43 protein-coding genes (1 of these 43 cut by a window edge) are annotated in these 57,671 nt (G+C 45.3%); 19 read left to right on the top strand and 24 right to left on the bottom strand.

All coding sequences use genetic code 11. The features are described 5' to 3' along the window. On the top strand, nt 1-628 hold the 3' portion of the coding sequence (locus JMY03_RS01820) for a DUF808 domain-containing protein (protein ID WP_201600503.1). The gene continues 317 nt to the left of window position 1, outside the view; the window shows 628 of its 945 coding nt (coding positions 318-945); the start codon falls outside the window, past its left edge; it ends in the stop codon at nt 626-628. A gap of 115 nt (nt 629-743) precedes the next feature. Here the strand turns inward: JMY03_RS01820 and JMY03_RS01815 are convergent, their stop codons facing one another. Continuing rightward, complete coding sequence (locus JMY03_RS01815; RefSeq protein WP_201600500.1) at nt 744-4,673, bottom strand: Rne/Rng family ribonuclease; 3,930 nt, start codon at nt 4,671-4,673, stop codon at nt 744-746. A gap of 1,057 nt (nt 4,674-5,730) precedes the next feature. On the opposite strand from JMY03_RS01815, the gene JMY03_RS01810 reads away from it, so the two are divergent. Both JMY03_RS01810 and JMY03_RS01805 read left to right on the top strand, forming a co-directional pair. Then, nucleotides 5,731-6,741 (top strand): RluA family pseudouridine synthase, encoded by a 1,011-nt coding sequence (locus JMY03_RS01810; protein ID WP_201600497.1) that lies wholly within the window; start codon nt 5,731-5,733, stop codon nt 6,739-6,741. 81 nt (nt 6,742-6,822) lie between these two features. Beyond that, the gene (locus JMY03_RS01805; RefSeq protein WP_201600494.1) at nt 6,823-7,527 is read left to right on the top strand and encodes an HAD-IA family hydrolase; all 705 of its coding nucleotides are present in this window, start codon (nt 6,823-6,825) and stop codon (nt 7,525-7,527) included. 388 nt (nt 7,528-7,915) lie between these two features. On the opposite strand, the gene yihA is transcribed toward JMY03_RS01805, so the two are convergent. Continuing rightward, a complete protein-coding gene (gene yihA / locus JMY03_RS01800; RefSeq protein WP_227675449.1) occupies nt 7,916-8,674 on the bottom strand; it encodes a ribosome biogenesis GTP-binding protein YihA/YsxC in 759 nt (252 codons plus the stop codon). Between the two features lie 270 nt (nt 8,675-8,944). On the opposite strand from yihA, the gene JMY03_RS01795 reads away from it, so the two are divergent. From JMY03_RS01795 to JMY03_RS01780, 4 genes are all read left to right on the top strand, one after another. Then, nucleotides 8,945-9,280: a c-type cytochrome gene (locus JMY03_RS01795; RefSeq protein WP_201600491.1), complete on the top strand. Its 336-nt coding sequence runs from the start codon at nt 8,945-8,947 to the stop codon at nt 9,278-9,280. A 298-nt stretch (nt 9,281-9,578) separates the two neighbouring features. Further along, nucleotides 9,579-10,247 (top strand): c-type cytochrome, encoded by a 669-nt coding sequence (locus JMY03_RS01790; RefSeq protein ID WP_201600488.1) that lies wholly within the window; start codon nt 9,579-9,581, stop codon nt 10,245-10,247. Nucleotides 10,248-10,437: 190 nt separating this feature from the next. Next, entirely contained in the window at nt 10,438-11,601 is a 1,164-nt protein-coding gene (locus JMY03_RS01785; RefSeq protein WP_201600485.1) for a hypothetical protein, read from the top strand. After that, nucleotides 11,589-11,960 (top strand): RnfH family protein, encoded by a 372-nt coding sequence (locus JMY03_RS01780; RefSeq protein WP_227675448.1) that lies wholly within the window; start codon nt 11,589-11,591, stop codon nt 11,958-11,960. Before JMY03_RS01785 ends, JMY03_RS01780 begins: the two co-directional genes overlap by 13 nt. On the opposite strand, the gene JMY03_RS01775 is transcribed toward JMY03_RS01780, so the two are convergent. Beyond that, the gene (locus JMY03_RS01775; protein WP_390879718.1) at nt 11,957-12,388 is read right to left on the bottom strand and encodes an outer membrane protein assembly factor BamE; all 432 of its coding nucleotides are present in this window, start codon (nt 12,386-12,388) and stop codon (nt 11,957-11,959) included. The two genes, JMY03_RS01780 and JMY03_RS01775, sit on opposite strands and share 4 nt — an antisense overlap. Before the next feature lie 313 nt (nt 12,389-12,701). Here JMY03_RS01775 and fur point away from each other — a divergent pair, with 313 nt between their 5' ends. After that, nucleotides 12,702-13,133: a ferric iron uptake transcriptional regulator gene (gene fur, locus JMY03_RS01770; RefSeq protein ID WP_201600479.1), complete on the top strand. Its 432-nt coding sequence runs from the start codon at nt 12,702-12,704 to the stop codon at nt 13,131-13,133. Between the two features lie 88 nt (nt 13,134-13,221). Here the strand turns inward: fur and JMY03_RS01765 are convergent, their stop codons facing one another. Together JMY03_RS01765 and JMY03_RS01760 are read right to left on the bottom strand one after the other, a co-directional pair. Continuing rightward, nucleotides 13,222-14,343 carry a PilT/PilU family type 4a pilus ATPase gene (locus JMY03_RS01765; RefSeq protein WP_201600476.1) on the bottom strand — a complete coding sequence of 374 codons (1,122 nt, stop codon included), beginning with the start codon at nt 14,341-14,343 and terminating at the stop codon, nt 13,222-13,224. A 131-nt stretch (nt 14,344-14,474) separates the two neighbouring features. Then, nucleotides 14,475-15,512, bottom strand: coding sequence for a type IV pilus twitching motility protein PilT (locus tag JMY03_RS01760; protein ID WP_201602059.1), 1,038 nt, complete (start codon nt 15,510-15,512; stop codon nt 14,475-14,477). A 657-nt stretch (nt 15,513-16,169) separates the two neighbouring features. Between JMY03_RS01760 and JMY03_RS01755 the strand changes: the two genes are divergently transcribed. Further along, a complete protein-coding gene (locus JMY03_RS01755) occupies nt 16,170-16,880 on the top strand; it encodes a YggS family pyridoxal phosphate-dependent enzyme (RefSeq protein ID WP_201600473.1) in 711 nt (236 codons plus the stop codon). A gap of 75 nt (nt 16,881-16,955) precedes the next feature. Here the strand turns inward: JMY03_RS01755 and JMY03_RS01750 are convergent, their stop codons facing one another. Both JMY03_RS01750 and JMY03_RS01745 read right to left on the bottom strand, forming a co-directional pair. Next, nucleotides 16,956-17,105 (bottom strand): transporter associated domain-containing protein, encoded by a 150-nt coding sequence (locus JMY03_RS01750; RefSeq protein ID WP_265089609.1) that lies wholly within the window; start codon nt 17,103-17,105, stop codon nt 16,956-16,958. 149 nt (nt 17,106-17,254) lie between these two features. Continuing rightward, nucleotides 17,255-18,967, bottom strand: a complete 1,713-nt coding sequence (locus tag JMY03_RS01745; RefSeq protein WP_201600469.1) for an NAD+ synthase — start codon at nt 18,965-18,967, stop codon at nt 17,255-17,257. An 833-nt stretch (nt 18,968-19,800) separates the two neighbouring features. Between JMY03_RS01745 and JMY03_RS01740 the strand changes: the two genes are divergently transcribed. From JMY03_RS01740 to epmA, 3 genes are all read left to right on the top strand, one after another. Continuing rightward, nucleotides 19,801-20,937: an AI-2E family transporter gene (locus JMY03_RS01740; RefSeq protein WP_201600466.1), complete on the top strand. Its 1,137-nt coding sequence runs from the start codon at nt 19,801-19,803 to the stop codon at nt 20,935-20,937. Between the two features lie 45 nt (nt 20,938-20,982). Then, complete coding sequence (locus JMY03_RS01735; RefSeq protein WP_201600463.1) at nt 20,983-22,089, top strand: 4-phosphoerythronate dehydrogenase; 1,107 nt, start codon at nt 20,983-20,985, stop codon at nt 22,087-22,089. A 91-nt stretch (nt 22,090-22,180) separates the two neighbouring features. Next, complete coding sequence (gene epmA, locus JMY03_RS01730; protein WP_227675447.1) at nt 22,181-23,200, top strand: EF-P lysine aminoacylase EpmA; 1,020 nt, start codon at nt 22,181-22,183, stop codon at nt 23,198-23,200. A gap of 72 nt (nt 23,201-23,272) precedes the next feature. Here the strand turns inward: epmA and JMY03_RS01725 are convergent, their stop codons facing one another. From JMY03_RS01725 to JMY03_RS01700, 6 genes are all read right to left on the bottom strand, one after another. Beyond that, nucleotides 23,273-23,911, bottom strand: coding sequence for an NAD(P)H-binding protein (locus JMY03_RS01725; RefSeq protein ID WP_201600456.1), 639 nt, complete (start codon nt 23,909-23,911; stop codon nt 23,273-23,275). Nucleotides 23,912-24,127: 216 nt separating this feature from the next. After that, nucleotides 24,128-24,577, bottom strand: a complete 450-nt coding sequence (locus tag JMY03_RS01720; RefSeq protein WP_201600453.1) for a YaiI/YqxD family protein — start codon at nt 24,575-24,577, stop codon at nt 24,128-24,130. Continuing rightward, on the bottom strand, nt 24,577-25,926 hold the full coding sequence (locus JMY03_RS01715; RefSeq protein WP_201600450.1) for a 5-(carboxyamino)imidazole ribonucleotide synthase: 1,350 nt from the start codon (nt 25,924-25,926) through the stop codon (nt 24,577-24,579). Before JMY03_RS01715 ends, JMY03_RS01720 begins: the two co-directional genes overlap by 1 nt. A 207-nt stretch (nt 25,927-26,133) precedes the next feature. Further along, nucleotides 26,134-26,679, bottom strand: a complete 546-nt coding sequence (purE, locus tag JMY03_RS01710; RefSeq protein ID WP_201600448.1) for a 5-(carboxyamino)imidazole ribonucleotide mutase — start codon at nt 26,677-26,679, stop codon at nt 26,134-26,136. A gap of 143 nt (nt 26,680-26,822) precedes the next feature. Then, on the bottom strand, nt 26,823-27,767 hold the full coding sequence (locus JMY03_RS01705) for a metallophosphoesterase (protein ID WP_201600446.1): 945 nt from the start codon (nt 27,765-27,767) through the stop codon (nt 26,823-26,825). A gap of 82 nt (nt 27,768-27,849) precedes the next feature. After that, nucleotides 27,850-28,458: a rhomboid family intramembrane serine protease gene (locus tag JMY03_RS01700; RefSeq protein WP_201600444.1), complete on the bottom strand. Its 609-nt coding sequence runs from the start codon at nt 28,456-28,458 to the stop codon at nt 27,850-27,852. A gap of 494 nt (nt 28,459-28,952) precedes the next feature. On the opposite strand from JMY03_RS01700, the gene JMY03_RS01695 reads away from it, so the two are divergent. Beyond that, nucleotides 28,953-30,623, top strand: coding sequence for a hypothetical protein (locus JMY03_RS01695; RefSeq protein WP_201600442.1), 1,671 nt, complete (start codon nt 28,953-28,955; stop codon nt 30,621-30,623). A gap of 361 nt (nt 30,624-30,984) precedes the next feature. Further along, on the top strand, nt 30,985-33,057 hold the full coding sequence (locus JMY03_RS01690) for an OmpA family protein (RefSeq protein WP_201600440.1): 2,073 nt from the start codon (nt 30,985-30,987) through the stop codon (nt 33,055-33,057). Nucleotides 33,058-33,159: 102 nt separating this feature from the next. Here JMY03_RS01690 and nagZ read toward each other — a convergent pair whose 3' ends face one another. Then, on the bottom strand, nt 33,160-34,281 hold the full coding sequence (gene nagZ, locus JMY03_RS01685) for a beta-N-acetylhexosaminidase (protein ID WP_201600438.1): 1,122 nt from the start codon (nt 34,279-34,281) through the stop codon (nt 33,160-33,162). Between the two features lie 555 nt (nt 34,282-34,836). Here nagZ and JMY03_RS01680 point away from each other — a divergent pair. Further along, nucleotides 34,837-37,059: a carboxy terminal-processing peptidase gene (locus JMY03_RS01680; protein WP_201600435.1), complete on the top strand. Its 2,223-nt coding sequence runs from the start codon at nt 34,837-34,839 to the stop codon at nt 37,057-37,059. A gap of 434 nt (nt 37,060-37,493) precedes the next feature. On the opposite strand, the gene JMY03_RS01675 is transcribed toward JMY03_RS01680, so the two are convergent. Then, complete coding sequence (locus JMY03_RS01675) at nt 37,494-37,979, bottom strand: FKBP-type peptidyl-prolyl cis-trans isomerase (protein ID WP_201600431.1); 486 nt, start codon at nt 37,977-37,979, stop codon at nt 37,494-37,496. Nucleotides 37,980-38,457: 478 nt separating this feature from the next. On the opposite strand from JMY03_RS01675, the gene JMY03_RS01670 reads away from it, so the two are divergent. Next, the gene (locus tag JMY03_RS01670) at nt 38,458-40,413 is read left to right on the top strand and encodes a M61 family metallopeptidase (protein WP_201600428.1); all 1,956 of its coding nucleotides are present in this window, start codon (nt 38,458-38,460) and stop codon (nt 40,411-40,413) included. 344 nt (nt 40,414-40,757) lie between these two features. Here the strand turns inward: JMY03_RS01670 and JMY03_RS01665 are convergent, their stop codons facing one another. The 4 genes from JMY03_RS01665 to JMY03_RS01650 all read right to left on the bottom strand — a co-directional run bounded on the left by JMY03_RS01665 (nt 40,758) and on the right by JMY03_RS01650 (nt 47,437). Continuing rightward, nucleotides 40,758-41,594 (bottom strand): DUF305 domain-containing protein, encoded by an 837-nt coding sequence (locus JMY03_RS01665; protein ID WP_201600425.1) that lies wholly within the window; start codon nt 41,592-41,594, stop codon nt 40,758-40,760. Between the two features lie 194 nt (nt 41,595-41,788). Beyond that, nucleotides 41,789-42,415: a pseudouridine synthase gene (locus tag JMY03_RS01660; RefSeq protein WP_201600422.1), complete on the bottom strand. Its 627-nt coding sequence runs from the start codon at nt 42,413-42,415 to the stop codon at nt 41,789-41,791. Between the two features lie 153 nt (nt 42,416-42,568). Further along, on the bottom strand, nt 42,569-44,788 hold the full coding sequence (locus tag JMY03_RS01655; protein ID WP_201600419.1) for an NADP-dependent isocitrate dehydrogenase: 2,220 nt from the start codon (nt 44,786-44,788) through the stop codon (nt 42,569-42,571). Nucleotides 44,789-45,208: 420 nt separating this feature from the next. After that, on the bottom strand, nt 45,209-47,437 hold the full coding sequence (locus JMY03_RS01650) for an NADP-dependent isocitrate dehydrogenase (protein WP_201600416.1): 2,229 nt from the start codon (nt 47,435-47,437) through the stop codon (nt 45,209-45,211). 890 nt (nt 47,438-48,327) lie between these two features. On the opposite strand from JMY03_RS01650, the gene JMY03_RS01645 reads away from it, so the two are divergent. From JMY03_RS01645 to glyA, 3 genes are all read left to right on the top strand, one after another. Then, a complete protein-coding gene (locus JMY03_RS01645; protein WP_201600413.1) occupies nt 48,328-49,641 on the top strand; it encodes a GNAT family N-acetyltransferase in 1,314 nt (437 codons plus the stop codon). Between the two features lie 127 nt (nt 49,642-49,768). Continuing rightward, nucleotides 49,769-50,284, top strand: coding sequence for a chorismate--pyruvate lyase family protein (locus tag JMY03_RS01640; RefSeq protein ID WP_201600410.1), 516 nt, complete (start codon nt 49,769-49,771; stop codon nt 50,282-50,284). 365 nt (nt 50,285-50,649) lie between these two features. Further along, nucleotides 50,650-51,906 (top strand): serine hydroxymethyltransferase, encoded by a 1,257-nt coding sequence (glyA, locus tag JMY03_RS01635; RefSeq protein WP_201600407.1) that lies wholly within the window; start codon nt 50,650-50,652, stop codon nt 51,904-51,906. A 181-nt stretch (nt 51,907-52,087) separates the two neighbouring features. On the opposite strand, the gene JMY03_RS01630 is transcribed toward glyA, so the two are convergent. The 5 genes from JMY03_RS01630 to JMY03_RS01610 all read right to left on the bottom strand — a co-directional run bounded on the left by JMY03_RS01630 (nt 52,088) and on the right by JMY03_RS01610 (nt 57,669). Next, nucleotides 52,088-52,444: a barstar family protein gene (locus tag JMY03_RS01630; protein ID WP_201600405.1), complete on the bottom strand. Its 357-nt coding sequence runs from the start codon at nt 52,442-52,444 to the stop codon at nt 52,088-52,090. A 1-nt stretch (nt 52,445) separates the two neighbouring features. Next, nucleotides 52,446-53,177, bottom strand: a complete 732-nt coding sequence (locus JMY03_RS13250; RefSeq protein ID WP_201600402.1) for a ribonuclease domain-containing protein — start codon at nt 53,175-53,177, stop codon at nt 52,446-52,448. Between the two features lie 128 nt (nt 53,178-53,305). Then, nucleotides 53,306-54,580, bottom strand: coding sequence for a sodium/glutamate symporter (gltS, locus tag JMY03_RS01620; protein ID WP_201600399.1), 1,275 nt, complete (start codon nt 54,578-54,580; stop codon nt 53,306-53,308). A 635-nt stretch (nt 54,581-55,215) separates the two neighbouring features. Beyond that, nucleotides 55,216-55,914, bottom strand: a complete 699-nt coding sequence (locus JMY03_RS01615; RefSeq protein WP_201600396.1) for a ZIP family metal transporter — start codon at nt 55,912-55,914, stop codon at nt 55,216-55,218. Between the two features lie 453 nt (nt 55,915-56,367). Beyond that, on the bottom strand, nt 56,368-57,669 hold the full coding sequence (locus tag JMY03_RS01610) for a glutamate-5-semialdehyde dehydrogenase (protein WP_201600393.1): 1,302 nt from the start codon (nt 57,667-57,669) through the stop codon (nt 56,368-56,370). Nucleotides 57,670-57,671 lie beyond the last annotated feature (2 nt).

Below are 57,671 nucleotides of genomic sequence, written 5' to 3'. Positions count from 1 at the left end.
CATTCATAAGTTTTGGCCGAAGCTATTACCGCATGATGAAGAACAAAATGCTCGCCTGCAAGCCAATGCCGATAGCAATATCGACTTAGTCGCTTTTGAGAAGGATAAAATCAAAGGTGCTATTCGTACTGACTTTATTTTATCGGCTGAAATTATAGTGATCTCTTTAGGAGCGGTGACTGCAGCTGGCGGCGATATCTTACAAAAAGCGTTGGTCTTATCTATTATCGCTATCGTAGTGACAGTCGGTATTTATGGCCTAGTCGCTGGTATCGTAAAGATTGATGATGCAGGCTTGCATCTGATTGAAAACTCTAACGAGGGTAACATAAAACATAAGTTCGGTGAGTTGATGCTATCTGCTGCACCAAAGCTTATGAAGTTTTTATCGATAGCTGGTACGATAGCGATGTTCTTAGTCGGCGGCGGTATTATCGTCCATGGTATTGGCTTTTTACATCATAGTGTAGAAGATATTGCCCACTTAACAGGTGTCTTTGAGGGGCTGACTAATGCCTTATTAAATGGTGTTATCGGGTTTGTGATTGGCACTATTATTGTTGGTATTTTTACTATCGTTGGTAAAATACGCGGCGACGATGATGATCCAAAGTCAGCTGCACATTGATTTGTCATCAAAAGCACTCAGCAAATAAAGAGTCTTGACAAGCAAAAGCCCCGATAGTTCACTATCGGGGCTTTCTTACTGTTATTGCTGTTATTGCTTGCACGAGCAGCTGATATTAGCTATCTGCTGGTTTGTTGTCATGCTCAGCTTCCGCCTTTTCTGCTTGCGTAGGCTTTTTATGCTCAGTCTTTGGCTTACGCGTGCGTGCTTTGGGCACTTTTGGCGTGGTCAGATTAAACATGCCGGTTTGTGGCAATAACTGCTCAGCCACATTTTCGATCATGTTTTTATAACTGGCGATAGTCGTTTTTGACTTCTCCGCTCCCGCACTGTCTGCCGCTGCCGTCTCACTATCATCAGTAGCAACTTCAGCAGCTGTACTCTGCTTTTGAGCGTCCTCACTAGCAAGCGCCTGCTCCTCTTGCAGTAGCTGCTCGCTCTCGGCGCTGATGTTTTCAGCTTGCGCCTCTCTTGATAGCGCTGCCGCTTCTACGTCATCAGCGTCCACTTCACTTGTATCGCCTGTAACTTCAGGCACAGTCAAAGTCGCTTGCTTAGTCGCTCCTTGATAGTCAGGATGCTGACCACGAGGATCGTTACTTGCGCGCTGAGTGATAGGGCGCGGTGCTACTGAGGTTTTGCCTTGCTCTACTGCCACTTGGCTAGTAGCGCTAGTCATAGCGGCAAAACGCTGCAAATAATCGGCACTTAGCGAGTCATAGCCATAGTTGCTAAAGCTAAAGGTGCTGATATCGACAGTAGCAGAGCTAATGTTTTGCTCAGCAGTACTGTCTTTGGCACCCTCCGCTTGCTGTGAGTGCTCAGCTATCGCAGCAATGAAGCAAGCAATTACGCCTTCATCGGCTAAGCGCTTCTCAGCCGAAGCGAGAGTCGCGCGAATAAAATCGCCAACCGAGCCGCGAATGCTAGGCGTAGAGCCGATGGTAGCAGCCGCTGAGTCGTCCGCTGGCGGCTGCGCATTTGCTAGCTGCTGACGACGCACGACGCGTGGATCATTGCTGGCTTGCCCGTATTTATTGGCCGTGACATAACGCGCTGCAAATAAACTATCATGGTCAAGCGCAAAAGCGCCGCTTGCATCAGTAGTCGCTTCTTTACGCTTGCTCGTAACAGCATTGTCAGCGTTATCAGCGTTCTGATTACTATCCGCCGGCTTCACGTTTTCCGCTTTTCCGCTAGCAGTATTTTTATCAGCTGCTAAGTTTGGCGTTTGTTCGCGATTATCTGCATTCTCTTTAGCCGTCGTCTGACTCGCTTTTTGAGTGTCAGACTTAGGACTGGCCGTTTGCTTATCTGCTTGCTTATCCACTTTCGACGAGCGAGCAGCAGGCGCTTTGCTATCATCTAACGATAGATGCACGACTTCTGGCGTCTTGAGCTGCACGGGCGCTTCATTGACCTGTAAGGTGACTTCGTTGGGGTCTTGCTTACGGCGAGCATTAGCTTGAGCGCTATTGTCATGATGACGCGACTGGCCGCTTTGCTTAGCACTATTTTGCTTGGCGTCCTGTACTTTAGCTTGCTCAGCAGAGCTAGATTTTGCTGTAGCGTCTAGCGTCTCACCGCGCGCAAGCGAACCACGAGAGCTGCGTTTGCTATGCGGTTTGCGCTTAGCAAGAGTCTGCTCATCAGAGTCGGTACTGCGCTGATCGTTTTGACGCTCATTACTGCTATGGCGATCATTGCCGGTGTTACGCTCACTATGACGCTTATCAGCGCTGTTTTTATTGTCGGCTTTGCTATCTTGGCGACTGCCGTTAGTAGCGTTATTAGCAGTACTGTCATTATCGTCTTGACTGCGGTTGCTACTTGCGCCATCGCGTTGCTCTTTTCTTTGCTGCGCCTTTGACGACTGCGAAGACTTAGGCTTACGAGTCTTACGGCGACGTCTATCATCGCCTCTGCGGTCTTTATCGTCGCTTTTGTGTTGACGCGTTTGCTGACGATCAGAACCTGAATTCTCATTGCTTTGCTCTTGAGTTTGCACGCTTGCCGCTTCGTTTTGGCTTAAAGCGCTGCTATCGGTTTGACCCAGTGAGCCTAAGCTCTGCGCGCCAGTGTTGACTAAGGCTTCTATGGCTTCTGCGGCATCGCGACTACTGACATTAGCGACTTTAGCTTGCGGTGCCTGCGCAAATAGGTTGGATAACCAAGCGACAGCTTGCGGCTGCGCGGCTGTGCTAGTCGCTGCGGCTTGGCTAGCAGCGCTTGAGGCGTTCCGGCCGCTTTGATTACGATGCTCGTTACTGTGATCGCTGTGGTTGTTATTGCTATGGGTCGCCGTACGATAAGCGGACTGTTGCGCGCTTTGAGTCCGGCTTTCATTATTATTTCGGCGGCTACTTTGCGAGGTATGCGCCTGACGCGAGTTTGCACTATCGCTTTGAGCCTTATTTTGGCTGCTTTTACTGGGGCTATTGGACTTTGAGTTTTGACGAGGCTGACGCGTTGGCTGCTGTTCTGGGCGCTCATTTTCGGCCGTTTGCCAGTCGACATCGTAGCCCAAATCGCTATGCTCTTGCTGCTGAGTATCAGTGATACGCTCGTAGCTTGACGGCGCAAAGCCATCGCGATTGAAGTGCAATTTGAAGTTCGGCGATTCTAAATGCGCATGCGGCAAAATAGTAATGCGCGTACCGCTGTCTTGTTCAAGATAGACTAAGCTGTCGCGCTTTTCATTTAGTAAAAAGGCAGCGATATCAGTTGGCACTTCGGCTTGTACTTCACCTTGACGCTCTTTTAGCGCAATCTGCTCGATTTGTCGCATAATCGATAGCGATAATGAGCGCAAATCACGAATCATGCCGTTACCATGACAGCGCGGACAGATGTAACCGGTCGACTCCTCAAGGGACGGGCGCAGACGCTGACGACTCATCTCCATCAAGCCAAACTTAGAGATATCACCGAATTGCACGCGCGCGCGGTCGTATTTGGTGGCATCAATCAGCCGTTTTTCGACTTCTTTTTGATGCTTGTTATCATTCATATCGATAAAATCAATGACAATCAGTCCGCCCATATCGCGCAGGCGCAGTTGACGAGCGATTTCATCGGCAGCTTCTAGGTTGGTATGATAAGCGGTCTCAGCAACGTCCGAGCCTTTAGTCGATTTGGCTGAGTTGATATCGATAGAGACCAGCGCTTCGGTTTGATCAATGACGATAGAGCCGCCTGAGGGCAGGCGTACCTCGCGCTGATAAGCGGTTTCGATCTGCTTTTCGATATTGAAGCGCGAGAACATTGGCTCATAATCGGTATATTTGCGCAGTTTTTCGGCTTGTGTTGGCATCACCGCATCGATAAAACCGGCCGCTTCCACGTAGGCGTTTTCGTTATCGATCCAAATCTCGGAGATATCATCACGTAGATAGTCGCGTACCGCGCGGGTTACGACGCCAGCTTCTTGATGCACCAGGCGCGGTGAAGGGTACTTTTTATTTTGCTCTTGAATCGCTTGCCAAATATTGAGCAGATGATTGAGGTCGTGCTGCAAGTCTTCTTGCGTTTTACCGATACCGGCGGTACGGATGATGACGCTCATGCCTTTTGGTAGGTCAAGATTGCCGAGCATACGCTTCATATCTTCGCGCAGCTTACCTGATATCTGACGAGAGATACCGCCACCACGTGGGTTATTAGGCATTAGTACTAAGTAACGCCCAGCCAATGACACGTAAGTCGAAAGCGCTGCGCCTTTATTACCGCGCTCTTCTTTTTCAACTTGTACGATGAGCTCATCGCCTTCTTTGATGAGTTTTTTGATGTTTTCATCACGGGGATTGCCGCTTAAGTATTCGGTGGAGATCTCACGAATAGGCAAAAAACCTTGGCGCTGTGAGCCATACTCGACAAATACCGCTTCTAACGACGGCTCAACACGAGTGACGTGGCCTTTATAGATATTGGATTTTTTTTGTTCGCGGGTACGATTTTCTAAATCGAAATCGTATAGGTGATTGCCTTTACACAGGGCAACACGAATCTCTTCGTTTTGGGTAGCGTTGATCAAAATGCGCTTCATATTTATATCCTATGAGGACGCGCAAGCATGACAAGCTAGGTGTTAGGCTGATGGGCAAGTAGAGCTGATGGTGATCTCAACACTTATAAAAATGTTTATAAAATAATATAACGTTTAGCCTAGCGTATTTACTTTGCAACTCTTGTACAGCCAGTCGTTAGGATAAACGATCCGTTTACATACGCTTCTTAAGAACTAAAAGGCTTTATCAAGCTCCTGATAAAATCTAGAGGGTGTAAAGCTATAGATTCTACTTTTTAGCGGCAGTCACAAAACTGTGATTTAAATAGGCTTCTAAAATCGATTGTTCTAACCTTGGTTGTCCTGACATAGTTGCCATTATAAGCAAACCAGCAAAACGATAAGTTTTTCGTGTTGAGCAATCAGTGTCCTTGATACAGTGCTTGAAAGCGTTCAGTTGACAACAGTGGTTGTAAGTCACGCGTTGTCAGTTTAGAGCTGCAAAAAAGGCTATCTATTATTTTATAAGTAAAGCATTCATTATAATGAGCGTTTTTTCGATAAGGTATAGCGGGACTTCAGGTTAGCGGGGCGTACTTGGCAAACAAAATAAATATTCAAGTGTTAGTCACCCTATTTTGCAGCGTAGTTCAGCACCTTTTTCGGTACATTTTAGGCATGTATACTAATTTGTATTATTAATACTCATGCTTATACAGTGATGCAAATAGGGACTAGTATAGCTACTAAGCTGTAGGTAGGATGTCGTCGCTACCGGTTCAATCTGTTTGACCGCCAATAGTTTTTCAACTAATTGAGTAAGTCAGCTATTCATTATCCGTTCAAACTACTCTTACTTGCTCAATAGCGCGACCTTGACTGATGAATAAGCAGAGGGTTGTAAGTCCTCATCTAAACATAAGTTATTATTTAAGCTGTCATTATGCGCGTATTAAGTAAATGGTATTTGGTTTATTAGCAAATATCTTGCTTTAAAATCGGATGAGACGCGTAGCATTACCGCCACTCGTGCTCAACATGCTAAACTATAACAAATCTTTGTGTAAATACCTAACTAAAAATGACGAATTCGACAATGACCGATGATAAACCTAGCCATGACGCTCCTGTAATATTCAATAGTAAAACCCGTCCGCAAAGCGCTGACGACGAAATTGGTAATTTTGCTAAGGTGAATTACTTAGAAGTCACCCGCCATCAGCATGATCAGCGTTTAGATAACTTTTTGCTGAACCGCCTAAAAGGTCTACCAAAAGCGCATATCTATAAGATGATTCGCTCAGATGAGGTGCGCGTTAATAATAAACGCTGCAAAGCTCATGATAGGGTGCAGCGTGAAGACGTGGTGCGTATTGCGCCGGTACAATTAGCGACTCGCGAAAAACCTATCATCAGTACCGAATTTGCCGAGAGCCTGTTGGCGCGTGTGGTCTATGAAGATGACGGATTGATAGTGCTCAACAAGCCCTCGGGCATTGCGGTGCACGGCGGTAGCGGTCTTGATTTTGGCGTCATCGAAGCCATGCGCGAGGTCACTGGCAAAAAGTATCTAGAGCTGATTCACCGTATCGATAAAGATACGTCAGGGCTGCTCATGATCTCCAAAAAACGCTCTACGCTTAAGGCTTTGCAGCAGCACTTGGTTGATAAAACCATTCAAAAGCACTATCTGTGTATTGCCAAAGGTCAGCCGGTGATGGGCGAGCAGCGTATTGATGCGCCACTGCTGCGCTATACGGTAGCTAATGGTGAGCGCCGCGTCAAAGTAGAGGCGCAGGACGAGCAAGCCAAAGACAGTCAGACTGATATTATCGTTCATAGCCGTTTTACCATTAATGAGCAGCCGGTCAGCTTAATAGAAGCCAAGCCGCTCACCGGTCGTACTCATCAGATACGTGTGCATTTAGCGCATATTGGCCACGCCATCTTAGGCGATGATAAATACAACGTCCATGACAAGTCAGGCGTCCATCGTCTCTGCTTGCATGCTTGGCGTTTAGATATCCCAGGTTATGAGATGATTACTGCGCCGCTACCAGATGAGATGGCGGACTGGCTCCCTAAGCAAACTCAGTTACCAAAATAAATTGAGCTATTGAGCTATTGAGCTATCCGGCTATAATTTTGAGAAGCAAATGAATAGACAAGATAGATTAAAGGCCAATTTATGACCGAAGCTACTATTGAGCGCAGTATCCCCACCACCGATTTATCCCCTGAGCATCATTTAGCCCATAAAGCGCTTATTATCTTTGATTGGGATGGGACGTTGATGGATTCAATCGGGCTAATCGTTGAAACCATGCACATCGCCGGTGAAGCGCATGGGTTTTTCACCGATGATAAAGCCATCAAAGATATCATTGGCTTAAGTTTACTGAGCGGCATTGAGATACTCTATCCGCAGGCAAGCGCCGAGCAGCAGTTGGCTATCCAGCAAAGCTACGCCGATTACTATATTGCTAATAGCCCGCGCACACCTTTTTTTGCGCCGATAGAAGCTATGTTAAAAAATCTAAAAGCTCAAGGGAAACAGCTGGCGGTAGCGACAGGCAAAAACCGTCGCGGTCTTGACCGCGTGATATCAGCCTCTGCTAGCGAGCATTATTTTATAATGACCCGCTGCGCTGATGAAGCAGGCTCCAAACCTGATCCGCAGATGCTCCATGATATTTTAGGCTTTAGCAAACAGCCGGTCAGCCGTGCGGTTTATATTGGCGATAGTATCTATGATATCCAAATGGCAAATCGTCTAGGTATGACTAGCATCGCGGTCGATTATGGCACTGCAACTCATGCAGAGCTTGCCGCGCAGCAGCCCACTTATCAAGTTCAGACGCCTGAGGCGTTAGCGGAGTTATTGTCCAGTTAACTCAAGCACGGCGAACAAACTCTAAAAAAACAGGCTACCTTATTAAAAGATAGCCTGTTTTTTTGCTCAATAATTAGGGCGTGTTGAACATTCACAAATGCGCACTGCTGATAGCTAAAATAGTTCTAGTCTAAGTGAAAATTGCAGATAATGCTTATTGCATTGGCTAGATTTTCGCAACGACTAGGGCGATTTTAGCATCAGCCCTCACGACAACAACGGGGACAGGACTATTTTTTGCCGCTTTATTGATAAAAATAGACGCTTAGAACGACTAAACTTACCATTTTTATCTGCAAATCGCCTAAAAAATAGTCTCTGTCAGTGCCATGGTCGAATGTTCAACACGCCCTAGTATTTAAACAAGCAGATTCAACGGTTACTCATTTTAGTGCTCACTATTATTACTGCTAGAGCCGCCCACTTCAATGTCATTAGTTTGTGTTGTAACCGTTTCGCTAGCTTCTTGCTCGATAGTACCATCTGCCCCAAGCTTGTAGTCGTACCAATGTCCCATCACTCCGGCCAGCTCTTCTAAACCTTCTTTTCTCAGCGCAGAGAACAGCTGAATACTGCAATCTAAGCCGATTTTTTTGAGGTGCTTACGCATATTGAGCAAAGCGTTTTTGGACGCGCCGTATTTGAGCTTATCAGCTTTCGTTAGCAAGATATGAACGGGCAGCTCACCTTCTTTTGCCCAGTGCAGCATTTGCTCATCAAAGTACTTCAAGGGATGACGAATATCTGTCAGTAGCACTAAGCCTGCTAGGCTCTCACGCGAGACTAGATATTCCTCAAGCTCCACTTGCCACTCTTTTTTCATCTCCAGCGGTACAGCGGCATAGCCATACCCAGGCAAATCTACCAAGCGTCTATCAGTATCGCCAATTTTGAAAAAGTTAATCATTTGCGTGCGCCCCGGCGTCTTAGAGGAGCGAGCAAGCTGGCGCTGATTGGTCAACGCGTTGATAGCGGATGATTTACCAGCGTTTGAGCGACCTGCAAATGCAATCTCCAATCCAGCATCAGGAGGGCAGAGGCGAAAAGTAGGCGCTGAGGTCATAAACTCAGTCTGCTGAATGCGTTGACGCGATTTGGTATTAAATACGGCGTGCTCACTAGCAACGTCGCTGTAAGGGGTGCTCATAACGGACTCATTATTGAAATAATTAATAGAAGCATTATATCAATAACCGCCCAACATTAAAGCAAATAGGTATTTAAGATGACTCACAGTGCGTAAATGAGTTGATGGCGCTAATGATACTAAATGTTGAGCTCAACGATAGCTTACTGCTTTTGCTCCTGTCAGATGTACTATAAGTAAACAGGAGTACACTATATTAATATGACATATATTGTTACAATACTAGCAGATACAGTCGTAAAACAAACCATGCACCAAAGGAGGTGTCTGATGCGTTCATTACTCAAAACGGTTGCAAAGACCAGTCGTACTTTGGGCGGTAGTGTCACTGCGGTGATGTTAAGTGGCATGTTAATGAGTAGCCCCGCTATGGCTGATATTGCCACGACCTATGAAAATTCATGTGCCGCTTGCCATGATAGCGGTGCGCTGGGTGCAATAAAAAAAGGTGATAGTGCAGGTTGGGCTAAGCTAAAACAGCAAAAAGGAATGCCCGCCTTAGTCAGCTCAGTAAAAAACGGCATGATTCAGATGCCAGCGGGCGGCCTATGTGATGAGTGTAGTGATGATGATTATCGTCAATTAATCGATTATATGAGTCAATAAGATCCAAATCATGGCCTGTTATTGGCTTTTTAGGCGATTAATCTGGTGATAAAAACCCTGAGGTATAATGATTAAGTAGGCAAATCCATCAAAGTCTTGCTATAATAATCGCAAATAAACCCTGATGTTAGTAAGTACTTCTGGGCGGCTTGTAATTGACACCTAAGAGGTAACTCACTGTGCGGACAATACAGTACAGTGACTATTATGTATCGGATGTCTGTACGTAGATATCTGGCTTCTTTATATTACAAATACTCCAAGTAATGCTTACGCCGAGTTAGTAGGATTCGTATCAATGAAAAAGTTAATCGCTGCCGCCAGCTTATGTTTTGCAAGTTACAGCGTTCAAGCTGCTATTATCGTTCCTGAATATGACGCTAATGCCGGTAAACAAATCGCTGAAACAGTGTGTGCTGCCTGTCATGGGGTCGATGGAGTAAGTGTCGTACCTGCACAAGCTAACTTAGGTGGCCAGAACGTTAAGTATCTCTATAAACAATTGGTCAACTTCAAATCAGGCTACCGAGTCAATGGTATCATGCAGTCACAAGTGGCAAACTTGTCACAGCAAGATCTTGCTAACGTGGCGGGTTACTATTCTGAACAACCAGTGTGGAGCGTAGGGTTCGCTAATCCGGCGACCCATGAAGAAGCAACGAAGCTCTACTTAGGCGGTGATAAGTCGCGCGGCGTTATTGGCTGTGCCGGTTGTCATGGTCCTGATGGAGCGGGTAACTCTTGGGCTGCGTTTCCGCGCCTAGGCGGACAACATGCTGAGTATATCTCCAATCAGCTTAAACTGTTCCGTGCTGCTGGTCGTGAAGACGATGTCACCGGTGATGAGCAAAAGCGCTACAACGATGCGGATAAAGAAGGCGAAAAAGGCATGATGCAAATGGTATCGTCAAGACTATCAGACCGTGATATTCGCATTTTGTCAGATTACATTAGCGCGCTACACTAAAAGCTGTTGAGTAGATAGACTGAGTAAATCGCTTATTTTAGCTAGTAACTAGCAGATTATTAAACCCCGTTTTCGGGGTTTTTTTATAGCTGTTGAACCTTTACTATCTACTATCGATTCAATAATACCGTTTAAAGATGAGCGGATTTTTTGTACTATTACTAACCTTAGATTAGTTTGGATTGAGATTATGATGAGCCGCTATGCTTCTTATTTTATAGCAGCATTACTGCCGCTATTACTTTTTCGTTGGTTTGCACCGGACTTAGTAGGGCAGATTGATTTTTGGCTACTGTGGTTATTGGCGATGGTACTGGTGTCGCTACCCGTAGTGTATGCTGAGATTGCCTTAGCTTACCGCAGTGTCGAGGCACCATTGGCCGGAATGCAAAAGCTGACTCGGGAGGCAGACGCTAGCCCTATCTGGCGCGGCTTTGGCTGGCTGGCAGCAGTAGTGACTATCGTCATCGCTGCGCTGGTCATATCAGGTGCGAGCAGCGGCATGTTAGCCGCATTGACGGAGCTAAATAGTGCGCCTAATCTACCGCATTTTGCGGTGGCAGGCGGCTTAGTCGTCATAGTCGTGCTATTGAGTTTGCTTGGGGCCACGACTTTACCGATTGGCCTAGGACTTATTATCATAGGATTATTGCTAGGGTTTGCTAATGGCTTGCCAAGTATTGACTTTGCTATGACTAACATTACGCTCAGCGAATGGGCGCGCGCTGTCGCCTTGTCGTTGGTTAGTGTTGGCGCAGGTACAGGGCTGTATTGGTTTGGGCAGCATTTAGTCAGTAAAGCGTCTATAACTGCGGTATCTAGCGATCAGCAGAGCGGCTCATTTACCAATACTTCAACGTCTAGCCTCTCGACTGGCAGCGCGCAAACTAAGCTGCCAGCAACGAAGCGAGTATTACCGATTTGGATATTGCAGTTAGTGGTCGGGGTCGTCGCTTTATTAACGAGTGCCTTATCGTTACCACCTATAGGGCAGTTGTCTTATTGGTTTGGGGTGTTATTTGTCGCCAGTTATTTGCTGCATTATAGTACTCAGCAATTGGCGCATAAGTTTGGCTTGCTCGTCAGTCTCGTGCTCACGCTAGTATTAGTCGCGATCTTAGCGGTTGCAGTTCCGACGATATGGCTCGTGGGTTTATTAGTCATCGTCAGCAGTATCGCAGTACTGTTGCTATCGATCTTTGCGGGCTGGCAGATGAAGATTAGCCATTTACGTAAGGCTTTGAATTTTAGTAGCGAGGCACTATACAATCTTTGGCGTGTAGCGATACGTCTAGTGGTACCACTAGCAATGATATTGGCCTTCGTCGGTTGGGTGCTATCGTGGTCGAGCTAACGGATAAGAGCAGTGCTGCCGTTACGACGTCTTCTATGATTACCGTATACTTGGCGTATGCTGAAACCGCGCAGCGTCAACACTATAAACCGCTTACTGTAAAAGCGGGCACGACGCTATATGAGGCGTTAGCACAAGCAGGATGGCTATCGCAGTTTGCGGAGCTGGCAGTGTGGTGTGAGCAGATGATGGAGGTAGAAGTGCCAAAAGCTAAGCTTTGGCACGTTGGTGTGTACGCGCAAAAGCAGCCTCTAAGCTATCAGTTGCAAGCTTACGATCGCATCGAGGTCTATCGCAGCCTAAACGCTGATCCTATGTCTCAGCGTAAAAGCAAAAGCGTCGCGAAGTCATCTAACTAAGAGACGGGTAGTGAGTCAACCCCTTCGATACGAGTAACGATACCTTGCTCATCAAAATACACGATCAGATGCTGACTGGCATTTTTGACATCAGCAATGCCTTTACGCTTGCCTTCAGTGCCGGCCTGATAGTCATAAATATAATCCCAGCGATTAGGTGCAAGAGTATCTCGAATAGCAGGACTGCCTAGGATGTAGAGCACTTGGTTTTGATTCATACCTACTTGCAGTTTTTGCGCTTGCGTTTGGGTAATAGGTGTCCCTTGCGGCAAATCAATCGTATAGACGCTAAACAGCGAACAACCAGATAGGGCAACGCTAGCGCCCAAGGTCAATGCCAGTAGCCCTTTACGCAAAAAGGCTTTTGGTAAAGAGATTTTGCTAGAGGTTAAAAGATTTGGAGTACGAAGAACTTGCGACTTTATCATGGTAAGATGACTCATAAAAAATGGGTGGGGCACGGCGCATCGCCACTATGGCGACTCTAGCCGGCAATCTTGAACAAATGATACGTTATTTACTTGCAATTGCCTACCACTTACGACATTATTTACGCAGTTCTTGGGGTTGCTTTTAATGATTTATAGTGTAAATTCATGAGCTTGCGTTAAGGTTGCTAGGTAATGCTAGCGACTGATAACTACATTATTTCGGCTTTAAATCATCAGTATAAGGCTAACTACTTTTAATAATGATTTCTTTATTCTTATTTGTTAAGACTTAACAGTCAGAAGGGATATTATGACGATTACCAATCAAGAATTACGTAAAGCGGGGTTAAAAGTAACCTTACCGCGTGTGAAAATATTAGAGCTGCTTGAGCAGGCAGAACGTCATCATATGAGCGCAGAAGAGGTCTATAAAGCGCTGATTGAGCAAGGAGAAGACGTTGGTCTAGCGACCGTATACCGAGTGCTAACTCAGTTTGAGCAAGCTGGCATTGTCGAGCGCCATAATTTTGAAAATAACTTATCAGTGTTTGAGATCACCCAAGAGAAGCATCATGATCATCTGGTGTGTGATATCTGCGGCAAAATCGTTGAGTTTCATAACGAGGTCATCGAAGAAGAGCAGCTCAAAGTAGCGAAAGAGCACGGCTTTAAGTTATCAGGCCACTCTTTAGTGCTGTACGGCATTTGTAATAATCAAGCATGCCAAGACAACGCTAGATAGCTGATATCCATGCAGCAAAAAAGCAGCATCTCCTTTTAGTGGCTTATCTTAAAAAGGTAAGCTGCTTTTTTGTGTGCTTTAAATAAAACTAGCTGTTATTTAAAGACAAGCTCTCACTGTTGTCGGTGAAGCTGCGTTTATTCTTTTTGCTATTGAGCTTAATCTGTAGGCGCAAATCATTCGGGGAGTCGGCGTGTTTAATCGCTTCTTGGTACTCTATCTCTCCATTTTCGTATAAGTCGAATAGCGCCTGATCAAAGGTCTGCATCCCGCTATCACGTGAGCGAGTCATGACATTTTTTATCTCATGAATCTCACCCTTACGAATATAATCACTGACTAATTGCGAGTTTAGCAGTATTTCAATCGCTGCGCGACGACCTTCACCATCGACAGTAGGAATGAGCTGCTGCGCGACAATACCTTTTAGGTTAAGCGATAGATCCATAAAGGTCTGCGTATGGCGCTCGCTTTCAAAAAAGTGAATGATACGATCGATGGCTTGGTTGGCGTTATTGGCATGTAAAGTGGCAAACACCAAATGTCCTGTCTCGGCATATTGAATGGCGTAGCTCATCACTGTTGGGTTACGAATCTCACCGATCAAAATAACATCTGGCGCTTGGCGCAGAGTGTTTTTTAGCCCTGCTTCAAACGAGTGCGTATCGATACCCACTTCACGCTGAGTGATGATACACCCTTGATGCTCATGCACGAACTCAATAGGGTCTTCAACGGTGATGATATGGCCGTGCGAGTTTTTATTACGGTGGCCTATCATCGCCGCTAAAGTGGTAGATTTACCAGTACCGGTAGCGCCTACTAATAAGATAATACCGCGTTTTTCCATTGCCAATTCTTTTAAAGAAGCGGGGAGACCCAGCTCTTCAACGGTTGGAATCTTGCTTTCAATCTTACGCAGAACCATGCCCGCCATATCGCGCTGCACAAAAGCACTGACCCGAAAGCGCGCTTGCTGTGCTTCATCGGTAATGGCAAATTGACACTCGTTGGTGCTTTCAAACTCTTGTTGCTGACTGCCCGTCATGACGCTTTTGACTAGCTTCATGGTTTGCTCGCCATTGAGCGGTGTTTTACCAATCGGAAAAATCTGGCCATTGACCTTCATAGAAGGGGCGACATCAGCGGTAATAAACAGATCGGAACCGTTTTTTGCAATCATGAGTTGCAGCAGTTTTTCGAAGTCCATGGTTTTCCCAAACTATAATAATAAAATTAAAAATCTCTAAGTTAAAAAGCTATATAAATCCTTTCGCAATCTCTGTTACTCATTAGCCAGTTACTGCCTAGTCTCGCAAGATACTGTGACGGCTGTATGCGCTATAAAAAAGTCTCAGGCTGCTTGGCATAAGGGCGCGCTACCTCTCGCGATATCGTACCTCGGCTGACTAAATTCTTTAGAGTTTGATCAAGAGTAATCATACCGTCGCCAGCACTGGTCTGAATCGACGAGTACATCTGGGCGATTTTATTTTCGCGAATCAGGTTACGAATAGCAGGGGTCCCAAGCATAATCTCGTGGGCCGCAATACGGCCGCCAGTCTGACGACGTAGCAAGGTTTGTGAGATGACTGCTTGTAGAGACTCTGATAGCATAGCGCGAATCATGTCTTTTTCAGCAGCTGGGAAAACGTCAATGACCCGGTCAATAGTCTTCGCCGCTGAGCTGGTATGCAAAGTGCCAAACACTAAATGACCGGTTTCAGCCGCGGTAAGTGCCAGCCGAATAGTCTCAAGGTCACGTAGCTCACCGACCAATATCACGTCGGGATCTTCACGTAAGGCGGAGCGTAGTGCTGGCTCGAAACCTAAGGTATCGCGGTGCACTTCGCGCTGATTGATTAAGCTTTTTTTAGACTGATGCACAAATTCGATAGGATCTTCGATAGTCAAGATATGCTCTTTACGAGTCTCGTTGATATAATCGATCATCGCAGCTAAGGTCGTTGATTTACCAGAGCCTGTCGGACCGGTGACCAAGACAATACCGCGCTTAAAGTCTGAGACTTTTTTGAATATATCCCCCATGCCTAAATCTTCTAGAGTCAAAACAGTCGAGGGAATCGTCCGAAATACGGCTCCTGCGCCGCGGTCTTGATTAAAAGCGTTAACCCGAAAGCGTGCTAAATTGGGTATAGCAAAAGAAAAATCCGTCTCAAAAAATTCTTCAAAGTCAGCGCGCTGCTTATCATTCATGATGTCATAAATGAGCTGATGCACGACTTGATGACTCATCGCCGGCATATTGATGCGTGTCATCTCGCCATCGACTCGAATCATCGCTGGCATTCCTGCTGAGATATGTAAATCAGAGGCTTTGTGCTTGATGGTGAACTGCAATAAGTCTTCGATACTTATAGCGCTTTTTTCAGTCATGATAGGGCTTTCCTATTGATCAGTTCTTGGCAATCAGTTTTGTATAACCAGTACAATTAAGATAAGCGACTCATACGCTTACGTTAATTCGTGTAACAATATCATAACAAGACTAGGCTTATATAACCATCTGCTATATGAATAAAATGCAAAAATAGATTAGGGCGTGTTGAACATTCAAATGTGGCACTGGCGGCGGCTATTTTTCAGGCAATACGCAGTGAAATTTTCGAAGCCTAGTCATTCTAGGATAGATAATTTCGCCATGTATTGGCAAAAAAGAGCCCCGCCCCGAAGGGCTGATGCTAAAATCACCCCAAACGGTGTTGTAAACCTAGCTAAGGCCTCGACATTATCGTCGGTTTACGCCTAGTTTGGTGCGATTTTATCTATCAGCAGTCCTAATATTTGAATGTTCAACACGCCCTAATTTGATATATTTAGCTTATCTTGGTCTATAGTCTATTAAAAATAAAACTGTCATCAATTCAAATGCGCTACTGGTATAAATTTTTTTTGCGTGCTGCTATCACAGAGGCTGCGGAAAATTCACTTCAGTAGCGCTATAACACTTTTAAATTGAGTTTACTATAAGATGCGAAAGACACCTTTAAAATGTTTACAACACCTGAGTGACTTATGAATACTGATAATCGGGCAACTGATGAATTGATAAATAACTGGCAACAAGTCAACGCAGAAGTGGCAGAGGCGTGCAAGCAAAGCTCTCGCCATATAGATGATGTCAAGCTGCTAGCTGTTTCAAAGACCAAACCTGTAGAGAGGATAAAAGCTCTAGCGCAGAGAGGGCAGCGCGACTTTGGTGAGAACTATCTACAAGAAGCGCTGGAGAAAATCACTCAACTGCGAGCAGAGGCGGAGGCAGAAGATATCGTTTGGCATTACATTGGCAGTATTCAGCGTAATAAGACCCGTGATATCGCTGAGCATTTTGATTGGGTACAAACGCTTGAGCGTGACATTATTGCCAAGCGCTTAAATGATCAGCGCCCTGATAATATGACAGCCCTTAACGTCTTAATTCAGCTCAATATCGATGACGAGGAGAGTAAGTCTGGATGTACGCCTGAGCAGCTACCAGAGCTGATAGCGACTGTTAAGGGGTATGAGCGCTTACAATTGCGCGGCCTGATGATTATCCCTGCCAAAGCGGATACCGATGCTTTTGCTCGCACCAAGCAGCTGTTTGATGAGGTGCGACAGGCTCATCCAGAGCTGAGCTCATGGGACACCCTTAGCATGGGTATGAGCGCTGATATGACCGAGGCGATAGCAGAGGGTTCAACGATGGTACGCGTTGGCAGCGCTATTTTTGGCGCGCGTGATTAGAGTCTCTACGGTGAAGTACCGTTATTGTTATTGAGTAACGTCATCAAGCATTATTTTAGCGTTGTTTTAACATTATTACTGAGTATCGTCATCCAACTTAGTGACCAGCAACTGATTGATTTTTAGATGCTGTGTCGCCAAAATCTCAAAGCGATAATTGGTATATTCAATCGTATCGGTCTTTTTTGGGATTTTACGCAGCATATACATCATAAAGCCGCTGATGGTTTCGTGTTAGCACGCTCATGACGTACTCGGATATAAAATGATAGATAAGTAGGGAATAAACCAAAAAACTTATTTATAAAAACTAAAAAAGCTGGGCAAGCACCCAGCTAATGATAAAAGTGAGACGACTGTTTTAACAAGCGGGCTTAGCCTTTAATAGACCATTTATTAACCAGTGGATAACGGCGTTCACGGCCAAAGGCTTTGTGACTGACCTTAGTACCGATTGGCGCTTGTAGCCGCTTGTACTCGCTATTATCTACCATCTTGATCGTCTTGGCGACAAGCTGTGCCTCAAAGCCTTTATCGATAATTTCTTGATAGCCCATGTCTTCATCAATATAAAGGGTCAAGATAGCATCTAAGGTATCGTAGTCAGGCAAGCTGTCTTGGTCTTTTTGATCAGGGCGCAGCTCAGCCGATGGCGGACGCGTAATGACGCGCTCAGGAATAACAGGCGTGTCCTCCAAGCGGTTGCGGTAACTGGCTAAGTCATAAACTTGTGATTTGTACACGTCTTTTAGCACATCAAAGCCGCCTGCCATATCACCGTATAAAGTTGAGTAGCCGACCGCCAGCTCCGACTTATTACCGGTAGTAATGACCAAATGCCCAAACTTATTGGACAGTGCCATCAAGATAACGCCGCGAGCGCGCGCTTGGATATTCTCTTCGGTCGTATCGGCCGGTGATTTGTTAAATAAAGGCGCTAGCGTATGGCGAATGCCTTCAACAGCATCGAAGATCGGGCAGACGGTATAAGAGACGTTTAAGCGGCGCGCTTGTGCTTGCGCGTCCTCCAAGCTGATCTTTGAGGTGTACTCATAAGGCATCATCACCGCATAGGCTTTGTCCGCACCTAGCGCATCAACGGCGATGCATAAGGTCAGTGCTGAGTCGATACCGCCTGATAAGCCAATAATTACCCCAGTAAATCCTGAGTGATTGACATAGTCGCGTAGACCAACGACTAAGGCTTGATACATCTCAGACTCACGGCTTAGGCTCAAGGGCGCTTTTTGCTGAGTGTCAAATTTTGCAGTGCTGACATCTAGGCTGGCCAATAATAGCTGCTCCATAAATCTTGGCGCTTCGTGAGCGATAGTGCCGTCTGCTTGCACCACCATCGAGCCGCCATCAAAGACTAAGTCGTCTTGGCCACCGACAGCATTGACATATAAAATGGGCAACTGCTGCTCGCTGCTGCGTTTGGCTAGCATGGCCTTACGGTTGTCTTGTTTATCAAGCTCGAAAGGCGAGGCGTTAAGGCTAATGACCAAATCAGCGCCTTGTTTTTTGAGATCGCTGATAGGCGCTTTTTCCCATAAGTCTTCACAGATGAGCAGACCAATAGTGAGACCTTTGTAGTCGAATAAAACCTGATTACGGCCTTTATCAAAGTAACGGCGCTCATCAAAAACGCCGTAGTTTGGCAGGATTTGCTTGTGATAAAAGCCCTTTTGATGACCATTATGTAAGATAGCTGCTGAGTTAAAAGTACCATGATGATCGACATGAGGATAGCCGACAATCATCACAATGTTTTCGATATCACTGAGCGCCGATAGTGCGCTTTTGACTCGCCCTGAAAGGCTAGGGCGCAGTAATAGATCTTGCGGCGGATAGCCAAGCAAGGCCAGCTCCGGAAAGATAATGACATCAGCGCCTTGTTCTCGAGCTTCGATGGCCAGTTTGCGCATTTTATCGGTATTGGTATTGATATCGCCGACTAAAAAATGCGATTGCGCCAACGCAAAAGTGACATTGCCGGCAGCATTATTGACACCCGTGTCAGCATTCGCTTGGGCATCATTAACTCCGCCTTTGTCAGCAGAATTTGAGTTGTTGTCTTTTGACATTGTTATTTTCCTATAGATATATTATCTGAATAGTGAATGGTTATAAGTCGAGCAAAATAAAAAATGCATTGTTATTTTTTTTGGGTTGCACTCAGGGTTAGGGCTGTTATTTGCCAGCAAAACTGCTAAGCTAAAATCATTATAATTAAGCTTTTGACATCTAAAATACTAGATGCAAAAGCAGAATAACCCTAGCGCTACTCTTTAAAAGCCATCTTATCGAGGGATCGTCTGAGAGCAGTTAAAAAACGAGCACAATGCCTTTAGTATAACATCAATTACCAGGCCTAAGAGAATGCTGCGGTCATTTAGCCTAGTAGATGACTGACTAGTGTTCATGATAAGAATTACAGGTTGGGTTAGATTTATCGGCTAGTTGCGCTTGTTTTAGAGGTATTATCCTTTATCAAAAATACAGCTCCTCTTTAGTTTTAAGCAACCTCAGGCATAAAATTGTAAGTAAAAATTACAACATACTATTACTGTTCTGTAGAGGCTTATTGCATAATAGCTATCGACGATTAGGCTTGTGCTCTTACACATTATGAATAAAAGGCTTAAGCTTTTAATAAGTAAAAATCCTTCATTAAAAAGCTATTGGCTACTTCTTAATAGTTATCCTATTTGTAGTATCGTCAGGTAGCACTTTGGCTAAGATAGCGCTAGCGGGTTTATAAATAAGTACTGGCAGTACTGGCGTGCGAAACAGCAAACATACCTTATTAAGTCTGTCTTTATGAGCGCTATACTTTTTAGCAGTGTCATATCGTTATATTTATACATTTTACGATAAAAATCTCGCGGTTTTTATGGTGCCTTCTTGGTTGATAGCTATGATTGAAAACTGGACAAAAGAGTTTATTATTCAGCGCTTGCTGGCGATAACGCTGTTAGTGGTATTGTTCATTCTGTGCTTTCAGGTGATACAGTTTTTTATCATACCTGCGCTATGGGCGGCCATTTTAGCTTACGTCACTTTTCCTATTTATAAGTTTTTTAATGAAAAGGCGAAGTTTAGCTCAGGCGTTAGCGCCGGCATTATGACGGTTAGCATCAGCTTAATCATAGGCGTGCCTTTGCTGGTTGGGGTGTTTATCTTGCAGCAAGAAGCGCTGAGCTTGTATAGTAATATCATCTACCGCGTGAAGGCGGGCTATCTAGATGTGCCAGATGCGATCAAAGACTTGCCGGTGATTGGTCAGCAGATTAAAGACATTCTTTGGAGTATCAATAAAAACCCTGAAGGCGCGCTTGAAGCGTTTCGAACTTGGATACAGTCGCATTTGTACTATGGTAAAGTGGCATTTGATGTTGTGTTCAGTAGTTTAGCGAAGCTTGGTATGGCACTGATGACGCTGTTTTTCTTCTACCGCGATGGTAATAGCTTGATGCGCCAAATCAGACAGGCGCTGCGTAATATCATCGGTAACCGTATCGATGGCTATATCGACTCTGTCGGTACCACGACACAGGCAGTAGTCTATGGCATTGGCTTGACGGCATTGGCGCAGGCTTTGCTCGCCGGTATTGGTTATTACTTCTCTAATTCTCCGAGCCCTATCTTATTAACGATTATCACCTTTATCGTAGCTTTGATTCCTTTTGGTACACCATTTGCGTGGGGAGCGGTGTCGATTTGGCTGTTAAGCCAAGGTCACACGACAGAGGGTATTGGGCTAGCGCTGTGGGGCATACTGGTCATCAGCTGGGTCGATAATTTGATTCGGCCGATTGTTATTAGCGGCGCGACTAAGATTCCTTTTATTATTATTTTTATTGGCGTATTAGGCGGCTTGACTGCTTTTGGTTTTGTTGGTCTATTTATTGGCCCAGTCGTGCTAGCTATCGGTTTGGCTGTATGGCGAGAGTGGATTTCTAATCATAAAAATGAGATCTTTGCCTCGCAAGATGTGGTACTGTCAGGTGATGGCGTTGTCGCGCTAATAGATAAGCCGGATAGCAAAAGCTAAAACGCGCGGTAAACTTATACTCCCTATCTTAAAAGAAGCCTAACGATGTCTAATGCTAAAGCTGATAAAACGGCTACTTTGACTATCATTGCCGATAGCAACATCGCAAGCCTTGATGAGTTTTTTAATGCGCAGACGCTTGGCAAAAACACTCAGCAAACGGTCAACATCATTCGCGTAGCAGGGCGTGAGATTGACGCGCAATTGCTCGCTACCCATCAGCCCGACGTGCTGTTAATCCGCTCTGTCACGCCTATCAATGAGTCGCTATTAGCGGATAATCGTAGCGTGACATTTATCGGTTCGGCTACTATCGGCACTGATCATGTTGATCAGGCCTATCTGAGCGCGCGTAATATTCATTTTGCGAATGCAGCAGGCTCTAGCAAGCATTCAGTGGCCCAATATGTGCTCACCGCGATTTTGACTTTGCGGCCAGAGTACTGGTCTAAGAGCATAACCTTAGGGATTATCGGTTTAGGTAATATCGGCAACACATTGGCGCAATACGCTACTGACTTAGGCTGGCAAGTGCTCGGCTATGACCCTTTATTGCCGCCGTCGAAGTTCAATAATGCAAGCTTTGAGCAAGTGCTACAAAGCAATGTTGTCAGCTTGCATGTGCCTTTAACGGATAAAAAGACTAGCGACTATCCCACCTACCATATGATCGATATGGCAGCTTTGCAGAAGATGCCTACCGATACGTTACTTATCAATAGTGCCCGTGGACCGGTAGTTGAAGCGACAGCGTTAGCAGCGGATATCGAGCGTAGCCATCGGCAAGTGGTGCTCGATGTATTCGAGCATGAGCCGCAGGTGGCTGAGTCATTACTCGGCAAGCTTGCTATCGCCACACCGCACATCGCTGGCTATAGCCTAGAAGGTAAACTACGCGGTACGCAAATGATCTACGATGCGCTATGCGATGAGCTCAAAATTACACCTTCTCAGTCTATGCACAATTTGCTGCCAGATAACCTATATCTGTGGTCAGAGCTAAAAGCCAATCCTGATAAACTAAATAGATTCTACGATATCAAACAAGACGATGAGCAGCTGCGCGCGACAGTTAAGGATGGGCAAGTAAATGGCCATGACTTTGACCAGCTCAGGCGCGACTATCATCTGCGCCGTGAATGGCAGTCATAGCCCAAGTAAAGTCGCCATAAAATAGTAACCAGTTAACATTCAATGAGCATTGAAAATAGCCGATTAGTAGTAAACAATAATGAGTATCACTATGTCAGATGATAGGCGCACTGATAAGCCCGCTTACGCCCCAACCATGACCTTAGAGATGGCGCGTAGGCGTGGGCAGATGCTAGTGGCGACTCGTCAGTTTTTTGCTCAGCGCCAAGTGTTAGAAGTACAGACACCGCTCCTCTCACAAGCGGCAAACACCGATACTTTTTTGCAGTCGGTTGCTGCTCGGGTCACTTATCAAGATAAACCGCGACCCTTTTATTTGCATACTTCTCCTGAATTTGCGATGAAGCGTTTACTTGCCAGCTGGCAAGTGGCGATTTATCAGATTTGCTCGGTATTTCGGGACAACGAAATCGGCTCGCGGCACAATATCGAGTTTACGATGCTAGAGTGGTATCAGCCGCACTATAGCTTGAACGATTTAGCTGAAGAGTTGGGCAAGCTGCTAGAAGCGCTGTATGGCTATCCGGTTATTATGAACCATTACCGTTACATTGATGCGTTTATGGATCATGTCGGTATTCATCCGCTAAGCGCTAGCCTTGAGGCGCTAAAAGCGGTAGCAGAAGATAAGGGACTGGCGAATATAGATATCGCGCCGCCAGAGCCACTTGCGGTAGATAGCGAAGAGATGCGGCAAGGCTGGCTTGATCTGTTGTTTAGTCATCTCGTGGAGCCTAAGCTCGGTCATGATTTGCCCACACTGATTATCGATTATCCGCCCGCTACAGCGGCGCTAGCCAAAACCTGTCTCGATAAAGAAGGTAACCTGATTGCCAAACGCTTTGAGCTTTATATAGACGGTATTGAGATTGCGAATGCTTATGATGAGCTAGCAGATGGGCAAGCTTTGAGGGAGCGTTTTGAGGCGGATAATAGGCAGCGCGTAGCGCATGGTTTGGCGCAGATGCCGATAGATGAGTACTTACTAGCAGCTTGCGATGATTTGCCGCCGTGTAGCGGCATAGCGTTAGGAGTAGATAGACTGCTTATGGTGCTCACTGGCGCTGACAAGCTCTCAGAGGTGATCGCGTTGCCAAGTGGTTTGGCGTAAATAAGAAAAGGATAAGTTCAATAACTTATCCTTCTTTATCAAATTGCTCTTGTTTTAGACAAACGCTAGCGTTTATACACTGGCAATCGCTTCTTTGATAGCGGTCTCGCCATTTTGAATGTTAAAGACCTTTTTGCTAGTATTATCGGCATTTAATACCGCAACCAAAGTCGCTGCGACATCTTCGATAGCATTTTCACCGGCTTCATCTTTGTCGATAGCGATTTTGCCTGTGCCAGCTCGCTCTTTTAGCGCACCTGCCTGCACGATAGTATAATCAAGGCTACTATCATTGACCAACCACTGATCGGCGTAGTGCTTACCGATATAATAGCCTTTTAGATCTTTAATGCCTTCGTTATCCCACTTGCTGGTGTCTAAAGAAAACACAGTGCTGAGCATGATATAGCGCTTAATACCTTTGTCTTGCACCGCTTGCATTGTCTTTACCGCACCATGCAGATCCACTTCTAATATCTCTTTGCCGCCGGAACCTGCCACGAAGTATACCGCTTCTATATCATCCTCTAGCTGCTGCTGGATGCTATCTTTGTCAGCCATAATATCTAAATCTAGCTGAGTGTAATTATCATCAGAGAACAGCTGCTCTTCTTGACGAGTGGTACCGATGACTTGATGATTCTCGGCTAGCAGTTGTTTGACTAAGTCACTACCAACACGGCCACTAGCGCCTATTACTAAAATTTTCATATACTATCCTATTTTTATTGATTAATTTTCTTAAAATTTTAAATTTTGAATCTTGTTTAAGTGTTTACTTTGTTTAAATATTTTAAGAAATTAAAACTAGCATAACAAAAATAGATAGTATCTTGAGTGAGCGCAAGTGCCTATTACATAGTGTTTGGTAGCAGAGTGTATACGCTTTGCAAAACAAGCAAGTCATGTAAAAACTTGCTTGGAGCTTTAGCGTACCAAACGATTCAGACCGTCGGCAAAAGCTTTTTTGTCGCGCTCGCCATAAGGTTTTTGACCACTCATCTCTTGTAGCTCTAACATTCCCGTACCGCGCATGGTATCCATAAAGTCGCGCATATTGAGCTTTTGCTTGATGTTGTTTTTATCATAAATCATCCCGCGCGGGGTCAAAACCATTCCGCCTTTCTCGAGTATGTCATTCGCTAAAGGAATGTCGCTAGTGATAGCCAAATCACCTGCCTGAATCTGCTCAACGATATAGTCATCGGCTTTATCAAAACCATGCGGCACGACCGTCATTAAAAGCAGCGGTGATTTACGCAGCTTAATGGGTTGGTTGGCGACAAATATCGCCATGGTTTGCGTGCGCTCAGCGGTCTTGATAATCAAGTCTTTGGCAACGATTGGCACCGCATCAGCATCCACCCAGATCTGCATTATTTTTTGACCTTGTGATTGGTTTCTTTAACTGTAGGACTGCTATTAGTAGCAGCGGTTTCGCTAGCTGCTGAAGTGGTTTGCGTCTTATCCTTACTTATAGCGCTAGCCTCAGAGTTTGCGTCTTTAGTGTTAGCGGCTAGTTCGGTGGTTTTATCTAATCCGACTTTGTTTGGCAATACTGTGACAAGCTTAGCTAAAGCAGGGTCTAGATCAGCCACGTCGTTTGGCATCAAGGTAATATGAGCGATTTTACGATCTTCACGCTCTTCTTTATGATAGCTGTGATAGTGCGCGCCATCGATAGCGAGCGCGTCCTTGATATCAGGGTATTGTCCTAAAACATTGACCATAATCGCTGGATGGATATTGTCAGTATCGCCCAATGGCAAACCTACGACTGCACGGATATGATTCTCAAATTGACTAGTAATCGCCCCCTCAATGCTCCAGTGTCCAGAGTTGTGCACGCGCGGCGCGATCTCATTGGCTAGCAGATAGTCGTGACCTTGCGCGTCTTTACTGACGAAAAGCTCAAGCGCCATGACGCCGACATAGTCGAGATGATTCATCAGCGTAGTCATCGCCGCTTTTGCCTTAGGAAATAAGTGGCTTGTGCCGACAGCTGGCGCTCGAGTCTTGGCGAGTATACCGTGATGATGATGGTTTTCTACCAGCTCATAACAGCGCACCTCTCCTGCTTGTCCACGCGCTGCAATGATCGACACCTCGCGGCTAAAGTTGATAAAGCCTTCAGCGATCAGCGGTGCAGGAGTAGGGGTGAGACTACCTTTACCCGATACCGCGTCTTTGAGCGCTTGCCAAGCTGCTTTAATGTCGCTGTCTTCTTTGATGACATATTGACCTTTGCCATCATAGCCGCCGCGGCTGGTCTTCAAAACGATAGGCAGCCCTAAGTCTTGGCAAGCTTGCTGCAGCTCGGCTAATGAATGTACGGCCCTAAACGGCACTGTGGCGATATCTAGCTCATTGAACATCTGCTTTTCTTTTAGGCGATCTTGCGCGACATCTAGAGCGATAGGAGGCGGGAACATGCCTTTGTTTTTGCCTGATTTTGCTAGATTGGCGAGCTTCTGTACGGTTTGTGCCGGTGTGTTCTCAAACTCGAGAGTAAAGACGTCAGCGGCGGCGATAAAGTCCTCTAGCTGTTCGCTATGATAAACCGTACCGTAAAGGCTGGCTGGACAAGCAGCATTGTCCTCCAAAAACACACACTGATAGCCAAGCGGCAGAGCAGCTTCAGCGAGCATCATGCCCAGCTGGCCACCACCTAAGATACCGATGGTACGAATAGTTTGAGAAGTAGGATAGGCATTAGCGGTGGTCATAACAGGCTCTTTTATTTAGCAATGGGTACAGTGAGTTGGGTTTTCTAGGGATTTAAAATAAGCGATTTGGATCAGAGTAAAAATAAGAAAAGGTGCGCTATCGTTATAGGCACCTTAGGTTTAGTTAAACGCATCTGATAATAAATATCAAGTGAAACGACTGAAAAAGCGATTTTCTAATCATTTAGCTGCTTTGTACACTAACTATCAGCTATTAATGATACCAGGCGTTGGGCTAGCTAAGATAGTCTGTGTTTGCTGCTCTCTAAGCTCATGTAATTTATTAGCGATTGCTTCATCATGTAGCGCTAGTATTTGAATAGCTAATAACGCAGCGTTATAAGCGCCCGCGGTACCAATGGCTAAAGTGCCGACAGCGACACCCTTTGGCATTTGTACGATAGAGAGCAGACTATCCCAGCCGCTAAGCATAGAGGACTTCACCGGTACGCCCAATACGGGTAGGGAGGTTTGACTAGCGCACATACCAGGCAGATGCGCTGCGCCGCCTGCGCCTGCAATGATCACCTGTAAGCCTTGGTCTTTGGCACTTTTAGCGTAGTCAAATAACCTATCTGGCGTACGATGAGCGGAGACCACTTCACAAGCAAAGGCAATATCGAAATCCGCTAATAGCTGCGCGGCCGCGCTCATAGTGGCCCAATCAGACTGCGAGCCCATAATGATACCGACTTTTGGCTGACCAGCTGGGGAGGCAATAGGGCTTGGTTGTTCGACAGGTGGTGTGCTCATGATGCAATATCCTCAAAAAGCCCATCATACAAAAGTTTCCCTACTGCCGTAAAGACAAGTTTTTATAATAAGCTGATAGATGTAAATGATAAGGTTTTCGGCTTTATTAACGCTAGTAGACTTAGTAATGAACTATAAATCATCTACTCATGACGGTATTGCACAAAATTAGCATTATCTAGCGGCAATGGCTGCTCAGTATCGAGCTGATAGCACGTCAAGTAGCCACTATCGACTGCCGCTGAATAATCGATACAGACTACCTGCGGGCTCAGCAGCTGCGGCTCACCGGTTAGCCAGTAGTGACCCACAAATACAGGCTTATCGGTCTTGAGGGCGAAGTCGATATTTTCAGCTAGCGCATCTTTTGGGATTTGCGCCAAGCCTGATTGGGGTGCCCGTGCTACTTCATGAAGGGTTTTTTTATTCAGCTCATCAAGCCACCAACGTACGCGCACTCGTGAGCGCTCAGTGCCCTCTTTATCAACCATGACTAAACCCTCGGGTAGCGGCGTCTCTACCCCTTTTAACACCCGCTCTAGGGCGTCAAAATGTACACTAGGCTGCTGCGAGGTCATGACCAACGCATTTTTTGTTAGGCAATTATCAGCGGTCAGCAAGGGTTTGAGTATCGCCATACTATCAACATCCCAGCAAGCATGGACAAAACAGGCGTAGTCAGTCTCAAGCCAAAGCGGAATCTCATAGAGGCGCTCAAGCCAATAGTGGTGGCTGGCAGAGTCAAACGGCGCTTCTGCCAAAAATGCCTCATGCTGGCGAGTATGCAGCTCAGTATGCGAGCGCAAATACTGAGCCTCGTTATAAGGATCAAGCGTTGCATAAGCCAGTGCATTGTATTCATGATTACCCATGACAGCGTCAGCAACATCAGCATCGAGCATCGCAAAGACGATCTCGAGCGTCCGTAGTTGCTGCGAGCCACGGTCAATCAAATCACCAATAAATAAGGCGCGGTGGTTGGCAGGTGGTACATAATACTCACCATTATGCACATAACCCAACTGAGTCAATAACCCAGCAAGTTTATCTGCATAACCATGAATATCACCAATAATATCTATAATCATAACGGCTAATCTAACTTATCTAATCTGTATAAGACTCAACTAAAAGCGTCTACTACTATAAAGTGTGTAAAAGTAATCCACTCTAAAACCCAGGCGAGAGAAGAGCGTTTATAAAGTGAAGTAGTATCCGCGGCTCTAAGATAATAGTCGCAATCACCCCAAAAGCGCCGCCCCACATATGTGCCATGTGATTGATATTAGAGCCGCCGCGCTTGTTGGCATAAATGCTATACGCCACATAAGCCACAGCAAACAAAATAGCAGGGATAGGGACGATGGCAAACAAATAAATCATATCCCATGGCGCTAATAAAATATAGGCAAACAGCACCGCTGACACCCCGCCCGAAGCTCCTAAGCTCAAATAACTAGCGCTGTTCTTATTCTTCAGGTAGCTTGGTATCATCGCCACTATGATAGCCAAGATATAAAAAGCGATAAACCCAAAGCCGCCTAAAAAAGGTTGATATAAGCCCTCAATGGCACGCCCAAAAAAGTACAAGGTAAACATGTTAAACAGCAAATGCATGCTATCTGCATGGATGAAACCATGAGTGACGAAACGGCCCCATTGACCATCAGTGATCGCTGGCGGATAAAAAATAAGCCGATTAAATAGGGCTTTATTTTGCCAAGCTAACAAGCTGACAATGACCGTAACGATGATAATAAGAGTGGTATGATTTAGCAAAAGACAATCCTTAGGCAACGCCTGATGGATAAAAATATAAATAAGTGGCAAATAGATGACACTAAAATCAATACCAAAATGGCTCAGCAAAAAACGAATAGAGGCCAAAAATTATGCTTTAATAATGATTGAATAGTAATGACAGGCATCTGCTTGTTCATACTGAGCAGCACAAGTTATATCACAAAGTATATAGTCGTCACCATATAAAAAACTCTTCATTGACTATAAAAGCGCAGTAACGTTTTCTTAAAGTTTTTTATCTTTTCATGTTCGTACTAGCTATCGCTTATATATACTTCATCTTAAGGTCTTTGACGATAAATCACAATTACCTGTCAGATGAATTTACATAGCTATACAAATTATGTTTTATAGGCGCGGCACATAATAATAGTATTGTGATGACCTAGTAATGTTACCTAGTAACGATACCTAGTGGTTCCTAAATTAAACTTCTATCACTCTTTTTTAACCTTAGTAAAGATGACTTTATGACTATTATCGAACAGCTTGAGCAAAGTGTCAGTTTGCCCTTATTAGGAGCAGAGCAAAACATTGCTCATATCAGCTTATTAGAGCAGTTTTATGCACTACTGATTGCGCGTCTGGCTCAACCGCAGGTTTATACCCAGCTGCTACAAGCGGCTGAGCTGCCAACTCCAGTAGCCTTAACAACCACTGAGTTATCGACAGCCGATACAGCAGCGAGCTCTTTATTCCATGAGCTATGGCAAGACCCAGACCAGCGCAAGCGTATTATCGACCAATTAGCTGCAACACATCACCTTGATGAGAGTACCACGATAGCACTGATCACAAGCGCGAGCGTTTTGTCTTACCATGAGCTCAAAATATTAGCTGATGGTCAGTATTTACCGGCGTTTTTGCAGCAGCGGCAGGTAGAGATTCGTCATTATTTGCCAGTTTGGGCAGAGTCAGTATTGCTAGAGGAGAGGGCAGATAGTGGCTCTGATTCGATTTTGGATTCTAATTTAGGATGGAGCTCAGACTCTGACAGCGTTAGTAGTGAGTCAAACTCTGATAAAGTCGCTACTACAACGATAGAATCTAGCAAGCCTGCATCTACAATAGCTGCAACGGCTACAGAAGACCCTAGTGAGGCAAGCAGCGTACCACCGTCTATAGCGATTGATAACAGCGCTCATAGTCATAGCGTCAGTCAATTTAGGCAGACTCATAAGCGTAATAACAGACGTGATTTATTATGGCGTTTGCTGTTATTAGTCGCTGCGATAGCAGCTTTGGCACTCATATGGGTGTTGGTAATTCAGCCAAATTATATCAGCTCAGCCAGTACAGATGAGTCAATAAGCGTAGAGCCGGACGCGGCAGTTACTGATACAGTTAATGAGACAGTCACTGAACCCGTCGCTGCGCCATTGATGCCAGCCGAGCTACTGATTGCTGTTGATAATAGTGGTCAGCTGTATACTTGTAAGGGTGTCGCTGGCAGTGCGGCGCTACAAGAAGCGCTGAGTCAAGCGCTAGTGAGAAGCTTTGGCGAGCAAGCGAGTATTTGTGAATTACAGCAACAACCAAGTGTCGCAGATAGCCTGACTGCCGTTGATATAGAGCTGCTACCGAGTCTTTTTACCTTGCTAAAGTCGGCGCCATTTGCGCGATTACAGCTACAAAACGACATCATCACCATAGAGTCGCCTGATAATCGCTTATCACAGCGTCTGCTCACCGATATGCGCGCTTTAGCACCGAAGGCTAACATCACGACTAATACCGGCTTTAACGCGGTAGAGAACCCAGTAACAGCAGGCGAGGAAGGGACATTATTCGCGAATAATGCTGAGTGGCAAAACGAAACGCAGGACAATGATAGCTACAATATTCCATCTGTAGTCAATGACAGTAATAGCTCAAGTAATGATAATACTAACCTTATCCCTGGTGACGCGAACAATATCAATAACACTGTCAGCAGCAACACGAACAAGAACGCAAGCAATAGTACTTATACGGGTATTCATTCTAATCAAAATAATAACTTGCCACCCAGACCTATAGCCAATACTCAAGCGATAGATGGCATGTCTGCAGCAGAAGTGGACGACCTGGCTAACAGCATTATCGTCGCTGAGCGCTTAGATAATGAGTCTCGAGTTGAGACAGATATTGGTTCTAACTGATATTGAGGCTTATTTTAATCGTTACAATGTAAAATATTCTGTCCAAATAGTCACCAAAGTTACGCTTCATACTTGAAACATTACTTAATGTATCATTTGTACAACAGCGCATTTATTGTGATATTTAGGCGCCTACTTCTATACTGTCTTTAGTAAAAATAAATAGCCATATCGTCATGTTCTATATCGTTAATCGAACTACTAAGATTAAGAATGTCTAAGATTAAAACATCAACGATGTGAAAAACAGTAATACGATAAATTTTAAGGACAGTTGGCTTAATAGAGATTAGCTCATTAAAGATAAGTCAAATCATATAATTTTTATAAATGAGATCATAATAATTGGAGAGAGCTTCTTATGGATATTATCAGTCATTTAACCCGCACGGTTACTCCTGCAGTACTTGGGGATGACAACAACCCTGCGAAGAGAAACTTATTAGAGCAGTTTTACGCCATCTTTGCCGCGCGTCTAGCGGATAAAGACACTTATGGGCGTTTTGCTAATGAAAACATCGCTCAAGACGATCAAGGCTTTTACGATAGAGTATGGACGGATGGTAGTCACCGTGACCAAATCTCTCGTGAGCTTGCAAGTCAGCATAACGTTGACGCAACAGCGTCTCGTGGCCTAATCGCTATGGCGGCACCGCTCGCTTTTCATGAAATCAAAAGCTTAGCTGGTAATACGCCTGTACCACAGTTTTTGAATGATAATTTGTCAAATTATCAGCATCATATTCCAGCGTGGGCGGCAGGTGTCGTTCCGGCAGGTATGGTCGCTAGTGCGCCGGCCGGTGAGCGTATCTCTAATACCACAAGTACTGCGCCATTGGTTCGTGAAGAAAAAAAGAGCGGTAGCTTTATGAAAGCGCTACTGCCTATCATAGGTTTGATTATTCTAGGTGCTCTAGCTTGGGCGCTACTCAGAGGGTGTCAAGAAGACCCAGCTCCAGTAGCGACGCCAGTGGCGACTGAAGAGGTGGCAACTGATGAGCAAACCGTTGTAGCCGCTGATATTGAGCCAGCTTCACTAACGTTATCTACTGGTGAAGCAAACACTCTATATGCTTGCCGCATGAATGTAGGTGACGAAGCGCTACAGACGAATGTTATGAATGCGCTATCTAATACCTTTGGCGCTGAGGCTGACAAGTGCCGCGCTGATGTTGATGATAGCTTTGCCGCTGATATGCCAGCCGCTGCGCAATTGTCTTCGATATTGCCTATTTTCCAAAGCGTACCAGATGCCAATATGGTCATCAAAGGTGAAGAGATTATCGTGAACGCCGCAGATGAAGGGGTACTTGACCAGTTAGTGAATGATCTGCAAGCTGCTGCGCCTGGTATGACAGTGAGCGCCGAAGGTCCGCTAGATCTGCAAGGCGAGGCTGATATTGAGCCAGCTTCACTAACGTTATCTACTGGTGAAGCAAACACTCTATATGCTTGCCGCATGAATGTAGGTGACGAAGCGCTACAGACGAATGTTATGAATGCGCTATCTAATACCTTTGGCGCTGAGGCTGACAAGTGCCGCGCTGATGTTGATGATAGCTTTGCCGCTGATATGCCAGCCGCTGCGCAATTGTCTTCGATATTGCCTATTTTCCAAAGCGTACCAGATGCCAATATGGTCATCAAAGGTGAAGAGATTATCGTGAACGCCGCAGATGAAGGGGTACTTGACCAGTTAGTGAATGATCTGCAAGCTGCTGCGCCTGGTATGACAGTGAGCGCCGAAGGTCCGCTAGATCTGCAAGGCGAGATTGATGGTAGCTTAGTCGCTACTGATACTGCGATGAATAATCTAAGTGAAAACCCAGATCCAAGAGATGTCGCTCGCGCTTTAAGCTTGCAAGTTATTAACTTTGAGCTTGATAAAGCAATCATTCCGGATGTTAATAAACCTTATCTTGACCGCGCTGCTCAATTGATTACAAACACCCCAGATGTGGAGCTGATGATCATCGGACATACAGATAAACTCGCCTCTAACGCTTATAATATGGAGTTATCGCAAGAGCGTGCCAATGCTGTAAGAGAGTACTTAGTCTCTAAAGGCGTCGATGCAAGTAAGCTTTCAACCAAAGGTATGGGTGAGACGGATCCGGTAGCAACTAATGCTACTGAACAAGGTCGTTTCCGTAACCGCCGTATCGAATTTAGTGTTTATGATGAGAGTATGGCTGCAGATAATAACGCAGTAACAGTAGGTGATACTCAAGAGATGGATGCTAATATGGATCCAGACTTGAACCCATTAGATGCTAATAATGATGATGTCACAGTAGATGGTGATGATCGTATGTTAGATGCTGATGGCACACTGGCGGATCCAGATCTAAATCCATTAGATAATAATAATGATGATATCTTACCTGATAGTGATGATCCAAGTCAGGGAATTGATTTAGATCCAACGAATTAATAGATACGTCTTATTTTGATAATAATAAAAGAACCGCCCCTTTAATTAGGAGCGGTTCTTTTTATGTAGAACGGACGGTCTATTAGGCACTCAGCCACAAGGTTATTTATAATCAGTAGGATCTTTTAGATCGCTTAGGTCATCGGAGTGGTCTAAAGTATGGCTATTTTGCACCTGATTACCATTTGAGTTTGCTGTCTGCATATTAAAAAAGGTCTGTATAACACGGTGCCGAGCTTGTTGCCAATGCTCAAACTGCTGACAAGTAGAAGTGAGGTCGCCGCGCCATTCCGGAATTTGGCCACGCATTGTTTTAATACGCTGCTGGTCAGGGTAGGGCAAGTCTTGGGCCGCTTCTGCCGCTTCGTGCGCGGCTACTCGGTCATTACAGACCAAAGCAATATCGCAGCCAGCATGGATCGCGGCGTGTACTCGGTCGCTGACATCACCTGCAGCCTGCGCGCCTGCCATCGATAAATCATCGGAGAATAACACGCCATCGAACTGCAGCTGATCGCGAATGATGTCTTTTAACCAAACTTTAGAAAACCCTGCAGGTTTATTATCCACCTGCGAGAAGATCACATGTGCTGGCATCAACGCATCGAGCCAAGGTAGCGTCTGGGCAAAAGGCTGCATATCATGACCCATAATCTCATCGAGCGCGCGCGTATCGATAGCTTCAGCAACATGTGAATCCGGCGCAACTCCGCCGTGACCTGGGAAGTGCTTACCAGTCGTTGCCATACCGGCTGCGCGCATCCCGCGCATAAACTGAGTCGCTAAAGCCGTGATCACTTGTGGGTCTTTATGAAAGCTGCGATCTCCAATAACCTCACTCACGCTATTGGTATCTAACACCGGGGCAAAGCTCAAATCGATACCGACGGCTAGCACTTCAGCAGCCATCAAGTAGCCACAATCATAGGCACAGCTGAGCGCTTCGCTAGGGTTTTGATCAAATAATTCGCCCAGCCTTCCCATTGCGGGCAGCGGTGTAAAGCCATCACGCAGCCGTGCGACTCGGCCACCTTCTTGATCAACACCGATTAAGATATCAGGATTATAATAGCGAATATCATCACATAGCTGCCGTACTTGCGCCGCATCGACGACATTACGAGCAAACAAAATAATCCCGCCTACCTGAGCTTGTTCAATCAAGCTGACATCATCAGCCGTTAAGGTGCTGCCGCCAACATCCGTCATTATTACGCCATACATGGTTTGCTCTCCAAATTTGCTCTACAAAATAGGGTTCATCGCTATATCAATCATCCTCAATTATTCTAAGCTCAGTCCTTTCAAGCTTATGCTGAATGTAGTGACTACGCCTTTAGGTTGAAGTGATATAGGCTACTTGATATATGAAGCTCTATAGATAAGTGTAAAAGTTAACTGTGAGACCATTATGCCAGTAATTACTCTACAGTTATAATTTAACCACTCAGTTATTGTCACTACAATGCTTATGAAGAAGCGTATAAATATAACAGAAAGTTTGCTCATACAGATTGAGACAGCGCAGGTCAATAAATCGTGATAATATTGATTGATTTTTAATAATAAACTGATGGTGGTGGTCGCTGGGCTGTCAGCTGCCAGTCATTGTAATAGGCGACTCGCTAGCATTGCTGTTCATAGATGGCTATCGAAAAAGTGCTATGCAAAATAGCCATAAAACACCATTATCATAAAGCATCGATACAAAATGGACTGCTCTTTATACTTTCACTATACAGCTCTTCAGATACTCTCTAAGACAACTAGGTAGATATAATGAAAAAACAACCCGCACAATGGTTATTAAGTATTGCTTCAATTGGCGTGGTCGGCGCTATCATGACGCAAAGCTACGGCACCGCAGTGGCAAACACGGATACAGGAAGCTTTGTACAAACCCCTGAGCAAAAAATTACCACTAGGCAAGTAGCCGCTTTGTTAGATCGTAGTCACTATCTGAATCAGCCGCTCGATACTCAGATGGGTAGCGATATCTTAGATATGTATATCGATAGCTTAGACCCAAACCATACGCTATTTTTGCAAGCGGATGTGGATGAGTTTAAGAAAAAATATGCCGATGACTTCGGTAACAGGCTCAAGCGCGGAGATCTATCTGCTGGTGTCGATGTCTTTGAGCGCTACCGCAAACGCTCCAATGAGTATTTTGAGATGGCAAAAAAAATGCTCAAAACAGATATCGATTTGACCAGTGATGAGACGATTATTCTCGACCGTGAAGAGCTGCCTCATTTCACAAGTAAAAAAGCGCAGCGCGATTACTGGGCGCGTCAGCTAAAGTTTCAGCTGATGAGTATTACTTTGGGTCAAGAGAGCGAAAAGGCCAAAGAAAAAGTCTTTTTGGATGATCCTGATATCACTTTGGGTCAAGATCTGGTTCGTGATGATCAGCGCACGCCAAATGAGATTTTACTCAATCGTTTATCCAGACAGCAAGGGCAGATGGAGCGTCTCAAAGATGATGAGATCATGGAGACGATCTTAAATACCGCGATGCTCACTTATGATCCGCATAGCAACTACTATGCGCCAATTCAAGCCAATGAGATGCAAATTCAATCGAGCCTGCAACTAGAAGGTATCGGTGTCTCTATTCGCCCTGATCGCAAAAACCCAAACTATACTCGTATTGTCACACTAGTCGATGGCGGTCCTGCTGCCAAGACAGGACAAATCAAGCCAAACGACTTGATTATCGCTATCGCTAAAGACGGCAAGACCATGACTGATGTGGTCGGTTGGTCCACTCGTGAGATTGTCAGCCTCATTCGCGGCAAGCGCGGTACACCAGTTACCATAAAGCTGCGTCAGCCAAACGCCCCTGATGCCAGCGCTCGCACGGTTACGGTAGTACGCGATATCATCGAACAAGAAGAGTCGGGCGTGAACCATCGCATCGTTGAGGTACCGCACGCAAGTGACGCAGAGGATGGCGATAGCACCTTAAAACGTATTGGTGTGCTAGAGATACCGAGCTTTTATTTAAACTATAGAGCGCGCCGCAATGGCGAGGACTACCGCAGCGTCAGCTTAGATACTGAAAATGCTATCAAGGAGCTTAATAAGCAAAACATCGACGGCTTAGTGATTGACTTACGTAATGATCCAGGCGGCTCTTTAGACGAAGTGGCCAAAATGCTTGGCTTATTTATCAAGAGTGGTCCTTTAGTCCAGATCAAGGATAACCGTGGTAATATTCAAGTCTATCGCGACGATGATGGTGGCAAGCAGCTCTATGATGGCAAGCTAGTCGTGATTACCAACTTAGCTTCCGCCTCAGCTAGTGAAATCTTTGCCGCAGCGATTCAAGATTACGGTCGCGGTTTGGTCGTGGGTAGCACAACGACTGGTAAGGGCTCAGCGCAGATTCAATTAGACAGTCTAGCGTTAGGGTCGGCAACTTTGACTCAGCGTAAGTTTTATCGCATTACCGGCGGTAGTACGCAGAATAAAGGCGTAGTGCCAGATGTGGAGCTTGTCAATATCTACGATGATGCCACCTTTGGTGAGCGCGCGCAAAAGAATGCGCTGCCATGGGATACTATCAAGACCGCTGCTTATAAACCTGAAGGCAAGTTTAGCACTGATATGCTCAAGACCTTAAATCAGCAGTCTAAAATTCGTCAAGAACAAAATCCGCAGTTTGTCTACTTATCTACGCTCAATGACATTCGAGATATGGATGACGAGAAAAAACCTATCGCCTTAGATATCAATAAGCGCCGCGCCAAAATGAAGCTGATCGAGCAGCGCTCTTTAGAGGCTGAGAATAGAAGACGAATCGCTACAGGCTCTAGCCCTTATGCCAACTGGAACACCTATCAAGCTGCGATGGATGCTAAGTTTGAAGAGCGTAGTAAAATGAAGGAGAGCGAGCGTCCAGAGCTGCCAGAAGACGAAGTGTATATCTTTGAAGCAGCGCGTCTCATGCTAGACGCTGAGCCTACTATGATTGCGAGTCCTGCGGAGGAGTTATAAGCTCATCTATAGTCTGTAAGCATATGCTTACATGCGTTGACGCTTAGACGTCTTACTTATCATCGTCTAATTTGCGATTATAGTGTCACTGCACAGTTTATTGATACTGTTTATTTACACTAGGGATTGGTGTTATAAGATAGATGGTTTATGAATTGCGTCAGGGATGGACTGCTGATCAAGGAAGATAGGGCTTTAAGCCGCTTTAAGCCTAAGTAGCGATATATCTCGGGATTAGATATGGCGTTATATTAACAAGGATGTTAAGTAATAAAGACCGTATAGTGTTTGTCACTATGCGGTCTTTTTACGTTTAAATAAAAAACCTTGAATAAGCTCTACAACGAAAAAGAGCCAGTAGCTATTAGACTACTGGCTCTTGCGCTTTATGACTGAGTGATAAAACAACTCAGCGATAAAAATCTGATAGCAGATTAGTGCTCAACGCCGCCTGCACCGTGGACATGGCCGTGGTTAAGCTCGTCTTCGGTCGCTGCGCGTACTTCTTGAATCTCAACATCAAAAGTCAAACGCTTACCCGCTAGAGGGTGGTTAGCATCAACAGTCACTTCTTGATCGTTGACATCAGTTACTGTCACTAGCATGACTTGGCCGCCAGCTTCTGACTGGAACTGCATACCAGGCTGGATATCATCAACGCCTTGGAAGTTCTCACGAGGTACCTTTTGTACTGCTTGCTCTTGGTATTCGCCGTAGCCATCAGCAGGCTCAACCACTGCATTGACTTTTTCGCCAGCAGATTTGCCTTCTAGTTGCTGCTCAAGGCCTGGAATGATGTTGCTGTGACCATGAAGATAAGCAAGAGGCTGGCCTTCTGGCGACTGATCAAGGATGTTACCTTCATCGTCTTTTAGCGTATAGTTGAATTTGACGGCGGTATCTTTTGCGATAGTAGTCATAAATTATCCTAAATTGAATATCATTATAAAATTAAATTTGGAGGTAATAAACCTAAAAAGGTCGATCAGCTAAAGAGCCATATCAATAATCAATTATCATCAGTTTATTAAGGTAACTGTTAAATAGAAACTGTTAATTTCACTATTAATTAGAGTAACTGTAGCAGTTAGCCTCTTTAATTGAGATGGTTTTGATAACTTTCAAGGTATAAAACACAAAAAAAGCGGATTTATCGTATATTCATGGGATTTATAGTCTGTACCACTCTTAATTTATACTATAGTCGAACCACTATTAAAGTGTTACAGCGTTAGACTCGTTTAGCCTACTACTGTAGTACTTGCACTCGTCTGCCTTGTACCACTTTTAATATTGATTGACTATATTGCTAGCGCCAGCATACGCTTTAGCCGTTGCGTTTTTGTGCAAGGACTTCTACCATAATGATAAATACTATCAAGATAATAAGCAGAGATAATGACCGTGACTACTTTTAATCCCTTCAAAAGCTTGGACAATAATAACACGACTGCAAGTGATCATACCGCTACCATTAGCTACAGTCTAGATTTTGCCCGTTTTAATGAGCACTTAGTCGATGTGACTCTTAACTTTACAGCGACTACGGATTGCCCTGAGCTGTGGCTGCCAGCATGGATTCCGGGTAGTTATTTGATGCGTGAGTTTGCGCGTAATATTACTGCGGTCCATTATGAGATAGTAGCAGCTGAACCAGCTAGCGCTTACCGCGCACAAAAAATAGATAAGCACAGCTGGCAGCTACCGAAGGCAATGACAGGGCAGGCGATAAAAGTACAATATGAAGTCTACTGCTATGACTTGTCCGTACGTACCGCTTATGTCGATCAGCAGCGCCTCTATGGTAATTTTACCTCGCTAGCGCTAGCTGTGACAGGGCAAGAGCACTCTTCTGTACAAGTGAATCTATTAGTACCCGCTACTTTTTTAGCAGATAAAAGTGAGGATGATGTCAAATTAGCTTGTGGTCTTAAAGCGAGCCATTTGCAGCCAGATCATCATCATGGCTACGGTCTGCAGGCAGATGACTATTATCAGCTGATTGATCATCCGTTTGAGATTGCGCTGCAGCAGTCCTTTGATTTTATTATTCAAGACGATGAGCATCAAACCTTGCCGCATAGCTTTTATCTCTCAGGCAGACATAATGCCAATATGGGGCGTTTGCAACATGATGTCACCCAGATTTGTCAGACTTATCTGGACTGGTTAGGGGACGCGCCCTTTAGTGATTATACCTTTATGACATATGCTAGCGGTCAAGATTATGGCGGCCTTGAGCATATTAATTCCACGAGCTTAATTACGCCGCGTAACGATCTGCCAAGTGGTGATGAGCCAGTATTGCCAAGCCCTGATTATCAGCGCTTTTTGGGACTATGTAGCCACGAGTATTTTCATGCGTGGTGGGTGAAGACCGTGCGCCCTGATGTGATGATGGAGGTGGATTTACGCCGTGAAGCTTTCACCCCGCTGCTTTGGGTGTTTGAGGGTTTTACCTCTTATATTGACGATTTTATGCTACAAGCTTCAGGCGTCATCGATAAGCCCAGTTATTTAAAACTATTGGCGGAGCAGATCAACCGCTACTATCAAACCGATGGCCGCGCCAATCAAAGCGTCGCCGAATCGAGCTTCGATGCTTGGATTAAGCTCTATCGTAGCGATGAAAATACCGGTAATGCAGGTATCAGCTACTATAATAAAGGCGCTTTAGTGGCGCTGTGTTTGGATCTAACGCTGCTACAAAGCACCAATGGCCGTTATCGCTTATTCGATGTGATTAAAGCCTTTTATGCGCGGGCTAAGCAAAACGACAAGCAGCGTATCGGTATCAGTAGCGCCGATATGGGAGCAGTGATTAGTGAGTTTATGCCAAAGGCGCAGTGGCAGGATTTTGAGCAGCGCTATATCAATGGAGTGGAAGAGCTGCCTATTGAGTCGCTGCTGCGTGCTAATGGTATCGGCTGGCATGAAAACGAGGTAGAAACGGCGGATAAAAACATCCCTTGGGGTATGCGCTGTAGCGAGACGGCTACGGGGCTAAAAGTGAATCGCGTGCAGCGCGGTAGCATAGCGGCAACGGCTGGTATCTCAGCCAATGATATCATCGTCGCTATTGACGGTATTAAGGCTACCCGTAAGCAATTAGCAGTATTTAGTCCTCTTAACCAACCGGTAAGCTGTCATTTGTTCCGCCGCGACGAGCTTATGACAATGACGGTACTGCCAAAACAAAGCGCCGATACTGCTACTACTGCTACTTCGAGTCAACAAACACAAGGTCAACAAGTGTTTCCGCATAAGATAAGCTTAACGCTAGTCAGTGCCGATAGTGCTGAACAAGAAGCTGACAAGACAGCTTCGGCTTGGCTGGATGTTTTATCGGACTAATCGTTTTTAAGCCTTAATAATGAGTAAGACTTTTACCATGAGTAAAAGTCTTATCGTCGATCTGGAGGTTTTTAGCGTTACGGTTTTAGTGTCGCTACGCTAGGGCGTGTCCCTATTTTAAAAATGGTGATAAAAATGAGATAAATTAAAGGCAAATAAGGAAAATAGCGCAGGTAATATCAAGATATTGGCCAGCTATTTGACACCGTTTGCCAAAGATTTAGCCATTTTTAGCCCATTTAGTCATAAACGCTTGAATTAGGGACACGCCCTAGTAACTCATAGTGTTATACATGAGTAGCTAACCGCTGCCTGCTTACCAGTGCTCTTGTTATCTTTACTTGTTATGCTTGCTCGTCGCGTTTAATAGTATCGCCATCTTCTTCTAGCTCTATACTTTCTTCTGCTTCTGCTTCTGCTTCTGGAGATGGTGCTGGAGCATTGTTGGCAAGCCAGTCTTCTAATATCTGTATAATACGCGGCTGATCTCTAGTGATCTGTACCGCCAGTCGGCGCATCTCTACATCAGTACCATATCTCAGCTCTACTTTGGCGAGCTGCAATACGGCTCGCTGATGAGCCAGCATCCCGCGGGCAAAAGCTAAATCGGCGACAACAGACTCGGTACCCATTCTGATATTGTAGTTCATAGAAGCCACGATATCTGCATAGTCGAGCTGCATAGCTTCAGTATTAGGCTTAGGATTAGGAATATCAGGATGGCTGGCTAGCCACTTATTGCTGATGTCGATCCTTTGCTGCTGAGAGTCGATAATCTCTTGAGCCAGTAGCAAAAGCGCGTTGTCTGTTCCATATTTGAGCTGTAGCTGCGCCATATTGACAGCGCCGCGATGCAAAGCGAGTATGCTTTTGGCAAACGCGGTATCTGGATCGTTATAAACCATACCAATGTTGACCTCATTATTCATTCTAGTCAGCGCTTTGGTATAATCTTCCATCATCGGCGCACTATCGATTACACTCTCATCTGTTTCATCTGCGACTACTGCTTCGTCCGTCTCTGCTTGCGCTGCTGTGTCTTGCGTGACGACAGAGGTGTCAGGAGTATCTGTGGTCTCTGTTGGCATATCGCTAGGATCAGAGGCCGGCTGACAAGCGCTTAGGGCAAGCCCTACCACAACGCTAATGAGAGAAGCGCTAAAACGCGATGACAGTATCATAGTAGTCCTTAACATAAGCCGGCGGGAACAAACGTAACCACAAAAATGGTAGTTAAATACTAGCAGATTTAGCAGATAAATCTAGAGCGTTTGAGAGAGCTATTTAATATTATTAAATAGCTTATAGTAGCTTGAGCGATAATGGCTAGTAGCTTAGGCGATAATGGCAATGTACTCAACCAGATCACGGTCTGCTAGTCAGTAATCCCTAACTGCTGACAGCGCTCAGCATTGAGATAAATCCGTACAAACTCGCCGCTCGCAAGCGTCCCTAAGTCAAAACCGGCAACCGACCAGCGGATCAGGCGTAAGCAAGGTAAGCCCACGTGCGCGGTCATTCGCCTGACTTGTCGATTTTTGCCTTCATAAATTGTCAGCATCAGCCAAGAAGTCGGCACGTTTTTACGCTCGCGTATCGGCGGATCGCGTTGCCAAAGCTCAATAGGCAGCTCGTCTTCTGCGACTATTTTTGCTGTTGCAGGCAACGTCATGCCGTCTTTTAGCAAGACGCCGTTCGATAACTCATCAAGCTGCTCTTGGCTTGCAGCCCCTTCAACTTGCACCAGATAGGTTTTACTTTGCTTGTATTTATTCTGATGAAACGTTTTTTGACTAGGTGGCTGGGTAATGGCTTTATTAACACGGCCATCACGAGTCAAAATAAGTAAGCCCTCTGAAGTGGCATCTAAGCGGCCGGCGACGCGTAATGACTTATCGGTGAAATACTGCGATAGAGTGATATGATTATTATTACTGTCATCACGAAACTGACTTTGAACGCCATAAGGTTTATTAAAGAGCACTAAGCTTGAGTTGGCCATGAGAAGAGCGTTCCTAATTAAAGATCAGAGATAGTCATACTATCAATCTTTGCCATAAAAAACACCTCAACAGTATTATACCATTGAGGTGCGGCTATCATTTGAGCGTTCTATATTGCTCAACTAGCGTTATAGCGACTTGTTAATCACTATTTATAATGAAGCAATAGCTTCGTTAAATATTTTACTCGGACGCATGGCTGCTTCAGCTAGTTTTTCATCAGCTAAGTAATAGCCTTTGATATCTACAGGCTTGCCTTGCGCTTCATTCATCTCTTCAACAATCGCTTGCTCATTATTTTCAAGCTGCTCAGCTAGAGGTGCAAACTGAGCTTTGAGCTCGGCATCTTGATCTTGCGCTGCAAGCTCCTCAGCCCAGTACTTAGCTAAGTAGAAGTGGCTACCACGGTTATCAAGCTCACCAGTTTTGCGTGATGGCGATTTGTCGTTGATTAGTAGCTTCTCAGTGGCTTTATCTAGTGAGTCTGCAAGGACTTGAGCCTTAGCATTATCATCGCTCTTGGCTAAATGCTCCAAGGATTCGGTCAAGGCCAAGAACTCGCCTAAAGAGTCCCAGCGTAGATGGTTTTCTTCAACCAGCTGCTGCACGTGCTTAGGAGCAGAACCCCCTGCGCCGGTCTCAAACAAGCCGCCGCCTTTCATGAGTGGTACGACTGAGAGCATCTTAGCACTCGTTCCAAGCTCAAGAATAGGGAACAAGTCAGTCAGATAATCGCGTAGGATATTACCAGTGGCTGAGATGGTATCAAGGCCGCGAGCGACGCGCTCTAAGGTATAACGCATGGCGCGGACCTGCGACATGATCTCAATATGTAGACCATCGGTGTCATGGTCTTTTAGGTACATATTGACCTTTTTGATCAGCTCGTTTTCGTGCGGGCGGTATGGGTCTAACCAGAAGACAACCGGTGTATTTGATTCACGTGCGCGGCGCACGGCAAGCTTAACCCAGTCTTGGATTGGCTCATCCTTGGTCTGACACATACGCCAAATATCACCCTTCTCAACATACTGCTCCATGAGCACTTCATCAGTTTCTTCGTCAACAATACGAGCGGTACCTGAATCGGCGGCTTCAAAAGTTTTGTCGTGCGAGCCGTACTCTTCTGCTTTTTGCGCCATAAGACCGACGTTAGGAACGGTGCCCATCGTGGTCGGATCAAAGTTGCCATGCCACTTACAGAAATTGATCATTTCTTGGTAGATACGCGCAAAAGTAGATTCAGGCATCACGGCTTTACAATCATACATTTTGCCATCCGCGCCCCACATCTTACCGCCTGAGCGGATCATCGCTGGCATAGATGCGTCAACAATCACATCGCTAGGTGAGTGAAAGTTAGTGATACCTTTATTAGAGTCGACCATCGCCAGACGAGGACGATGCACTTGGCAGGCATGTAAATCGCGCTCAATCTCTTCTTGTAGAGAGGTTGGCAGCTCTTTGATTTTTTCGTAAAGTGATGCCATACCGTTATTGACATTGATGCCTAACTCATCGAAAAGCGCGCCGTGTTTTTGAAAAGCGTCTTTATAATACGTTCTGACCGCATGACCGAAGACGATTGGATGCGAGACTTTCATCATTGTTGCTTTGACGTGTAACGAAAATAAGATACCAGCTTCGCGGCAGTCTTCCATTTCACGCTCATAAAACTCAAGCAAAGACTTTTTACTCATAAACATAAGGTCAATGACTTCTTTATCTTGCAAAGCGAGACCTTTTTTGAAGACATGAACCGTACCATCGTCAGTAACACGCTCCATACGTACAGTGCGCGCTTTGTCTAAAGTCATCGATTGCTCACCGGCGTAGAAATCACCATCATGCATGTGTGAGACGTGCGTCTGTGACCACTGCTTCCATTCGCCCATCGAGTGCGGGTGTTTACGCGCGTAGTTTTTGACCGCCTTTGGCGCGCGGCGATCGGAGTTACCTTCACGCAGTACAGGGTTGACTGAGCTACCTAAAGCTTTGCCATAGCGGCGGCGAATCTCTTCTTCTTCCTCTGTCTCTGCCTCATCTGGAAAATCAGGTAACGCGTAGCCTTTACCTTGTAGCTCTTTGATAGCGGCTTTGAGCTGACCAACAGAGGCACTGATATTTGGTAGTTTAATGATATTAGCATTTGGATCTTGCGTGAGACGGCCTAGCTCCGCAAGATTATCAGGAACACGCTGCTCCTCTTCAAGATAGTCAGGAAACTCAGCTAAGATACGCGCAGCAACAGAGATGTCACTCATCTCTACTTCGATGCCTGCGGTTTTGGTAAAGGCTTCAACGATAGGCAAAAATGATAGGGTGGCTAGCGCTGGGGCTTCATCGGTTTTTGTATATATAATTTTTGACATTGTAATCTCTTATTCCTTTTGGTTGTCATTAAGCGTTTGATTCTTATAAAAATAAAAGGTGTTTGCAAATTGAAATAAAGACAGCTGCAAACGGGTAGCGCGGTAAGTGGTTCATTTATCAAAGTGATAATACGGATAAGCTAACAATCGAAAGCAATACTCAAAAATAGTCATAAATAGCCAGTTTCAATCGATTGAACCTTCTAAATGATTATAAATAGTCTCATTTTGAATAGCTTAAGGCTAATTTTAACATTAGCCTGCAAAGAACAACAGCGACACGACTATTTTTTACCATAACGAGACTAAAATAAAACGTCTTAAGCTCATATCAGAAACTATCCATGACAATAGTTTAAATGATGAGCATCAAGGACTAGGGCTAAGCTTAATCGTTATCAGCTTAACCCTATTTTAGCCTTATTGTATCGAAGCGATAGTAGCGATAGTGTCGTTTAGCAGTTTACTTGGGCGCATGACACTCTCGGCCCGCTCTTTATCTAGTAGATAGTAACCACCGATATCAACAGCGTGTCCTTGCACCTCATTGAGCTCTTTGACGATGGCATCTTCATTCTCAGCAAGAGCTTTGGCGAGGGGTGTAAAGGTCTGTTTTAACTCGCTATTGTCATCTTGCGCGGCGAGCTCTTGCGCCCAGTACAGAGCCAAATAGAAGTGGCTACCACGGTTGTCAAGCTCACCAACTTTGCGTGAGGGCGACTTATTATTCATCAGTAGCTTCTCTGTTGCGTCATCTAGGGCATCGGATAACACCTGCGCCTTATCATTGTCCTCATGAATCGCTAAGTGCTCTAATGATTCCGCCAACGCTAAAAACTCGCCTAATGAATCCCAGCGCAGATGGTTCTCTTCAACCAACTGCTGTACATGCTTGGGCGCTGAACCGCCAGCTCCGGTCTCAAACAGACCGCCGCCATTCATCAGCGGTACAATAGAGAGCATTTTTGCACTGGTGCCTAGCTCCAAAATCGGGAATAGATCGGTAAGATAATCACGCAGCACGTTACCGGTAACTGAGATAGTATCTTTACCTGCTTTTAGGCGCTCTAAGGTAAAGCGCGTGGCTTCGCGTACCGGCATGATACGAATATCTAAGCCCTCAGTATCGTGGTCTTTTAGGTAGCGCTCTACTTTTTTGATAAGAGCAGCATGATGCGGGCGTTTTTTATCTAACCAGAATATCGTAGGAACGTTGCTAGCACGGGCGCGCGTAACGGCGAGCTTCACCCAGTCCTGAATCGGTGCGTCTTTAACCTGATTCATCCGCCAGATATCATCTGTTTCGACTTGATGCTCAGTGAGTACGTTGCCAGCAGCATCTAATACTTGCACACTACCTGCAGATGGAATCAAAAAGGTCTTGTCATGTGAGCCATATTCTTCCGCCTTTTGCGCCATTAACCCGACATTTGGCACTGAGCCCATCGTTGCTGGATCAAAAGCGCCGTGCTCTTTGCAGAACTTGATGGTCTCATCATAGACACAAGCGTAGCTACTATCAGGAATGACGGCTTTGGTATCGTGCAGCTCATGATCAGCGCCCCACATTTTGCCTGAATTGCGAATCATCGCCGCCATGGAAGCATCGACAATGACATCGCTAGGCACATGTAAGTTGGTGATGCCTTTTTCTGAATTCACCATCGCCAGACCAGGGTTGCGCTTATAAATATTGGCAATATCCGCTTCGATAGCTTGACGCTTATCATCCGGTAGCTCTTGTATTTTGGTAAGCAGGTTACTAAAGCCATTATTGACATTGACGTCTAGCGCTTTGAACGTATCGCCATACTTGTCAAATAGATCTTTAAAGTAAACTCTTACTGCTTCACCGAAGATTATAGGGTCGGAGACCTTCATCATGGTGGCTTTTAGATGCAAAGAGAACAGTACCTCTTTGGCTTTTGCGTCCTTAACTTGCTCGTCCAAAAACGCCACTAAAGCATCATGTCTTAACACTGCTGCATCAATCACCTCGCCTGCGAGTAGCGGCGCTGGCGCTTTTAGCTCAGTGACCTCTCCCTTGTTGCTTGTGAATTCAATGCGATAGTCTGTGGCTTGCTCGACCGTCACCGAGGTCTCGGTATCAGCAAAGTCGCCATAATCCATAGTAGCCACGTGCGACTTAGAGTCTTGGCTCCATGCGCCCATAGAGTGCGGATGACGTCGAGCATAAGCTTTGACGGCTTTTGGCGCGCGGCGATCGGAGTTGCCTTCGCGCAAAATCGGGTTGACCGCACTGCCTTTTACCTTGTCATAACGAATACGCACGTCTTTTTCTTCGTCCGTTTCTGGATGATCGGGATAATCAGGCAAGGCATAACCTTTGTCTTGTAGCTCTTTGATTGCAGCCTTGAGCTGCGGGATAGAAGCGCTGATATTAGGCAGCTTGATGACATTAGCGCCGGGCGTTTTGACCAGTTCACGCAGCTCTTGAAAGGCGCTAGGAATGCGCTGCTCTGCGGTCAAAAAGTCGGGAAACAAGGCGATGATGCGTCCGGCCAACGAGATGTCAGCAGTTTCTATGTCGATGCCTGCGGTACTAGCAAAAGCTTTGACAATAGGTAAAAAGGAGAGGGTGGCCAGTGCTGGGGCTTCATCCGTTTTTGTATAAATTAGTTTTGACATTATAGTAGTTATTCCTTTACGTGATTATTTATAATAAGTATTAAGTTTGGCTATGTTATCGCTGATAATAGTAGATCCCTTTGAATTGCATTTAGTCTTAAGTTAACAGGGGCTACGTCTGTAAATATATGATTTTTGCGTGACGATTTGGCGGAGGATTTTTCGATTATCATCTTTGATACCTATTTCTATACCTGCCTTGATACTTTTCTTTATACTTACTTTTATATTTAAATAGACAAGCGTCCCTAAATAGACAAGCCGCCCAAAACCAGTGTTAGTCAGTAATAAACCATGCATTACATTTACGAAGTATAAATTCAAGACAATGTCAATGTAACAAAATGAACTAGGGATAGTATGATTGCTAATATCTCATATCTCAGAATTATATTAAACTATTAAAAGCCTTATTCTAACAGTCATCCATACTAAAAACATCCTTTTGCCAGCTTAAACATCAGCTGTTTTTGCAGTTTTCAACGAATAACATAGTGCACTCACTGCCAAAGATACATAGAGAATAGCTAGGGCGTGTTGCACATTCGACCATGGCACTGACAGCGACTATTTTTTAGGCGATTCGATGTTAAAAATAATAAGTTTAGTCATTCTAAGCGCTTATTTTTAACGATGAAGCGGCAAAAAAGAGTCCTGTCCCCTGCTTTTATCGTTGGGTCTGATGCTAAAATTGCCCCATACTGCGTTACAAATCTCGCTAAGGCATCTGCATTATCGTCGCTTTGTGCCTTGTCTGGAACAATTTTAGCGATCAGCAGTGCCTATTTGCGAATGTTCAACACGCCCTAGTAATATTTTGCAAATTGTAACCGCATTTTTAGCAAAGTTTGGTAGGCTAATGGTGACTTTATACAAACAAAGTAGGTGTCATGAATTTAGAGTATGCGTTAGTAGGCGATATGAGTTGGCAGACCCAAGCGGATTGGCAAACGCCCGACACGCCATTTATGTCTTTTGCCTTTTGGCAGGCGCTCAGTGATACCGGCGCTATCGGTGAAAAAGCCGGCTGGCTACCGATCTATATCGTGGTTTATGATGGTGATAAGCATCGTCCTGTTGCGGTGATGCCGGTCTTTGTCAAAGGCCATCATCAAGGCGAGTTTGTGTTTGATTACTCTTGGGCGCAGGCTTACGCGCATTACGGTTTGGATTATTATCCGCGTCTAGTGACGAGCGTGCCTTATACGCCTATTACTGGTCAACGTCTGTGGCTCGCGGCAAACCAAGGTTTAACACCTGAGATAATACAAACTGCTATCAAAGGGGTAGATGATGTTGCGCAGCAAGTCGGGGCGTCTAGCTGGCATTGCTTATTTGCTGAGTCTCAGCTTGCAACTATAACGGCTTCATCAAGCCAAGAGATTGCAGCAGCTATTGATGAGAGCCGGATAGCCTTAGCTGGCGCAGATGACAGACAAGAGCAGCCACCAGAATCAACACAAAAAAATCAGCCATCTTTGCCTGTTTTTGAGCGTCAAGGCTGTCAGTTTTTATGGCAAAATCAAAACTTGCTTGCCGATGCTCAGCCTTTCACTGACTTTGATGATTTCTTAGCGACGCTAAGAGCGAAAAAGCGCAAAACTATCCGCGCTGAGCGCCGTAAAGTCACTGAGCAAAATATCGTCTGTGCACGCAAATGCGGTAGCGATATTACTGATAGTGACTGGAAGGCGTTTTATCATTGCTATGTAATGACTTATGCGGTGCGCGGTCAGCAGCCTTATCTGACATTAGACTTTTTTATGGCGCTCGCGCAGAGTATGCCTGAGCACTTGATGCTGGCGCTTGCATACGACAGCGACAACGAGATTATCGCTAGTAGTTTGTTTCTCTATGACAGTCCTAATAGCGAGCATTCAACGCTGTATGGGCGCTATTGGGGCGCGCTTGCCGATTATAACAGCTTACATTTTGAGCTGTGCTACTATCAAGGCATAGAGTTTGCTATTGAACAAGGTTTGCAGTATTTTGACCCAGGTACGCAAGGCGAGCACAAGCTAGTGCGCGGCTTTATTCCGACCACGACTCACTCCTTACACCGCATTTATGACGAGCGTTTTATTCCGGCGATTAGTAATTTTTGTATGGAAGATAGGCAGCGCATGGCGCAGTATCGTCAGCAAGCGCATCAGGCTCTGCCGTTCAATGCTGATAATATGCCAGTCTTTGATAGTGAGCAATAACTGCCATCCCTTAAACTAGCCTCTATACTTTTTGCCTTTGTATCTTAGTACTGAATACTTGACTATTGAATACTAAGGTACCGAGTGCTGTTTTTTATATCCGTCATAACTGATAATTTTGTTAACTATGCCCAGTCACTCTTTTAACGCTCATACTTCTTCTACTATATCACCGCCGGTAGCGCTATCTTCTTGGCTTAATGTCGAAGGCTCACTGACTGCAATGCTTGAGGCAAAGTCAGGTCAACCGCTGCGAGTAGAGCGCTGTTTTGAAGGCTATCGGCGACTGAGCTTGGCGCAAAAAAAGCAGCTCGGCATATCAGTAAAGCAGTACAACAGACCGATACTGGCTTGGGTACGCGAAGTAGAACTATATGGCGATAGTGACCAGCCTTGGGTATGGGCGCAAAGTATTTTTCCGCTACCGAGTCTGCAAGGCTCAGCCAAGCGCTTGCAACAGCTAAAAGGTACGCCCATCGGTTATGTGCTCTTTAAGCGTCGCCAAACGCTACCCAATCAGCGCTTTATTACGCATACTGAACACGGCTGGCAGCGCCAAACCCGCTATAATTGGTACGGTAGAAAGTTATTAATTAGTGAGACCTTTTTGCCAGAGTTTTTATCTGGTCTTGATGAGTGCTAGGCGCTGAGTAAACCTCAGCGGTATGGATTTAATAACTGAGAAGATTGAGACTCCATAATGCCTATCAGTTACCTAAATAAGTGACTCATCAAAGCCTGCTACTTGGGTACTTTTTTTAGATTTTAAAAAATATCTTATTTACTTAGCGCAAAGTGAGTTTTTGCATTTACCTTATCTGGTTTCATGTTAAACTCAAATCACAGCAAAATTTCAGTAGGATATGACCTGCAAGATGAATGCTGGAATATCGTCATCAAGCATGAGTTTGATTTAGGTGTATCATAAGCCTGCACTCATCGCTTACCCTTCTATTTTTAAACCTTTTTTTTATCACTCTTAATAAAAATATGCTATAGGACATAACTATGTTTAAAGATATCTCTGTAAAAGAATTTGACCCAAAACTTGCTGAAGCCATGGAAGCTGAAAGCCAGCGTCAAGAGAGCCATATCGAGCTTATCGCTTCAGAGAACTACTGCTCGCAAGCAGTAATGGAAGCACAGGGCTCAGATTTAACCAATAAATATGCTGAAGGCTATCCGGGTAAGCGTTACTATGGCGGCTGTGAGCACGTCGATGTGGTTGAACAGTTGGCTATTGACCGGGCCAAAGAGCTATTTGGCGCAGAGTATGTCAACGTGCAGCCGCATTCAGGTAGCCAAGCCAACTCGGCGGTATTCTTAGCGTTACTGGAAGCGAATGATACGGTGCTCGGCATGAGTCTGGATGCTGGTGGTCACTTGACCCATGGCGCGCATATCAACTTCTCAGGTATTAACTACAACGCCGTACAGTATGGTTTGGTAGAAGAGACGGGCCTTATTGATTATGATGAAGTCGATCGCTTAGCGCGCGAGCATAAGCCCAAGATGATCATCGCAGGTTTTTCTGCCTACTCACAAGTGGTTGATTGGCAGCGCTTCCGCGATATCGCTGATGAAGTCGGCGCTTATTTCTTAGTCGATATGGCACACATCGCAGGCCTTGCTGCTACGGGCGCATATCCAAATCCAGTACCATATGCTGATGTGGTGACTAGTACTACGCATAAAACCTTACGTGGGCCGCGCTCAGGTATCATTATGTCGCGCGACGATAAGCTTGCCAAAAAGCTTAATTCTGCGGTCTTCCCAGGCAATCAAGGTGGCCCATTGATGCACGCCATCGCCGGTAAAGCGGTCTGCTTTAAAGAAGCACTCGAAGATAACTTCAAAACTTATCAAGAGCAAGTGGTCAAAAATGCCAAAGCTATGGCAGAAGTAATCATCGATCGCGGCTATGAAATCATCTCTGGCGGTACTGAAAACCATTTAATGCTCATCAGCCTTGTGAAACAAGAGTTGACCGGTAAAGAAGCAGATAAGTGGCTTGGTGAGGCTTTTATTACGGTTAATAAAAACGCCGTACCTAACGATCCAAAATCACCGTTTGTCACCTCTGGTATCCGTATTGGTACGCCAGCCTTGACCACTCGCGGCTTCAATGAAGCAGATGTCAAAGAGGTGGCAAACTGGATTTGTGATGTGTTAGATAGCCGCGGTGATGAGCAAGTGATCAGCGATACGCGCGACAAAGTCAAAGCCATCTGTGCCAAAAAGCCAGTTTATGAGAAAAATCAGTAAGACTTGAAAATTATAAAAAGAACCGCTTGGCTTTGGCTGGGCGGTTTTTTTAGCTCTTTTTCCATCCCGTTATTTGATGCATTGCTCTTTGTAGTCTTATAGATATGTCAGTATCCACAAAATCTATGAGCTCTCTTTTATTATTTAGATATTATTTCAATATAAAGCGTACTACACACTCTTATGAATGACTCCCAACCATCCACAACTGCGGGCGACCAAAATCCCGATACGCATCCTCAATTATACTTTTAAACACCTTAAAGTCCTCCGTGTTTATCTGCTCAATCTCTGTCAAATCCAAACGCAGATGCTCGGCATCGCTATCGGTTAAGCAGTCCCACGCACTATCCCAATTGTGCGCAAAGTAATCAGGAAAATTAAGCGCGTTATCTAAGGCCGTCAATAGTGACGTTTTATCAAGCACTCTACCCACAGCGATATCGATAGCTTGCTCAGGAATAAAAGCACGATTACAAGTGTTTGGCTCAGTATTTAGACCAGTATCCTTGTCTATATAGTAAATGGCTTGGCTCATATTAGTTTACCTCTAATCGTCTAAAGCTATCGTAATGATCAACCGTTAAGTAGTAGACAGTGGGCGGATTGCCGCCGGTGACGATACGCCTAGCGCCGCGATGTGAGACGCCGGGTGTAGGCACAGTGTACTCGCGGTAGTAGCCGCTGGACTGAGTAGGCAGACGGCCTTCGCGGTTATAAAAGGTCGTGCCATCCTTGGCAGGATAGGGATATGGCCCGCCTTGCTGAATTAGGGCGATAGTGTTATCAATTTGCGCGTCGCCTGTGATGGCGGTATGAGCGCTTTGAGCAGAGTCTGAATAGCTGGGCGTGATATCAGCGGTCAATGCCCCTTGCTCAAACAGCGCTGATTTTATATCACCAAAGAAATAGACAGCGACGGCAATAATAGCGATAAAGGAGATAAGCGACGTGAGCGGGCTTTTTTTATGCTGCCCGTATGTTGAGCGTTTCGCTGTATGCTGTCTTGTATGCAAATGGTTGGTCTTATCATTGTAGCCTTTCGATGGTGTACTTTCTTCAAGGCTCAAGGTAGGGTCAGAAACTTCGGTCGCACGCAGCTGGTTTTTGTCATTGCGAGTACTGTTAAAATACACGTGCTGCCCGATATGGATAGGCTGCGATAATTGTACGCTGCTGATATGAAAAAACACGTCCTCACTTTGATCGTCAACATCGATAAAGCCGTAGCCTTTATCTTGGTTCCAGTGTTTGATAGTACCGCTTTGCATGGCCGCTTCGCCTATTAGGGTTTAGCATAGTATATACAATTTGATAAAAACTATTAAACCAAAAAACGCCAGCATGATGCTGACGTTTATTGTATAAATTAAAAACTTGTTGGTTTGACGGTACAAATCTACATAAAAGGGAGCTGAGTAAATATCTGCAGTATCGTGGCGTTCACGATGTCGACAAAGAAGGCACCAACCATCGGCACGATTAAAAACGCTTTTGGCGAGGCCAAGTAGCGATCGGTGACCGCCTGCATATTGGCAATCGCCGTTGGGGTTGCGCCCATACCGAACCCGCCGTGACCTGCAGCGAGTACTGCAGCATCGTAATCTTTACCCATAACTCTGAAGGTGATGAAGTACACATAAATCACCATAATAAGCGTTTGGACTAACAGGATAATCAGTACAGGACCTGCCAAATCAGTCAATTGCCAAAGCTTCAGTGATAGAAGCGCCATTGCTAAGAATAGACTCAAAGAGGCGTTACCGATGACATCGATCGCCCGGTCAAACATTTCAAAATTAAAGACGATAGTAAGGGAGTTACGAATGATGACCCCAGCAGCTAACGCCCAAACGAAGGTAGGCAGCTGAAACCAAGTCCCTTCGGCCACTGTCGTCATAATATCGGCAAAAGCCAAAGCGGCAGCAAATAGCGCTAACGACTCAATAGTCGATGAGGCGGTAATCAGACGAATATGATCAGGTTTTTCAAAGATTTCTTTGTCGTTTAGGATCTCATCCTCGTCGTGCTTAGTACTATACAGCGACTGTGAGCTGGCGACTTTTTCGATATCGCTTGGGTTGGGATCAGCTTGGCTTGGGCTGATACCTAGTCTTCGGATGAGCTTACGCGCGACAGGACCCCCGACGAGACCACCTGCGACCAAGCCATAAGTGGCCACCGCGATACCTAAAGTAGTCGCACCGACAACGCCATACTCTTCTTCTAGCACCACGCCCCACGCGCCTGCAGTACCGTGTCCGCCGGTCAAAGCGATAGAACCTGTCACTAAGCCAAGCATCGGATCAAGTCCTAGCGCGCTTGCCATGGCAACGCCGACGATATCTTGCAAGATAATAAATACCGATACCACCACTGTAAAGATAAATAATGGCGAGCCGCCCGCTTTGAGTCTGCCAAAATCAGCACTCAGGCCAATGGAAGCAAAGAACATCAGCATTGTCGCAGTTTGCAGCCCTTGATGGAAGTTGAAGCTATAGCCCCAAATCAAATTAAGCGCATAAACAATCATCGCAGCGACCAAGCCACCAACCACAGGTTCTGGAATATTAAAGTCTTCTAATACCTTGATTTTTTTGATTAAGAAACGCCCGAGTAGTAGCACGAATGTTGCTAATATCAAGGTGTAATAACCGTTTAATGTCATTTCCATAAGTGAATCCTTCTCATAAACTTCGGTTGTAAACTCAACAAGAGGACGGATCGATGACAAAGGAGTGCTTTATCCTTCTGACATATTTGTTATCACCATCATCAGTCTTAGTGTAGCAGCATATCCATAGCCGCGGTTTGCCAAACTTTTTATAAATATGTGCAATGGTTTTAGGGCGTGTTGAACATTCGACCATGGCACTGACAGAGACTATTTTTTAGGCGATTTGCAGATAAAAATGGTAAGTTTAGTCGTTCTAAGCGTCTATTTTTATCAATAAAGCGGCAAAAAATAGTCCTGTCCCTGTTGTTGTCGTGAGGGCTGATGCTAAAATCGCCCTAGTCGTTGCGACTGTTTAAATAAAATCAGCTAGCCAATGCAATAAGCATTACCTGCAATTTTAACGACGACTAGAACTATTTTAGCGATCAGCAGTGCGCATTTGTGAATGTTCAACACGCCCTAATCCAAAAAGCTATCGATTTAAATAATAAAAAACGCCAGCGATTAAGCTGACGTCATTTTCGGATTATACTTTAAGTCGCGTTATAAGTGTTCAACTAACCACCAATCTTAGCAAAATTAATCATAATGTGTAGCATAAGCGGATAGCTTATTATCTCATAACTTTTTTATTAACCCCCTAATTGATCTAATCCTAAAGCTAGAATCAGCCCAATAGCGGTACTGATGCCCGCCCAATGATTGCCTTTTTTAAAAGCATCTGGAAAGACTTCGGTCGCCAGTGAAGCAATCACGGCGCCCGCTGCAAAACAATCTATCAAGCTTATCGTCGATTTAGACACATCACGCAGTAGAATGTTACCAGCGATAGCTGCTACGGATAATAACACTGCAGCGCCTGTCCAGATGAGTAGTATCTTTTTATTACTCGACCCGGACTCCTTCATCTGTTTAGCACCGCCAGCAGCTTCTGGTAAGTTAGATAACAAAATAGAGCCAGCAAGCGCCGCAACTTGCATGACATTACCACTGATTAGTGATACTCCTAGTGCTAAATTCTCTGGCACGCCATCTAAAGTGACCGCAGCAAGCAAACCGCCGCCGCCACTACTTTGTAGTTTTTCGTCTATAAGATAGTCTATGCTCGTAAATACACCGGCGCCTAATAGCGTAAAGCCGATGGTCGCCAAAAGCCCACTGTGGGTTACGGCTGGCTGCAGCATTTGTAATACTACCGCGAGCATCAGCGCGCCACCAGCAATAGCCAATAGGTTGCCTTGTAGCCAATTAGGAAGCTTGCCATAAGTTCCCCATAACGCCCCAATAATGAGCGCGGCTGAAACGATAGTAATAACCAAAAAAATCATCATAGCAGTTATTCTTTTTTTATAAAAAGGTCATTTATTATTGTTGTCATATTTTATCAACTAAAGCCTGTACTGGTTATAACCTTTAACAGGGTTTAGTAGGGCGTGTTGAACATTCGACCGTGGCACTGACAGAGACTATTTTTTAGACGATTTGCAGATAAAAATTGTAAGTATAGTCATTCTATACGTCAGTTTTTATCAATAAAGCGGCAAAAAAGAGTCCTGTCCCTGTTGTTAGAGTGAGGGCTGATGCTAAAATCGCCCTAGTCGTTGTAAAAATTTAGCTAAGGCATCTGCATTACCTGCAATTTTCCCTTAGACTAGAACGATTTTAGCTATCAGCAGTGCCTTCTTGTGAATGTTCAACACGCCCTAGTGTTTAACAGAAAAAAACGCCAACACGGATGCTGACGTTTTGATAAACCCTAAATAGATAATCTTAGTCAATAACCATTAAGCGCGAGTCTCGCCATGACCATAGACGATCCATTTTTGTGAGGTTAGACCTTCTAACCCGACTGGGCCACGAGCGTGAATCTTATCGGTTGAGATGCCAATCTCAGCGCCAAGACCATACTCAAAGCCATCAGCAAAGCGGCTTGAGGCGTTAATCATTACGCTTGCGGAGTCGACTTCGCGGATAAAGCGCTGCGACTTACTGTAGTTATCTGTGATGATGACGTCAGTATGATGGCTGCCGTGCGTGTTGATGTGCTCAATCGCCGCGTCAAGTCCGTCGATGACTTTCACCGCTAAGATAGGCGCAAGATATTCGGTATCCCAATCTTCATCAGTCGCAGCTGATAGATGACCATCAAGCTTAGCATTGTCTTTTAATATGCTTTGTGCTTGCTCATCGAGGCGCAGCTGCATTGCGTCATCGGCTTTAACGATAGCTTCAGCAATTTTCGGTAGCATCTCATCGGCGACGGCTTTATCGACCAAGAGCGTCTCCATAGTATTACAAGTGCCATAGCGATGCGTCTTGGCATTGACGCTGACCTCGATTGCCGTCTCAGGCTTGGCATCACTATCGATATAAGTATGACAGTTACCGTCTAAATGCTTGATGACGGGCACTTTAGCGTCTTCGCTGATGCGAGAGATCAGGCCTTTACCGCCGCGTGGCACGATGACATCCACGTAATCGGTCATGGTGATCAGCTCACCGACAGCCGCGCGGTCAGTGGTTTCAAGTACTTGTACGCTATGCTCGGAGAGACCGGCCGCACTCAAGCCTTTGTGGATGCATTTAGCAATAGCTTGATTGGACTCAAAAGCTTCGGAGCCGCCGCGCAAGATAATAGCGTTGCCCGACTTTAGTGCTAGTGAGGCGGCTTCTAAAGTCACGTTAGGACGCGACTCATAAATCATACCGACCACGCCTAGCGGCACACGCATTTTGCCCAGATGAATACCAGAGGGGCGAAAGGTCATATCAGTGACTTCACCGATTGGATCAGGCAAGGCTGCGACGTCTTTGAGACCTTGTAGCATACCATCGAATCTAGCATCGTTTAGCTCTAGGCGATCGAGTAGCGCGGCTTCTAAGTCATTGCTATGGCCTTTATCCATGTCTATTTTGTTCGCTGCTAAAATATCGGCTTTGGCGTTGACTAGCTCATCATGAATGCTCATAAGTGCTGAGTTTTTATCGCCAGTATTGGCCGCGGCAAGAGCGCGAGAGGCGGCGCGCGCTTGCTTACCGACTGTTTGCATATAAGATTTTATATCTGAGGTATTCGCTTGACTCATAA

The sequence above is a fragment of the Psychrobacter submarinus genome (assembly GCF_904846685.1).
In the GTDB taxonomy this organism is placed as follows: domain Bacteria; phylum Pseudomonadota; class Gammaproteobacteria; order Pseudomonadales; family Moraxellaceae; genus Psychrobacter; species Psychrobacter submarinus.
This window is presented reverse-complemented; position numbering and strand designations above follow the sequence as displayed.

What these genes read in the sequence shown, in the direction of transcription:
- JMY03_RS01815 (WP_201600500.1), bottom strand. Translation starts at nt 4,673, where the DNA reads ATGAAGCGCATTTTGATCAACGCTACCCAAAACGAAGAGATTCGTGTT.
- JMY03_RS01810 (WP_201600497.1), top strand. Translation starts at nt 5,731, where the DNA reads ATGACCGATGATAAACCTAGCCATGACGCTCCTGTAATATTCAATAGT.
- JMY03_RS01805 (WP_201600494.1), top strand. Translation starts at nt 6,823, where the DNA reads ATGACCGAAGCTACTATTGAGCGCAGTATCCCCACCACCGATTTATCC.
- yihA (WP_227675449.1), bottom strand. Translation starts at nt 8,674, where the DNA reads ATGAGCACCCCTTACAGCGACGTTGCTAGTGAGCACGCCGTATTTAAT.
- JMY03_RS01795 (WP_201600491.1), top strand. Translation starts at nt 8,945, where the DNA reads ATGCGTTCATTACTCAAAACGGTTGCAAAGACCAGTCGTACTTTGGGC.
- JMY03_RS01790 (WP_201600488.1), top strand. Translation starts at nt 9,579, where the DNA reads ATGAAAAAGTTAATCGCTGCCGCCAGCTTATGTTTTGCAAGTTACAGC.
- JMY03_RS01785 (WP_201600485.1), top strand. Translation starts at nt 10,438, where the DNA reads ATGATGAGCCGCTATGCTTCTTATTTTATAGCAGCATTACTGCCGCTA.
- JMY03_RS01775 (WP_390879718.1), bottom strand. Translation starts at nt 12,388, where the DNA reads ATGATAAAGTCGCAAGTTCTTCGTACTCCAAATCTTTTAACCTCTAGC.
- fur (WP_201600479.1), top strand. Translation starts at nt 12,702, where the DNA reads ATGACGATTACCAATCAAGAATTACGTAAAGCGGGGTTAAAAGTAACC.
- JMY03_RS01765 (WP_201600476.1), bottom strand. Translation starts at nt 14,343, where the DNA reads ATGGACTTCGAAAAACTGCTGCAACTCATGATTGCAAAAAACGGTTCC.
- JMY03_RS01755 (WP_201600473.1), top strand. Translation starts at nt 16,170, where the DNA reads ATGAATACTGATAATCGGGCAACTGATGAATTGATAAATAACTGGCAA.
- JMY03_RS01745 (WP_201600469.1), bottom strand. Translation starts at nt 18,967, where the DNA reads ATGTCAAAAGACAACAACTCAAATTCTGCTGACAAAGGCGGAGTTAAT.
- JMY03_RS01740 (WP_201600466.1), top strand. Translation starts at nt 19,801, where the DNA reads ATGATTGAAAACTGGACAAAAGAGTTTATTATTCAGCGCTTGCTGGCG.
- JMY03_RS01735 (WP_201600463.1), top strand. Translation starts at nt 20,983, where the DNA reads ATGTCTAATGCTAAAGCTGATAAAACGGCTACTTTGACTATCATTGCC.
- epmA (WP_227675447.1), top strand. Translation starts at nt 22,181, where the DNA reads ATGTCAGATGATAGGCGCACTGATAAGCCCGCTTACGCCCCAACCATG.
- JMY03_RS01725 (WP_201600456.1), bottom strand. Translation starts at nt 23,911, where the DNA reads ATGAAAATTTTAGTAATAGGCGCTAGTGGCCGTGTTGGTAGTGACTTA.
- JMY03_RS01720 (WP_201600453.1), bottom strand. Translation starts at nt 24,577, where the DNA reads ATGCAGATCTGGGTGGATGCTGATGCGGTGCCAATCGTTGCCAAAGAC.
- JMY03_RS01715 (WP_201600450.1), bottom strand. Translation starts at nt 25,926, where the DNA reads ATGACCACCGCTAATGCCTATCCTACTTCTCAAACTATTCGTACCATC.
- purE (WP_201600448.1), bottom strand. Translation starts at nt 26,679, where the DNA reads ATGAGCACACCACCTGTCGAACAACCAAGCCCTATTGCCTCCCCAGCT.
- JMY03_RS01705 (WP_201600446.1), bottom strand. Translation starts at nt 27,767, where the DNA reads ATGATTATAGATATTATTGGTGATATTCATGGTTATGCAGATAAACTT.
- JMY03_RS01695 (WP_201600442.1), top strand. Translation starts at nt 28,953, where the DNA reads ATGACTATTATCGAACAGCTTGAGCAAAGTGTCAGTTTGCCCTTATTA.
- JMY03_RS01690 (WP_201600440.1), top strand. Translation starts at nt 30,985, where the DNA reads ATGGATATTATCAGTCATTTAACCCGCACGGTTACTCCTGCAGTACTT.
- nagZ (WP_201600438.1), bottom strand. Translation starts at nt 34,281, where the DNA reads ATGTATGGCGTAATAATGACGGATGTTGGCGGCAGCACCTTAACGGCT.
- JMY03_RS01680 (WP_201600435.1), top strand. Translation starts at nt 34,837, where the DNA reads ATGAAAAAACAACCCGCACAATGGTTATTAAGTATTGCTTCAATTGGC.
- JMY03_RS01675 (WP_201600431.1), bottom strand. Translation starts at nt 37,979, where the DNA reads ATGACTACTATCGCAAAAGATACCGCCGTCAAATTCAACTATACGCTA.
- JMY03_RS01670 (WP_201600428.1), top strand. Translation starts at nt 38,458, where the DNA reads ATGACCGTGACTACTTTTAATCCCTTCAAAAGCTTGGACAATAATAAC.
- JMY03_RS01665 (WP_201600425.1), bottom strand. Translation starts at nt 41,594, where the DNA reads ATGATACTGTCATCGCGTTTTAGCGCTTCTCTCATTAGCGTTGTGGTA.
- JMY03_RS01660 (WP_201600422.1), bottom strand. Translation starts at nt 42,415, where the DNA reads ATGGCCAACTCAAGCTTAGTGCTCTTTAATAAACCTTATGGCGTTCAA.
- JMY03_RS01655 (WP_201600419.1), bottom strand. Translation starts at nt 44,788, where the DNA reads ATGTCAAAAATTATATATACAAAAACCGATGAAGCCCCAGCGCTAGCC.
- JMY03_RS01650 (WP_201600416.1), bottom strand. Translation starts at nt 47,437, where the DNA reads ATGTCAAAACTAATTTATACAAAAACGGATGAAGCCCCAGCACTGGCC.
- JMY03_RS01645 (WP_201600413.1), top strand. Translation starts at nt 48,328, where the DNA reads ATGAATTTAGAGTATGCGTTAGTAGGCGATATGAGTTGGCAGACCCAA.
- JMY03_RS01640 (WP_201600410.1), top strand. Translation starts at nt 49,769, where the DNA reads ATGCCCAGTCACTCTTTTAACGCTCATACTTCTTCTACTATATCACCG.
- glyA (WP_201600407.1), top strand. Translation starts at nt 50,650, where the DNA reads ATGTTTAAAGATATCTCTGTAAAAGAATTTGACCCAAAACTTGCTGAA.
- JMY03_RS01630 (WP_201600405.1), bottom strand. Translation starts at nt 52,444, where the DNA reads ATGAGCCAAGCCATTTACTATATAGACAAGGATACTGGTCTAAATACT.
- JMY03_RS13250 (WP_201600402.1), bottom strand. Translation starts at nt 53,177, where the DNA reads ATGCAAAGCGGTACTATCAAACACTGGAACCAAGATAAAGGCTACGGC.
- gltS (WP_201600399.1), bottom strand. Translation starts at nt 54,580, where the DNA reads ATGGAAATGACATTAAACGGTTATTACACCTTGATATTAGCAACATTC.
- JMY03_RS01615 (WP_201600396.1), bottom strand. Translation starts at nt 55,914, where the DNA reads ATGATGATTTTTTTGGTTATTACTATCGTTTCAGCCGCGCTCATTATT.
- JMY03_RS01610 (WP_201600393.1), bottom strand. Translation starts at nt 57,669, where the DNA reads ATGAGTCAAGCGAATACCTCAGATATAAAATCTTATATGCAAACAGTC.